Annotated in this window: 47 protein-coding genes and 1 pseudogene; 26 read left to right on the plus strand and 22 right to left on the minus strand. The window is 71.5% G+C overall.

Going from position 1 to position 57,671, the window contains the following annotated elements:
- Positions 1-237 precede the first annotated feature (237 nt).
- Positions 238-564, plus strand: coding sequence for a thioredoxin (gene trxA / locus E6R62_RS22530; protein ID WP_136215320.1), 327 nt, complete (start codon positions 238-240; stop codon positions 562-564).
- A gap of 325 nt (positions 565-889) precedes the next feature.
- Here the strand turns inward: trxA and E6R62_RS22535 are convergent, their stop codons facing one another.
- Both E6R62_RS22535 and E6R62_RS22540 read right to left on the minus strand, forming a co-directional pair.
- The gene (locus E6R62_RS22535; protein ID WP_136215321.1) at positions 890-1,936 is read right to left on the minus strand and encodes a S66 peptidase family protein; all 1,047 of its coding nucleotides are present in this window, start codon (positions 1,934-1,936) and stop codon (positions 890-892) included.
- A gap of 223 nt (positions 1,937-2,159) precedes the next feature.
- Entirely contained in the window at positions 2,160-2,957 is a 798-nt protein-coding gene (locus E6R62_RS22540; protein ID WP_136215322.1) for an alpha/beta fold hydrolase, read from the minus strand.
- 36 nt (positions 2,958-2,993) lie between these two features.
- Here E6R62_RS22540 and E6R62_RS22545 point away from each other — a divergent pair, with 36 nt between their 5' ends.
- From E6R62_RS22545 to E6R62_RS39695, 6 genes and pseudogenes are all read left to right on the plus strand, one after another.
- A complete protein-coding gene (locus E6R62_RS22545; RefSeq protein WP_136215323.1) occupies positions 2,994-3,614 on the plus strand; it encodes a TetR/AcrR family transcriptional regulator in 621 nt (206 codons plus the stop codon).
- Positions 3,615-4,034: 420 nt separating this feature from the next.
- Complete coding sequence (locus E6R62_RS41795) at positions 4,035-4,874, plus strand: DUF6087 family protein (RefSeq protein ID WP_276615643.1); 840 nt, start codon at positions 4,035-4,037, stop codon at positions 4,872-4,874.
- Positions 4,846-5,226: a GDP-mannose 4,6-dehydratase gene (locus E6R62_RS41800; RefSeq protein WP_276615646.1), complete on the plus strand. Its 381-nt coding sequence runs from the start codon at positions 4,846-4,848 to the stop codon at positions 5,224-5,226. The genes E6R62_RS41795 and E6R62_RS41800 overlap by 29 nt, the downstream gene beginning before the upstream one ends.
- Positions 5,227-5,617: 391 nt before the next feature.
- Positions 5,618-5,832, plus strand: a pseudogene (locus E6R62_RS22555) (IS110 family transposase); the annotation flags it as partial.
- Positions 5,833-5,974: 142 nt separating this feature from the next.
- Complete coding sequence (locus E6R62_RS22560; RefSeq protein ID WP_136215324.1) at positions 5,975-6,496, plus strand: hypothetical protein; 522 nt, start codon at positions 5,975-5,977, stop codon at positions 6,494-6,496.
- Positions 6,497-7,373: 877 nt separating this feature from the next.
- Positions 7,374-7,907, plus strand: a complete 534-nt coding sequence (locus E6R62_RS39695; RefSeq protein WP_168714143.1) for an RDD family protein — start codon at positions 7,374-7,376, stop codon at positions 7,905-7,907.
- Positions 7,908-8,650: 743 nt separating this feature from the next.
- Here the strand turns inward: E6R62_RS39695 and E6R62_RS22575 are convergent.
- The gene (locus E6R62_RS22575; protein ID WP_037792689.1) at positions 8,651-8,812 is read right to left on the minus strand and encodes a hypothetical protein; all 162 of its coding nucleotides are present in this window, start codon (positions 8,810-8,812) and stop codon (positions 8,651-8,653) included.
- Positions 8,813-9,216: 404 nt separating this feature from the next.
- On the opposite strand from E6R62_RS22575, the gene E6R62_RS22580 reads away from it, so the two are divergent.
- Positions 9,217-9,390, plus strand: a complete 174-nt coding sequence (locus E6R62_RS22580; protein ID WP_136215326.1) for a CsbD family protein — start codon at positions 9,217-9,219, stop codon at positions 9,388-9,390.
- Between the two features lie 249 nt (positions 9,391-9,639).
- Here E6R62_RS22580 and E6R62_RS22585 read toward each other — a convergent pair whose 3' ends face one another.
- From E6R62_RS22585 to E6R62_RS22630, 10 genes are all read right to left on the minus strand, one after another.
- On the minus strand, positions 9,640-10,389 hold the full coding sequence (locus E6R62_RS22585) for a thioesterase II family protein (protein ID WP_136215327.1): 750 nt from the start codon (positions 10,387-10,389) through the stop codon (positions 9,640-9,642).
- Between the two features lie 52 nt (positions 10,390-10,441).
- The gene (locus E6R62_RS22590; protein WP_136215328.1) at positions 10,442-11,674 is read right to left on the minus strand and encodes an aminotransferase class V-fold PLP-dependent enzyme; all 1,233 of its coding nucleotides are present in this window, start codon (positions 11,672-11,674) and stop codon (positions 10,442-10,444) included.
- Positions 11,674-12,957, minus strand: a complete 1,284-nt coding sequence (locus tag E6R62_RS22595) for a phenylacetate--CoA ligase family protein (RefSeq protein WP_136215329.1) — start codon at positions 12,955-12,957, stop codon at positions 11,674-11,676. Before E6R62_RS22595 ends, E6R62_RS22590 begins: the two co-directional genes overlap by 1 nt.
- Positions 12,954-13,973: a TauD/TfdA family dioxygenase gene (locus tag E6R62_RS22600; RefSeq protein WP_206308808.1), complete on the minus strand. Its 1,020-nt coding sequence runs from the start codon at positions 13,971-13,973 to the stop codon at positions 12,954-12,956. The genes E6R62_RS22595 and E6R62_RS22600 overlap by 4 nt, the downstream gene beginning before the upstream one ends.
- Positions 13,967-17,092 (minus strand): amino acid adenylation domain-containing protein, encoded by a 3,126-nt coding sequence (locus tag E6R62_RS22605; RefSeq protein ID WP_206308809.1) that lies wholly within the window; start codon positions 17,090-17,092, stop codon positions 13,967-13,969. The genes E6R62_RS22600 and E6R62_RS22605 overlap by 7 nt, the downstream gene beginning before the upstream one ends.
- On the minus strand, positions 17,089-17,682 hold the full coding sequence (locus E6R62_RS22610; RefSeq protein ID WP_136215331.1) for a DUF6817 domain-containing protein: 594 nt from the start codon (positions 17,680-17,682) through the stop codon (positions 17,089-17,091). The genes E6R62_RS22605 and E6R62_RS22610 overlap by 4 nt, the downstream gene beginning before the upstream one ends.
- A 60-nt stretch (positions 17,683-17,742) precedes the next feature.
- On the minus strand, positions 17,743-25,377 hold the full coding sequence (locus E6R62_RS22615; RefSeq protein ID WP_136215332.1) for a non-ribosomal peptide synthetase/type I polyketide synthase: 7,635 nt from the start codon (positions 25,375-25,377) through the stop codon (positions 17,743-17,745).
- Positions 25,378-25,400: 23 nt separating this feature from the next.
- A complete protein-coding gene (locus tag E6R62_RS22620; protein ID WP_168714144.1) occupies positions 25,401-31,121 on the minus strand; it encodes a non-ribosomal peptide synthetase in 5,721 nt (1,906 codons plus the stop codon).
- Between the two features lie 228 nt (positions 31,122-31,349).
- Positions 31,350-32,639: an MFS transporter gene (locus E6R62_RS22625; protein WP_240801822.1), complete on the minus strand. Its 1,290-nt coding sequence runs from the start codon at positions 32,637-32,639 to the stop codon at positions 31,350-31,352.
- 107 nt (positions 32,640-32,746) lie between these two features.
- Positions 32,747-32,953 (minus strand): MbtH family protein, encoded by a 207-nt coding sequence (locus tag E6R62_RS22630; protein ID WP_136215335.1) that lies wholly within the window; start codon positions 32,951-32,953, stop codon positions 32,747-32,749.
- Positions 32,954-33,254: 301 nt separating this feature from the next.
- Between E6R62_RS22630 and E6R62_RS39700 the strand changes: the two genes are divergently transcribed.
- Positions 33,255-33,404: a hypothetical protein gene (locus E6R62_RS39700; RefSeq protein ID WP_168714145.1), complete on the plus strand. Its 150-nt coding sequence runs from the start codon at positions 33,255-33,257 to the stop codon at positions 33,402-33,404.
- A gap of 191 nt (positions 33,405-33,595) precedes the next feature.
- Complete coding sequence (locus E6R62_RS22635) at positions 33,596-34,822, plus strand: helix-turn-helix transcriptional regulator (RefSeq protein WP_136215336.1); 1,227 nt, start codon at positions 33,596-33,598, stop codon at positions 34,820-34,822.
- A gap of 120 nt (positions 34,823-34,942) precedes the next feature.
- On the opposite strand, the gene E6R62_RS22640 is transcribed toward E6R62_RS22635, so the two are convergent.
- The 9 genes from E6R62_RS22640 to E6R62_RS22680 all read right to left on the minus strand — a co-directional run bounded on the left by E6R62_RS22640 (position 34,943) and on the right by E6R62_RS22680 (position 43,428).
- Positions 34,943-36,340, minus strand: coding sequence for an MFS transporter (locus tag E6R62_RS22640; protein WP_136215337.1), 1,398 nt, complete (start codon positions 36,338-36,340; stop codon positions 34,943-34,945).
- Positions 36,337-37,029 (minus strand): HAD family phosphatase, encoded by a 693-nt coding sequence (locus tag E6R62_RS22645; RefSeq protein WP_136215338.1) that lies wholly within the window; start codon positions 37,027-37,029, stop codon positions 36,337-36,339. The genes E6R62_RS22640 and E6R62_RS22645 overlap by 4 nt, the downstream gene beginning before the upstream one ends.
- On the minus strand, positions 37,026-37,517 hold the full coding sequence (locus E6R62_RS22650; protein ID WP_136215339.1) for an NUDIX hydrolase: 492 nt from the start codon (positions 37,515-37,517) through the stop codon (positions 37,026-37,028). Before E6R62_RS22650 ends, E6R62_RS22645 begins: the two co-directional genes overlap by 4 nt.
- Entirely contained in the window at positions 37,514-38,779 is a 1,266-nt protein-coding gene (locus E6R62_RS22655; RefSeq protein ID WP_168714146.1) for an FAD-dependent oxidoreductase, read from the minus strand. Before E6R62_RS22655 ends, E6R62_RS22650 begins: the two co-directional genes overlap by 4 nt.
- Before the next feature lie 145 nt (positions 38,780-38,924).
- A complete protein-coding gene (locus tag E6R62_RS22660; protein WP_206308810.1) occupies positions 38,925-39,101 on the minus strand; it encodes a (2Fe-2S)-binding protein in 177 nt (58 codons plus the stop codon).
- Entirely contained in the window at positions 39,098-40,429 is a 1,332-nt protein-coding gene (locus E6R62_RS22665; RefSeq protein ID WP_136215341.1) for an aminotransferase class III-fold pyridoxal phosphate-dependent enzyme, read from the minus strand. The genes E6R62_RS22660 and E6R62_RS22665 overlap by 4 nt, the downstream gene beginning before the upstream one ends.
- Positions 40,426-41,394 (minus strand): nucleoside-diphosphate kinase, encoded by a 969-nt coding sequence (locus tag E6R62_RS22670; RefSeq protein ID WP_136215342.1) that lies wholly within the window; start codon positions 41,392-41,394, stop codon positions 40,426-40,428. Before E6R62_RS22670 ends, E6R62_RS22665 begins: the two co-directional genes overlap by 4 nt.
- Before the next feature lie 4 nt (positions 41,395-41,398).
- Positions 41,399-42,247: a methionyl-tRNA formyltransferase gene (locus E6R62_RS22675; RefSeq protein WP_136215343.1), complete on the minus strand. Its 849-nt coding sequence runs from the start codon at positions 42,245-42,247 to the stop codon at positions 41,399-41,401.
- Positions 42,247-43,428, minus strand: coding sequence for a hypothetical protein (locus E6R62_RS22680; protein ID WP_206308811.1), 1,182 nt, complete (start codon positions 43,426-43,428; stop codon positions 42,247-42,249). Before E6R62_RS22680 ends, E6R62_RS22675 begins: the two co-directional genes overlap by 1 nt.
- 258 nt (positions 43,429-43,686) lie before the next feature.
- Between E6R62_RS22680 and E6R62_RS22685 the strand changes: the two genes are divergently transcribed.
- From E6R62_RS22685 to E6R62_RS22755, 16 genes are all read left to right on the plus strand, one after another.
- Entirely contained in the window at positions 43,687-44,364 is a 678-nt protein-coding gene (locus tag E6R62_RS22685; protein WP_136215344.1) for an HAD family phosphatase, read from the plus strand.
- Positions 44,364-45,224 carry an HAD family hydrolase gene (locus tag E6R62_RS22690; protein WP_136215345.1) on the plus strand — a complete coding sequence of 287 codons (861 nt, stop codon included), beginning with the start codon at positions 44,364-44,366 and terminating at the stop codon, positions 45,222-45,224. Before E6R62_RS22685 ends, E6R62_RS22690 begins: the two co-directional genes overlap by 1 nt.
- Positions 45,218-45,874, plus strand: a complete 657-nt coding sequence (locus tag E6R62_RS22695) for a hypothetical protein (protein WP_136215346.1) — start codon at positions 45,218-45,220, stop codon at positions 45,872-45,874. Before E6R62_RS22690 ends, E6R62_RS22695 begins: the two co-directional genes overlap by 7 nt.
- Complete coding sequence (locus tag E6R62_RS22700; protein WP_206308812.1) at positions 45,871-46,824, plus strand: hypothetical protein; 954 nt, start codon at positions 45,871-45,873, stop codon at positions 46,822-46,824. Before E6R62_RS22695 ends, E6R62_RS22700 begins: the two co-directional genes overlap by 4 nt.
- Positions 46,825-46,892: 68 nt before the next feature.
- Complete coding sequence (locus E6R62_RS22705; RefSeq protein WP_136215347.1) at positions 46,893-47,678, plus strand: hypothetical protein; 786 nt, start codon at positions 46,893-46,895, stop codon at positions 47,676-47,678.
- Positions 47,679-48,713, plus strand: coding sequence for a Gfo/Idh/MocA family protein (locus tag E6R62_RS22710; RefSeq protein WP_136215348.1), 1,035 nt, complete (start codon positions 47,679-47,681; stop codon positions 48,711-48,713).
- Complete coding sequence (locus tag E6R62_RS22715) at positions 48,710-49,465, plus strand: SDR family NAD(P)-dependent oxidoreductase (RefSeq protein ID WP_168714147.1); 756 nt, start codon at positions 48,710-48,712, stop codon at positions 49,463-49,465. The genes E6R62_RS22710 and E6R62_RS22715 overlap by 4 nt, the downstream gene beginning before the upstream one ends.
- Entirely contained in the window at positions 49,462-50,130 is a 669-nt protein-coding gene (locus tag E6R62_RS22720) for a pyridoxamine 5'-phosphate oxidase family protein (RefSeq protein WP_136215350.1), read from the plus strand. The genes E6R62_RS22715 and E6R62_RS22720 overlap by 4 nt, the downstream gene beginning before the upstream one ends.
- The gene (locus E6R62_RS22725; protein ID WP_136215351.1) at positions 50,048-51,133 is read left to right on the plus strand and encodes a diiron oxygenase; all 1,086 of its coding nucleotides are present in this window, start codon (positions 50,048-50,050) and stop codon (positions 51,131-51,133) included. The genes E6R62_RS22720 and E6R62_RS22725 overlap by 83 nt, the downstream gene beginning before the upstream one ends.
- A 23-nt stretch (positions 51,134-51,156) precedes the next feature.
- On the plus strand, positions 51,157-51,954 hold the full coding sequence (locus E6R62_RS22730) for a hypothetical protein (protein WP_136215352.1): 798 nt from the start codon (positions 51,157-51,159) through the stop codon (positions 51,952-51,954).
- The gene (locus tag E6R62_RS22735; RefSeq protein ID WP_136215353.1) at positions 51,954-52,235 is read left to right on the plus strand and encodes a PqqD family protein; all 282 of its coding nucleotides are present in this window, start codon (positions 51,954-51,956) and stop codon (positions 52,233-52,235) included. Before E6R62_RS22730 ends, E6R62_RS22735 begins: the two co-directional genes overlap by 1 nt.
- A 150-nt stretch (positions 52,236-52,385) precedes the next feature.
- The gene (locus E6R62_RS41805) at positions 52,386-52,511 is read left to right on the plus strand and encodes a hypothetical protein (RefSeq protein ID WP_276615644.1); all 126 of its coding nucleotides are present in this window, start codon (positions 52,386-52,388) and stop codon (positions 52,509-52,511) included.
- A gap of 115 nt (positions 52,512-52,626) precedes the next feature.
- The gene (gene asnB, locus E6R62_RS22740) at positions 52,627-54,852 is read left to right on the plus strand and encodes an asparagine synthase (glutamine-hydrolyzing) (protein ID WP_136215354.1); all 2,226 of its coding nucleotides are present in this window, start codon (positions 52,627-52,629) and stop codon (positions 54,850-54,852) included.
- Positions 54,853-54,866: 14 nt separating this feature from the next.
- The gene (locus tag E6R62_RS22745) at positions 54,867-55,868 is read left to right on the plus strand and encodes an ABC transporter ATP-binding protein (protein ID WP_136215355.1); all 1,002 of its coding nucleotides are present in this window, start codon (positions 54,867-54,869) and stop codon (positions 55,866-55,868) included.
- The gene (locus tag E6R62_RS22750) at positions 55,865-56,665 is read left to right on the plus strand and encodes an ABC transporter permease (protein WP_136215356.1); all 801 of its coding nucleotides are present in this window, start codon (positions 55,865-55,867) and stop codon (positions 56,663-56,665) included. The genes E6R62_RS22745 and E6R62_RS22750 overlap by 4 nt, the downstream gene beginning before the upstream one ends.
- 27 nt (positions 56,666-56,692) lie before the next feature.
- Complete coding sequence (locus tag E6R62_RS22755; RefSeq protein ID WP_136215357.1) at positions 56,693-57,490, plus strand: ABC transporter permease; 798 nt, start codon at positions 56,693-56,695, stop codon at positions 57,488-57,490.
- Positions 57,491-57,671 lie beyond the last annotated feature (181 nt).

The following is a 57,671-nucleotide window of genomic DNA, read 5'->3' on the forward strand; positions in this document are numbered from 1 at the left end:
GCAGCGCCGCTTCTTGGCCCGGCTCGGTACGTGGAGCGGGTCCCGCGGGGATCCGGAGGGTCAGGTGGTCGTCGGCCGGCTCGGCGAGGGTGACCTGTGGGCTGAGGGCGACTGGCTGGATCCGGAGCGAGCGGCCGGTCGAGTTCGAGGTCCGCGTCGAAGGATGTCGGCAGTCCCAGACGGGAAGGTACAGACGGCTTGCCCTGATGTTCAGCCGGAACGAACAGTGGAGACCCTGTGACTCTCAAGCACGTGACCGACGCTTCTTTCGACGAGGACGTCCTCAAAAGCGACAAGCCTGTCCTGGTCGACTTCTGGGCCGAGTGGTGCGGGCCCTGCCGCCAGATCGCCCCGTCCCTGGAAGCCATTGCGGCCGAGCACGGAGACAAGATCGAAATCGTCAAACTCAACATCGATCAGAACCCCGCAACCGCAGCGAAATACGGCGTCATGTCCATCCCCACCATGAACCTCTACCTCAACGGGGAGGTCGCCAGGACCATCGTCGGCGCCAAGCCGAAGGCCGCGCTGGAACGAGACCTCGCAGACTTCATCGCCGAGTAACGCCACTGTCCACAGAGAACCCGGTCACCCGACTGTGACCGCCCCGCGATCACCGGCCAGAGCCTGCACTCATCTGATGCCCGTGTCACCGCCCGCGGACTGTCGACCCTTGCGAGGCCGGCCCCGGCCGTACTCGTCCCGTCACGGAACCGGGGCCAGTCCCGCGCACTCCTCAGCACAGCTTGAAACTACCGGCCGCAAAGACAGCTTGAAACAAACTGTGACCAGCGGGACCGCAGTGTCGGCGCTGCATGCTGCCGGCACTGTGGTTCCGCCTGCGCGCTGTTTCTGGTCCTTTGTCGTGAGCTGAGGATCTCCCGCGCCGTCAGTACGTCACCGTGATCCGCTGTGCTGGGCCGTCCACGCTGACCGTTCCGCCGTAAGGGATCACCAGTTGGGGATCGGTATGTCCGAAGTCGACGTCGAACACCGCCATGGTGTGCGGGGCGTACGTCGCCAGCGCGCGCAGCACCGCTTCGCGCTGCTCAGCGGCATAGCGTCGCTTCTCCTCCGCTTTGTTCGGCTGCTGGAAGGACCACGCTTTGGCACGGCCCATCAACAGGGCCGAGAAGCGCGCCAGCAGGCCCCGTTCTCCCATGTTGCGCAAGATCCGGAAGACTTCCTCCCCGCTCGGCATCTCCTCCGACGTCTCCAAGAACAGCACGCCGCCCTCGTAGACGGCTGGGTCGCGTGCGATCTCGCGGTCGGCCATCAGCAGCCATGACAGGATTTCCAGATTGCCGCCCCAGGCGCGGCCTTCGACGCGCTGGTCGGGCTGGTGCCAGATCCAGCCGTCGGCGGGCTGCGAGTCCGGCTCCCTGTCGAAGGTGGCCGGGTCGGCCCAGTCGCGGTCGGTGTCGCGGTAGCGCGTGGCGGGGCGGAGTTCGTACGGGCCCGGTGTGAACAAGGCCGCGCGTACCGAGTCGGCGGTCATGGGGTGGAGTGCGTAGGGGCGGCCGAGTTCGGTCATCAGGCAGGCCCCGTGGTAGGCAATGATGCCCAGGTTGTGCAGGAAGACCAGCAGGTTGGTGTTGTCGCTCCACCCGAAGAAGGGCTTGGGGTTAGCGCGGATCAGCTCGCGGTCCAGCAAAGGAAGCACGGTGATCTGGTCGTCGCCACCGATGCTGGCCATCACCGCCCTGACCGAGGGATCGGCGAACGCGGCGTGGATGTCGTCGGCGCGTTCCTTGGGCGTGGATCCCATTTTGCGAGTGGACGGGTACTCCACTGGTTCGAGGCCGAAATCCTCACGCAGCCGCTTGAGCCCCAGCTCGTACGGAAGAGGGAAGAGCTCGGGCAATCCGGACGAAGGGGAGATGATCGCTATGCGGTCACCGGGCACAGGCTTTGGAGGATATGCAGGTGAGGTCATGACCGTCAGGCTAGAGGTCTGATCGACTACTGATCATCTTCATTTCAGACGGGAATTCTCCGTTCATCGACTTCGAACAGGGGCCGAAGTCATCCCCTGACGAACGATCTACTTCGTGGTCACGCCAGCCCTTTGACCTGCGTCTTCAGGTTGGCGGAGGCTCATCGCCCGACGAGTCGCCTGCGGCCCTCAATGGAGAGCGGTGCGTTGGCATGGGTGCCCATCAGATGGCGGCGAGGTTGTTGAGCAGGTGGCCAAGCTCTGCCGGCGCCTGAATGTGGGCCAGATGGCCCTGGCCGGCGAGTTCGTGGACCGCGGCGTGAGCGACGTGCTGTCGCACATCGTCGAACGACGTTCCGTAGGGGGCGGTTCCGCGGTTGCACTGGCCGATGATCAGGTCCACTTGATCTGCCTGTCTCGCCATCACATCCGGAGGCGGCGCCGCGTTGAGCGCGCCGAGTTCGGCGTACAGCGGTTCGCTCAAGCGACGCAAGGCCGCCCAGCCGTGCTGATCGGCCTGAAGATCCTCGACATGCGCAGCGGAGAAGCCGGAAATCTGCCGATTGACGATCTCGACGCAGCGATCCCAGTCCGCCGTCTCCGCTGCGCTCTTCAGGTCCGGCACTGCATGGCGTCCGAACGGCCGCATCACCGGTTCGTAGGCGAGCACCTGGGGAATCGGGCGATCGTTGGCGGCCAGCAAGGTGATCAAGCCGCCGTAGCTCCAGCCGAAGAGCGCCCTCGTGCTGTCGAACTCGTCAAGGACCACGCCGAGGTCCTCCACCTCTGTCCGCAGCGAGTAGGAATCGGTCAAGGGCCCCGAGGGAGTGCGCCCCCGACGGTTTACGACTACCACTGATTGCCAGGCCGCGATGGCGTCCACGACCTGACGCCAAGAGAGCGCATCGCTCATGACGCCCGGGACGATGACGAGGCCCGGAGCATCCGGCTCCCCGTATACATCGACCGCGACCCAGCTGTCCCCGTCGACTGCAAGCTTCTTCTGAATCGTTCGCTCCATAAATCTATTATGGAGCGAACGATCTACAATGCAAGCGTGACCGAACGCAACCGTGGACGCCCCCGAGCCTTCGACCGCGACCGTGCGGTCCTCGAAGCCGCTCGCCTCTTCTGGCGACGCGGCTACTCCGGCACCTCGACCCGCACCCTGACCGCGGCCCTCGGGCTCTCCACGTCCAGCCTCTACGCCGCCTTCGGCAGCAAGGCCGGACTGTTCGAGGAAGCGGTGCGGACCTACGCCGAGCGGTACCGCGAGATCTACCAGCAGGCTGTCGCCGAGAACGTCATCCAGACCGTCATCGAACGCATCCTGACCGACTCGGTCCACGAGTTCACCCAGCCAAGCGGCACGCACCCGGGGTGTCTCATCAGCAGTGCCGTGATGACCGACAGCACGAGCACGCTCGATACCAGCGCCTACGTCGCCGAACTGCACAGCTCGAACGAGCAGGCCCTCCTCGTGCGCATCGAGCGGGCGATCCAGGACGGGGAACTGGCCGCGGGCACCAACGCAGCGGCCCTGACCGGGCTCATCCAATCCGTCTGGCACGGATTGTCAGTGCGGTCCAACGTCGGTACTGCTCGCGAGGACCTGCTCGCGACGGCGCGACTTGCTCACCAGCTGATCTGCCAACAACTCACGTCACCAACGTCCTGACCCGCAACACCTAGGGCGGCGATCTGGCGTTGGGCGTCGACGTCGTGTGCCAGTGGTCAGGAAAACGTGGGCTCGTCTTGTCATCCGGCGCCCGAATCGGCTCAGGGAAGGTCCACCTCGTCCAGCTACCGCCCGGGGGTGGTTTTCGGGCCGTCGCCAGAGTCCGTGCGCTGGCTTTCGAACCAGTCGCTTCTCGGGAAGCCGTCCGTCTTGGGCTCGTACACGATCTTGCCGTAGAGGCCCTTCTGGCAGATCCGGGAGTGGTCCGCTGCGGAGAGAGTCAGTCGCGTTCGCTCCTGGGCGGGTTCGGTGCACCACTGCCGGATCCCGAGGTAGCTCCGACCCTCCGGGGATCTGGTGTCGCCGTAGACAATGCAAGTCAGCCCCTTGAGGAGGGTCTCGGGGGCGAGGGACTTCTCGATGCCGGCGGGATCTGTGAAGGTAGCGGTCCAGGCATGCCTGCCCGCTGGTGAGTTGGGCTTCCTTGGGGAACTGTCCGTCGAACGCGCGGCCCGCGTGGGCGAGACCCGCGCCATCCCCATGAGCGAGGGCGAGGTCCGGGCCGCGCACGTCAACCCGAAGACGCCCCGGCTCATGGTGCGCTGGGACGGATACCAGTGGTCGGCGGTCGGCCTCGCAAAGGACTTCGCCGCCGCCCAGAGAATCGTGCACCCGGACCAGTCGCCCTCCCTCCCCCTGCCGGGCGGCCCGGTGCCGCACAAAAAGCCGGGCCAGTTCACCGAGGGCCGCACCTTCTACGAGGGCGACATCGCGGACGGCGCGCTGATCGACCTGATCTTCTCCGAGCACCCGGACATCTCCGCCGTGGTCCACTGCGCGGCTCTGATCGTGGTGCCCGAGTCCGTCGCGGACCCGATCGGCTACTACGAGGCGAACGTCGGCAAGTCCCTGGCCTTCGTCGGCCACCTGCACCGCAACCAGTGCGACCGCGTCATCTTCAGCTCCTCGGCGTCCATTTACCAGGCCGAGGACGGCTCCCCGGTCAACGAGGACTCGCCGCTGGCCCCACAGAGCCCCTACGCGCGGACGAAGGCACACTGCGAGGAGATGTTCGCCGACATCTCCGTCGCCGGGCCCCGCGTGCTGTCCCTGCGCTATTTCAACCCGGTCGGCGCCGACCCGGAGCTGCGCACAGGTCTACAGCTCAAGCGGCCCAGCCACGCGCTGAGGTGTCCTCATCCAGGCCCACCAGGAGCGCCGCCCGTTCCCGATCACGGAAACCGGCTACCCGACCCGTGACGGCACGGGCATCAGGGACTACGTACACGTCTGGGACCTCGCCGCGGCACACATCGCCGCGATCCGGCGCTTCGACTCGATCCTCACAGAGAAGAAGCGCTCGATCGCGATCAACCTGGGCACCGGCAGCGGCACGACGGTGCGGGAGCTGTGTGCGGCTTTCAACAACATCGTCAGCACGCCGCTGCGGACCATCGACGCCGCCCCTCGGCCCGGCGACGTGGCCGGCGGATACACCAAGAGCGACCGGGCGGCCGAGCTTCTGGGGTGGACGCCGAAGCTGTCCCTTGAGGACGGAATCCGGTCCGCCCTGGACTGGATTCCGGTGCGCGACGCAATGCTGACGGACTGACCGTCCGGGGTCGCCTTCACCCCTCCTGCGGGTTCGGGTTGGGTGGAGGCCGGCTTCGAGGGCGAGGAGGTGACCCAGGGCCGGCCCGAGCCACGCGGCACCCCACCGGTGGTCCGCCGGGGCGTCGCGGTATGCGGTGTGGGGGAATTTCGAGGGCTTCCAGGAGCTGGTGAGCGGCGATTCCGACCTCGTCGTTAGCCTCGTCGCGGTGGGAGGTGGGTATGGATCAGGCGGTCTTCGAATCAGTCCGGTACTCCGTGGTGTGCCAGGACTGCGGTGCGGAGCTGGAGTGCTGGGGAGTCCAGGCCCTGGTGAATGGCCGGTTGCGTTGGCACGTCGAGTCGACCTGTTCCACTTGTGGCTTTGTCCCTGAGACTTCAGGAATCTCCATCGCCAGGTCACCCTCCTGCGACCCGAGGCACCGAGGATCGCGGGAGCATGGTCGAGGACAGCTTCACCGCCCTGGACGAGCAGACCGTCACCGTGCCGGGCACGGAGGCGGCCGCCCTGATCGTCCCGAGCCTGGCCGGACCCCTGACCGCCGTCCTTGACCAGCGGAAACTGCCGGCTGGGCGGATCGAGGAGCTGCTGGAGGCTCACCCCCTCTTTTTTACAGGGCAAGCACCAACCCGGGCCCTGGCCGCGCGGCCGGGTCGCCCGGGCCGCTGGAGGGCCGAGGCGTAGTGTGCCGGGTGTGATCGAACTGAACTTCCCGTCGGGGGGCCGGAGTCGTCCGGCGAAGTCATCCGTGGCGCTGGCGCTTGTCCTCGTGGTCGTCGAGGGGGTCACAGCGTTCGTCCGGGTCGGTGCGGTGGGGTTCTGCTGGATGGTGGGCGGGACTATCGCCCTCCTCGCCCCGCTTGTCCTCCTGTCGCGCCGGAGTTGGAGCAGGGTCGGGGCCGACGGAATAACCATCTGTTGGGGTCTGGGGCACGGCCGCACATACCCCTGGCACGAGATCCAGTGGATTGACGTGCGCGAGACCAAGGGCCAGGGTTCGTCCTCGCACGCGGTCCGAATGTTCCTCTCGGGCGGCCGGCGTCGTTCGTTGCCCGGGCTCTACCGCAGTGACATGCACCCCGCCCCCGACTTCGACGAGCAGTTCCAACGGGTCGTCAACTGGTGGGAGCTGAGCACGGACCAGACCGCACGGGTTCGGCCGTCCGAGCAGTTCCGAGACCGGCTGACTCCGACCGTGGTCGGACTGGTCGGAACCATTGCCATTGTCGTCGTGATGTTCGCCGCTTTCGTGATCGTAAGGCAGCTCTAGGCATCTCGTTCAGCCTCGGGGCTCGATGAAGTGGGTGAGTGTCTCTGTCGGCCGGCAGACACTTGAGGACGAGTGGGTGATGAAGAAGCGGTGGGCGATGACCCAGCCCTGCTGCTTGTCGAGGATGGGCGGTGCTTCATCACGGCAGACGTGGCGCAGGTAGCGGCGGCGACCGGTGCTCCTGCCGTCAGCAACGCCGGTGAGGCGACGAGCACGGCCGGCGGGCCCAGAGCCCTCACGCCCGTGAGCTTGGCGTGTGGGTCGGCTTCAGGGCTCGCCAGTCGCGGGACGCGTCCCACGTCATAGCGGACCGCGGTCCGCCGGTTTTGGGACCCGAGAGGTCGTCCAGGACCCGGGCAGCGGGCCGCGTTGAGGGCTGCGGTCGGTGACTCCTGGGCGCGTTCGTCGATCGCTGCGGTGACGGTCTCCAGCGTCCCTCGGACCCGTGCTCGCGGCACGGAAGATGCCTGGACTCGGCCCAGTCCACGGTGTGGGCCTCCCCCATCGAGCCACCAGGCGTACTCGGCCCGCACAGCGGTCGCGCGCGGTCGACGGCGGTGGTCTTGCCCGTCGTGGACGTTCCGGTGCTGCACGCCACGAGCGCGACCGCCGACAACGGAAGCCGCGGTCGCCCCCTGGACGACCGCCCCTCGGCTCTGCTGCCCTGGAGTACTCCCGCACGGCCGTCCCGGGCAACGGCCCGCCTCCCGCCACCCGCCTCGCGGTACGGCAGCCAAGGATCAGTGTCCGCGCGTCGGTCGGCCCGCCGGGATGCAGCACAATCGACTGCGGTCACCTGCGTGCCGATGACGAAGACCGCCGGCTCCGAGCAGGGCGCTTCCGCGCGGCGCATGCGATTCTCTACCCGGAAGGCATCATGTCGATCCCCCCGCAGTCCCCGCAGTACCCCGCCGGACCGCCGCAGTTCCAGCCGTACCAGGCCCAGCCATACGGCCTCGGCTACGGGGATACGCCGCCCGGGTGGGCGCCGGCCGGCCTGGCGAACATCGGCGCCCGGTTCGGTGCCCGGGTGCTGGACGTCATCTTCTGGTACGTCGGGTACTTCATCGTGGCCTTCCCCGTGATGATGTGGATGCGCGCGGGCGGTGGCGCCCCCGCGACAGCCCTGCTCAGCGTCTGCCTCGTCGCGTCGTTCGTCCTGTACTTCGCGGTGTCCATATGGAAGTTCGGTTCGACGCTCGGCAAGCGCATCTGCGGGGTTCGGATCGTGCGCCGACAGACGGCCGCCCCCATGGGGTTCTGGCGCGCCGTCGGGCGCGAGGCGTTCTGGCTGGTGGCCGTCGTCATGCCCGTCCTCGGTCTGCTCAATCCGCTGTGGTGCTGTTGGGACAAGCCGTACCAGCAGTGCCTGCACGACAAGATTGCCGACAGCATGGCCGTCAGGCGCTGAGATCGCAGGGGCCAACCGGTTCTCCTCAATGCGGTACGCAGATGGCTCCTCCCCTTCCTGACAGGCCCCTTCCACCCGCCGGTGCCGATCGTCACCCCGACCCCGTCCGAAGCCCGGCCTCCCCGTGATGGCCGTGCCGATGTGAACAACGTGCGCGGGGACGGCCCGGTGGCGGACTCAAAGGCTGCCGAACCACCTCATCGCCGCCGGGGTGCGTGCAGGAGGCGAATCGAACCGAAGTATTGGCGCGGTGGGATTCACGCAGGTCAAAGACCTGCCATGACCGGTCCTCGGGGCCGTAGGCGAACACGCTCACGGTTGAATGGGCTCTGCCGGGGGCCGGGCGGGGTCACAGTGGGTGCGGGCGAAGGCACCGTCGGCACGGTGGACGACGTCAGGCTGCGGAGGTGCCGGCCACACGCTCAACGAATGCTCCTCAACCGGGTCGTTCGGGCGTGCGCCGACACGCCGCCTTCACGGGCGACGAGCCTTTCCGCATCCGCGCCACGAACCAGGCCCCGAGGGGGGCGGACAGCCCCGGGCGACCGGGCGTTGCGGTACGTCGTGTGGTGGTGAACTTCGACTCGGGCCAGCCGGGACGGCCGTCGATCGTTGGAGGCGAGCAGGTTCCCTGCTGCGTCACGGCGACCGTCCCGGTTGCTGTGCGGATACCCCCGAATCCTGGTTTCCACCAGGTACCGGGCCACCGTCATCCAGCCTCACGACTGCGTTGTGCCGGGCGATTACCAGCGATACCAGCGGCCGCTGCCGCCCTTGGGACGGGCGACGAAGCCGATCAGCCACAGCACCAGCACCGCGATGGCGACCCACCAGAGGATCTTCACCGCGAAACCGGCACCGAACAGGATCAGAGCGAGCAGAAGAACGAGAAGCAGGGGAACCATAGTTATCAACCTCCGAAGCACCTTCTGCCCGACCGCTCCCCACCCATGCAGCCGATTTTTATGTGTTTCTTATGCCGGCAGGCGGGCAGGAGAACGCGCTCATATTCGTGGCGGTTCGCCAAAGCCCCGCCCACGGCCTCCTCTCCGGGCCTCGGCGCGCCGCTTGGCGGAGGCCGGCCATCGCGCGGGCGCCACGGCGGCGCTGCTCGCGGTTCTGCCCGCCCCGCAGCCCCGCCACGGCCTGATTGGACCTGATGGGCGCATGGTTCCTCGCCGCGGGATGCGACTACCGAGCCGTGCGACCCGCGATGCCGACGAAACGGGCTGCGCTGCGGGGTTTGGGGCCGACGGTTGTGAGTAGGAGAGCGGTCACGACCAATCCGGTACTTCACGAGGAGGTCCCCATGTCGGGCACAGAGAAGAGCAAGGCGCACGCCGAGCAGACCAAGGGCAAGGTCAAGGAGACCGTCGGACGCGCCGTCGGCAACGACCGTATGACCACGGAAGGCCGCGCCGACCAGGCCAAGGGCAGCGCCCGCCAGGCCAAGGAAGACACCAAGGACGCCTTCCGCCACTGACCACCTCACAACAAGACCGCTGTGCACCACCGGGCCCCGACCCTCTCCCAAGGTCGGGGCCCGGTCATGACCGTCACAGGGAAGGGGGGACGTCGTTGCTGACGACAGTGTTCTCACCATCTGCGAGAGTGCGCTCCATCCGGTTGTCCCTGCCGATGGATTCCACCCGCTCCCGCGCCACTGCAAAGGTCGGCGGCTCCTGCACCTGGATCCGCGCCGGGATGGAACCGGGGCGTCGGCAGACCAGGCTTACGACGCCATGAAGCGGCCCGGGGCGGTCGTGGTGGTCCGGACGAGGTCCTGGCGCAGCGCGTGCCACCACAGGTCCTCCTCGTCCGGTCCGGTCAGGAAGTGCGCGGCCGGCAGGGTGTGCGAGGTGAGGCGGTCGGTCTCCTCCTGCCAGGCGAGGGTCGAGGCCGCCGGTATCGCCGTGTCCGCGGCGCCGTGGTAGACGAAGATCGGGCACCGCAGCCGTCGGTGGGAGTCGGGTCTGAGGTAGCTCTCGCTCGCGTGGAGTTCCGCCCGGATGGTGGGGAGGAAGAGTTCGAGGAACTCCTCCTCCCCCTCCAGGTCGGGGCTCAGGCCGCCGATCCCGGCGAGTTCGGTGAGCAGTTCCGCGTCGGCCATCGAGCGCCAATTGATCGCCGGCAGGGGGGTGGAGGGTGCCCGCTGGCTGGCCGCGAACAGGGCCTCGACCGGCTTTCCGGACGCCTCCAGCCGCGCGGCCACGTCGTACGCCACGAGCGCGCCGTAACTGATCCCGGCGAACGCCAGGCGCTCGCCGGCCGCGATCCGATCGGCCAGCGACCGCAGCGTGTACTCGCTCACCGCGGCGACGTCCGGGAAGGGCTCGTCGAAGAGCCGTCCTTCCCGGCCCGGCAGATTGGGCAGGACCAGCTCGACGCCGTCGGGCAGGTCCTCCCGCCAGTCGCGAAAACGCCTCAGCCCGCCCCCCGCGTGCGGAAAGCACACGAGGGTCAGGGTGTGCAGGCCTGACATGTGACACCTCTGTTGTTCGATGGTTGACCGACTCGGAACGGCTCGGGTGCGCTCAGCGGCGCGCGCCGACGACCGCCGCGGGGCCGATGCAGGCGAGCAGCTCGTCCAGTGCCTCGTAGAAGCCCTCGATCTCGGCGACCTCGTTGTAGAGGTACGCGGAGACGCGCAGGATCTCCCCGCCGGCCAGGCCGGTGACCAGCGGCTGCGAGCACATGTGACCGCTGCGCACCATGTAGCCGTACGAGTCGCTCAGCATGCGGGCGACGTCGCCGGTGGGGACGCCCTCCTCCAGGCGGAGGCTGACGAGGCCGATGCGGTCGATGAGGTTCGGTGATCCGATCAGGCGGACGCCGGGGCGAGTGATCGCGCCGCCGACCAGTGCCCGGGCGACGTCCCGCTCGTGCTTCTGGAGTGCCACGGGGTCCAGGGCTTCGAGGTAGCGGATCGCCGCGCCGGCTCCGATGACCGAGGCGATGGCCGGCGTACCGGCCTCGAACTTGTACGGCGTGCGACGGTCGACGCTGCCGTCGAGGTCCACCCAGTCCACCATGCCGCCGCCCACCGTCAGCGGGCGCAGCGCGGCGAGGAGCCGGCTGCGGCCGAAGAGGACGCCCACCCCGGTGGGGCCGAGCATCTTGTGCATCGAGAAGGCGACGAAGTCGACGTCCAGCTCGCGCACGTTGAGGCGCTGGTGGGGCAGGGACTGTGCGGCGTCGAGGACGATGACCGCGTCGGTGGCGGAGCGGATCTCGGCGATCAGTTCCGCCACCGGGTGGATGGTGCCGGTGACGTTCGAGCAGTGGGTGAGCGCGACCACCTTCGGCCGGTCGCGCAGCAGCTCCCGGAAGTGCTCGCGATCGAGCCGGCCGTCGGCGTCGACGCGGGTCAGGGCGAGGCGGCCGGCGCGTCGCCAGGGCAGCATCTGGGAGTGGTGGGCGTCCATGCAGCCGACGATGTAGGCGTCCGGTTCCAGCTCCAGGCCCTGCGCGACAAGGTTCAGCGCCTCGCTGGTGTTGCGGGTCAGGACGACCTCGTTTGCCGCGGCGCCGATGTGGGACGCGATCTGCACGCGGGACGCCTCGTAGGCGTCGGACGCCTCCTCGGAGAGCCGGTGCTTCCCGCGGTGGATGTTGGCGCCGTTGGTCTCGTAGTACTCGGTGATGGCGCGGATGACGGCGTCGGGCTTGAGGGTGGTGGCCGCACTGTCCAGGTAGGAGATCCGCTGCCCGTCGATCTCCCGGCGCAGGGCGGGGAAGTCGTCCCGGTAGCTGTTTCGCACGATCATCAGGCACCTTCCGCGGAGATCTGGGAGACGACCGGCTGGAACTTTCCGCTCCGCTCGCCGGCGATGTAGTCGACGGCCTCGAACCGCACCGGGTTCGGGGCCAGGGCCTCGGTCAGCCGCTGTTCGAGCGCGGTGCTCTGCGCCTCCCGCGCCGCGGCGTTGGGGATGTACCGGAAGGTGCACGCGCCGGTGCGGTCCTGTTCCAACTTGTAGAGGTCGATGCCGGGGGCATCGCCCACCAGGGCGTCGACGGCGCCGGGCGTGACGAGCCGGCCGTCCGCCAGCCGGATCATGTGGGTGGCCCGGCCCTCGATCCGCACCAGCGGCAGGTCGCTGCCACAGGTGCAGCGGCCGCCCAAGGGGGTGAAGTGGTCGCCGGTGGCGTAGCGGATGCGCGGCACCAGGCCGTCGTCCACCGTGGTGACGTACATCTCGCCCGTCTCGCCGTCCGCGACGGGCAGGCCGTCCCGGATGAACTCCATGTGGAAGTCGCGGTTGTTGACGTGGCGGTTGCCGTGGTGGCACTCGAACCCGAGGTAGCCCAGCTCGGACATGCCGATCATGTCGCCGACCGGCAGGTCCGGACCCATGAACTCCTCGATCTGGCGCCGCGCCACCCGGGTCATGAGGGTGTACCCGCACACCATGTGCAGGCGGCGGGGCGAGGTGATGGCGCGTCCCAGCTTGCGTGCCCACCGGGTCAGGAACGCGAAGTGCGTGGGGTCCACCACCAGCAGGTCGGGCTCGTACAGCTCGATCTCGTCGAGGGCCTTGACGATCTGCCACTCCGGGGTGGCCAGGAGGTCGTGTGCCACGGTCAGCACGAGGGTGCCGTCCGCGAGGATCCGGTCCTCCATGGTGGAGAAGCCCGTCGCACACTCGACGTCCGAGCAGTTCGGCGGCGCGAAGCGGCAGATCCTGGGGCGGCTGCCGGGGCGCCAGAGCTCGTCGAAGCGCCGGTTGACCCCGAGGGCCGAGGCCTGCCGGCGCGCCAGGTCGTAGGAGAGGATGGCGCTGTTGAGCCGCTCACCGGAGGTGCCGGAACTCTGGAAGCGCATCACGTGCGGCGAGTTGAGGGTGTATCCCTTCGCGAGCACGCCCGCGGGGAAGTTGCGCCGGTAGTGCGGCTTGGAGGTCGGCGGCAGCCGCAGGAAGTCCGCGGGTTCCCGAATGTCCGACGGGAGGAGACCGCTGGCCTCCATGTGCTTGCGGAAGAAGACGGTGTTGTCGTAGGCGTAGGCGATCTCTTCGCGCACCGCCTCGAAGGTGCTCGGCTCGCTCATGCCATGGCCACCAGTACGGAGCGGTCGCCGGAGTAGGGGTTCCGGCCGTGCGAGAACTGCTCGTTGTCGACGATCATGACGTCGCCCGCTTCCCAGGGCAGGGCGATCTCCTCGGCGGCGTAGGCGGCCCGGACCTGGGCGAGGTCCTCGGGGTCCAGGGGGGTGCCGTCGCCGTACAGGGCATTGCGGGGCAGCTCGTCCTCGGCGAAGTTCGCACGCAGTTCGCTCTCGACGTGGGCCGGCAGCGAACTGACGTGGAACAGGTGCGCCTGGTTGAACCAGACGGTCTCTCCGGTGGCCCGGGCCTTGAGGGTCGCCTGTACCACGTGGCGGGTGCGCAGGCGCTCGCCGCCCAGCCACTGCGCCTCGATGCCGTGCCGTGCGCAGTAGGCGTCGACCTCGGCGCGGTCCCGGGTCTGGAAGACCTCCTGCCAGCTCAGGTCCATACCGTGGCCGAAGTTGCGGACGTACATGACGCCGTGGCGCTCGAAACGCTCGCGCGTGGCCAGGGGCAGCCGGGCGTGGACACGGGCGCTGTCCGCGACGGGGGTCTCGCCGCCCGTGGCGGCCGGGACGACGCAGGTGAGGAAGAGCGTCGCCGGCCAGGAGTCGGCGTAGGACATCTCGTTGTGCTGGGGGATGGTCTGGTCGGCCGGGTACTCGGTCGACGTGAAGACGTTCCCGTCGACGCGACGGCGCGGCGTGGAGCGGTTGTCGTAGTCGCGCAGTCCTCCGTCGAGGCCCGTGACGAGTTCCGCGAGGCCCGCGGCGTCGAGGGGGGCGAAGCCGCGCAGCAGCACGGCGCCGTGCTCGTCCCGCAGCCGGGCCAGGGTGGGGCCCGAGGTCGACAGCCACTCCCGGGCGTCGAGTCCGGGCACGGCCGGTGTGCAGCACACGGCCCGGGTCCCCTCGATCAGCGGAGCGGTGCGCACCAGCGCCTGGCTGCTGACCGCGACGGACCGCCGCGCTCTGGTGAAACGGTCGCTCGGACCGGTCCCGCTGGTTCGGGTCAACACGCCTGTGTCTCCTTCTTCTCCAGGAGCTGGTCGATGAATTCGGCGAGTTCGGATACGACGGGGAACTCGAAGAGGTTGCGCAGTTTGAAGCCCACCTTGAACTCGTCCCGCACCTTGGCGACGAGCTGGGTGGCGAGGAGCGAGTGTCCGCCGATCTCGAAGAAGTCGTCGTCGGCGCCGACCTGCCCGAGGAGCAGGAGCCGGGCCACCATGTCGGCGACGGCCTTCTCGGTCGCGGTGCGGGGCTCGACGTAGGTCGTGGAGCCCTGGGTGTAGAAGCCCGGCTCGGGGAGCATGGAGGCGTCGATCTTGCCGCCGCCGGTCAGCGGGAAGGCGTCCAGCGCGACGAGGTGGGCGGGCAGCATGAAGTCCGGGAGGCGCTCGGCCAGGAACTCGCGGAGCCACTCCGCGCAGCCGCGGCCGCCTTCGCTGTCGATCAGGTAGCCCACGAGGTGGGCACCCGTGCTTTCGCCCGCCTCGACGACGAGGCTGCCGGTCACCCGCGGGTGCCGGCGCATGACGGCTTCGATCTCGCCGAGTTCCACGCGGAATCCGCGGAGTTTGATCTGGCGGTCGACGCGGCCGAGGAACTCCACCGTGAGGTCGGGCAGGAGGCGCACCTTGTCGCCGGTCCGGTACATCCGCGCGGAGGGGTCCGTCGCGAAGGGATCGGCGACGAACCGTTCCTTCTGCTCCTCGGTCGGGGACAGGTAGCCCTGGGACACGGAGGAGCCGCCGATCCACAGCTCGCCCGGGACGCCGACCGGCAGCGGCCGGCGCAGGGGGTCGAGGACGTAGGCCCGCGCGTGCCGCATCGGCGTGCCGAGCGGGACGCTGGAGGCCAGCGCGGCGAGGTCGTCCGCCGCGGAGGCCCGCCCGCACAGGACGCCGACCGTCGTCTCGGTGGGCCCGTAGTGGTTGTAGAGCCGGCAGTCGCCCAGGTAGCCCTCGAAGAGGTTGTACCAGCCCCAGCCGAACGGCTCGCCGCCCGCGACCAGTGCCTGACGCGGCATCAACCGCTCCGGCGCCTCGGCCACGGTGAAGACGGCCTCCAAGTGCGAGGGCGTGATCTTGAGGAGGTCGTAACTCTCCGAGGAGAGCAGTTCGGCGAGTGCCTGCGCGTCCGCGGAGACCTCGGGGGCGACGACCAGCAGTGCGCCGCCGGTGAGCAGCGGCGGGAACAGCGCGGTGTTGCCGAGGTCGGTGCCCAGGGTGCTCAGGGCGACCGAGTCGACCGGACCGGTCAGCTCCAGCCGGTCCAGGACGCCGTCCAGGTAGGCGGCGAGCTGCCCGTGGCCGACCAGCACGCCCTTCGGCGTACCGGTGGATCCCGAGGTGAAGATGACGTAGGCGGGGTCGTCGTCGGAGGTGGCGACGTCCGGGCGGGCCTCGCCGCGGCCGGCGCACACCGTCAGCTCCGCGTCCAGGAGGACGGTGTCGCACTCCTGCGGGAGGGCCGGGGCCGTCTCACGCGTGGCCACGACGTGGCTGAAGCCCACGGCGTCGACGACGGCGGAGCGGCGCTTGACCGGCAGGTTCGGGTCGATCGGCACGTAGCCGGCGCCGGCCTTGGCGATGGCCAGGATCGCGACGACGGCCAGGTCCGAGCGCTCCAGGCACAGGCCGACCAGTGCGCCGGGGCGCACCCCGCGCCCGAGGAGCTCGTTGGCGAGCCGGTTGGCGGCCAGGTCGAGGTCCCGGTAGGTCCAGGTGCGGGTGGCCGTCCGCAGAGCCGTCGCGTCCGGGGTCCGCTCGGCGGTCCGCTCGACCTGCCGGTGCCAGTGCTCGGCCGGCCGCCGCGGCGGCTGCTGCGGGTTGGTGGCCGCCACGAGGTCACGGGCGGCCTGCTCGTCCAGCACGGCCAGGTCGGACACGACGGTCGCGAGGTCGCCGGCGAGGGCCGCCAGGGCGGCCCGCAGGCAGACCATCAGCGCCTCGGCGCCGCCCTCGGCCATGCCGAGCCTCTGGTGGCGCAGGGCGACGCGGATCTCCCCGTCCGCCGCGCGCACGGCCAGGGTGACCTTGCGGGCGTCGTCGGCAGGCTCGATCCACGGATCGCGGAAGACCGGCGCCGTCCCCGCGGTGAACGCCGCGCTCTCGTGGAACGAGAAGCCCGGGATGCCGGCGATGTGCTGCCCTGCCGGGTCCATGGAGGACTCGTCGGCCTGCTCGAAGGTGTCGAGTTCCAGGTCCACGGAGCGCAGCAGGTCACCGAGGGTCGTGTCGTCCGCGATCGGGGCGAGGACCGGTACGGGGGTCTCGAAGAGACCGATCGAGGTCTGCATCTCCCGGAACGGGCGGCGTGCCAGCAGCGCGTTGACGGCGAGGCGCTCCGGCCGGCCGGCCGCGTGCCACAGGCCGGTGAACCAGCCGGTCAGCAGGACGGTGGGCAGACCGCCGGCGCAGTCCCGGCCGAGGAGGCGCAGCCGCTCGGCGAGCGGCCCCGGCACGGTCCATTCGAGGGTGGCGCGGTCCGTGTCGTCGGAGAGCAGCTCCAGCGGCAGGTTGAGCGGGGGCAGGGCCGCCAGCGCGGCCGCGCGGTCGGCGGCGAGTTCGCGCTGGCGCGGGCTCGGCGCGCCTTCCTCGGTCTGCCACTGGGCGTAGTCGGCGTACTGGACGACGTCGTCGCGGGTCCAGGGCGAGCCCTCCAGCCGCGCGGCGCAGGCGTCCCTCAGGTCCCGCAGGAAGATGTCGGCCGAGACGGTGTCCATGCTCAGCCGCGGGGCCGACACCACGAGCGAGTGCCGCCCGTCGGTGTGGGTGAACACGACGAGGTGGACGGCGCCGGCGGCGTCCCCGGTCCCGGCCGCCCCACGGGCCTCCTCGCGGACGAGCGCGGTGAACGCGGCGTCGTCGCCGGAGCGTTCCGACACGAGGACGCGCGGCTCGTCCTCGATGACCATCAGGACGGCGCTGTTCTCACCGAGCACACGGCGGTACGCGGTCCGCAGGCTCTCGTGCGCCGCCACGACGTCCCGCGCCGCGTCCGCCAGCACGGACGGGTCGAGGGCGGCGCCGAGGGCCACCCCGGCGACCCTGCGGCCGCCTTCCCCGCCGTCGAGGCCGAGGACGTGCTGCTGCTGCTTCGACAGGAGGAAACCCTCCCAGGTCTGGGTCATCGGCTCGGCTCCGGTTCGATCCACAACTGCCCCTTGGTGTACTTGTTCCATGTGTCGACTGCGTCCTGACCGAGGTATTCGGCGGCGATCTGCCAAAAACCCGCGTACTCGGCCGGGAGGTTGAGGTGGGAGTGACCGACCTGCTGCGGCATGTGCGCCAGGACGTCGCCGAGCTTCAGGCGGAGCAGGTCCTCGAACTGCTCCCGGTCGAGCGGGATGTCCTCGCCGGTCCTGCGGTCCTTCAGGGCCGGTTGACCCTTCGGACGCATGATGTTGCGGAAGCTCTTGCCGAGCGACGCGTAGTTCATGACGGAGAAGCGGTAGATCATCTCCTCCACGCGGGGCCCGACGACCGCGCGGACCTCGACGCGCTTGTCCTGGGGGATGGACTCGACGTTGTCGTTGTGGAGCCCCTCGGTCCCGTAGACGCCGTGGAACAGGCCGGCCAGGCAGACGTGGTCTCCCGCCTTCATGTCCCGGAGGATGGCGCACGCCCGGAACATGTGGTCCAGGAGCGTCTCGTCTTGGTGCGCGACCTTGTGCAGCCCCAGCCGCACGAGATCGTCCCGGTACTGCTCTGTGTCAAGCATTGGCATTTCCTCGGTTGTCTCGTGTCCGCCGGCGCCCGGGCGCCGGCGGACGGGTGGTACTCATCCCTCGCGCACCGACACCCGCTGCGCGCGGACCTCCCTCCAGGACCGCGGCTTGCGCGACTCGTCGCGGCCTTCCCACAGGTCTTCCAGGGTTCGGTTGATCTGGCTGATGCGCGTGTCCGGCTCGGTGGACAGCAGTTGCACGAGAGCGCGCAGGCAGCGCGTCAGACGGCGGACGGTGGTGTCGGAGAAGAGGCCGACGCGGTAGTCGATCCCGCCCTCCATGCCCCCGTCCCCGGTGGCCACGAGCGTGAGCTTGATGTCGTGCACCGACAGCAGGAACTCGGCCTCCAGTTCCTCGACGGCCACGCCGGGCACGTCCCAGTCGGGCAGCGGGACGTCCTCCAGCAGGAACCAGGTGCGGTACACCGGCGCCGATCCGCCCGCGCGGCGCTCGGGCCGGACGGCCTGGACGACGTGGTCGAACGGGACGTCCTGGTGGGCGTAGGCCTCCAGCGCGCTCTCGCGGACCTCCTTCAGCACGTCGGTGAAGGAGGGGTCGCCGGTGAACCTGGTACGGATGGCGAGGCTGTTGACCAGGAACCCGATGGTGTTCTCCAGCTGCGGGTGGCCGCGGTGTCCGGCCGGCACGCCCACGACGATGTCCTGCTGGCGGCACCACCACTGGAGCAGTACCTGCCAGGCGGCGAGATAGCCCATGAACGTGGTCGCGCGTTCGCCCGTGCAGACCTCCTTGAAGGCGGAGGCCACCGCGGGTTCGACCGCGAGGGGCGCACGGGCCCCCTCGATCACCCCCGTGTCCTCGATGTCTCCCTCGGTGGGCAGCGCGAGGACGGGCAGGGGGGCCGCCAGCCGGCGGCGCCAGAAGTCGATCTGCTCCTTGAACGCGCCCGACGCGGCCTGCTCGGCCTCCCACAGGGCGACGTCGGCGTAGCTGACGCCGGGCTCCGGAAGGACGGACGCGTTCCCGGAGCGGTAGAGCGCGCTGATCTCGCGGACCATGACCGAGGTGGACCAGGCGTCCCACACGATGTGGTGCACGGAGACGACCAGGACGTGTTCCCCGGGGCCGACCCGCAGCAGGCGGACCCGGAAGTGCGGGCCGCTGGTGAGGTCGAAGGGGGTACGGGTCTCCTCGGCGATCACCCGCTCCGGCGCGAGCTTCACCGGGTCGGCGCCGACGTCGACGACCTCGAAGTCCAATCCCTTGCCGGAGTCCGGGACCTGGCGCGGCACCTCCCCGGACGCCTCGAAGGACAGCGACAGGACGTCGTGCCGGCCGACGAACAGCTCGAACGCGCGGCGCAGGGCCGCGACGTCCAGCGGACCGGTGAGCCGGAACGGCTGGACCAGGTTGTACGTGGTGCTGTGGGGCGAGACCTGCTCGTGGAACCAGAGCCGTGACTGCGCGGCGGTCAGCGGGACCGGCGCACCTGCCTCGGCCCGCCGGACCGGGCCGGCCGGGGTGGCGGCCGCCGCCGCGCCGCGGGCGGCGTCACGGACCGCTTCGATGGCGACCGCTATCGACTCCAGCTTCGGGTTGTCGAAGATCACCCGGATCGGGATCTCCACCTCCAGCGCCTTACGGAGGTGGACGACGGTGCGCATGGCGGTGAGGGAGTCACCGCCCAGCTCGAAGAAGTGGTCCTGCCGGCCGACCCGTTCGACTTGGAGCATCTGCGCCCACACCGCGGCGACGATCTTCTCGACCTCCGTCGCCGCCTCCTCGAAGGCGGTGGGACCGGCCGGTTCCTCCGGCACCACCAGCGCCTTGCGGTCGACCTTGCCGTTGGCGGTGAGCGGCAGCTCGGGGATCGCGACGACCGTCTCGGGCACCATGTAGGCGGGCAGCTTGGCGCCGAGGAACTCCCGCAGGTCCGCCGGGACCCGGCATCCCTCCTCGGGGACCACGAACGCGACCAACCGCTTGGCTCCTTGGGGACGGCCGTGGACGACGGCCGCCGCACCGCGCACGTCGGGGTGCTGGAGCAGCGCCATCTCGATCTCCCCCAGCTCGATCCGGTACCCCTGGATCTTGACCTGGAAGTCCTCACGTCCGAGGAACTCGATCTCGCCGCCGGGCAGGAACCGGCCCAGGTCGCCCGTCCGGTACAGGCGCTCGCCCGTCACGGGGTGACGCACGAAGCTCGCGGCGGTCTTCGCCCCGTCGCGCAGGTAGCCCTCGGCCAGGCCGACGCCGCCGATGCAGAGCTGACCCGGTACGCCGGTGGGGCGCGGTCGGAAGCTCTCGTCGAACACGTGGAAGGTCTGGTTGCGCATCGGGCGGCCGTACGGGATGGACGGCCAGTGCGCGGGAACCTCCCCCACGGGGTGGAGGATGGACCAGATGGACGCCTCCGTCGCGCCGCCGAGGCTGACGATCTCCGGCGTCCCGAGGACCCGCCGTATCCGCTCCGGCAGGGTGACCGGGAACCAGTCGCCACTGAGCATCACCAGCCGCAGCGCGTCGCTGGTGACCCCGCTCACCGCCATGTGCTCCACCAGCAGCTCCATCAGCGCCGGTACGGAGTTCCACAGGGTGACGCCGGCCCGCTCGGCCAGCTCCAGCCAGACCGCGGGGTCGCGGTGCGAGCCCGGGTCGGGGACCACGACGGCGCCGCCGACGGACAGCGGCCCGAAGATGTCGTACACCGAAAGGTCGAAGCTGAGCGACGACAGGGCCAGGGTGCGGTCGTCGGCGCCGACCCCGAAGCGGTCGTTGACGTCGACGACCGTGTTGAGGGCTCCGCGGTGACTGATCATCACGCCCTTGGGCACGCCCGTGGACCCGGAGGTGAAGATCACGTAGGCGAGGTCGCCGGGGCCCGTGGCGGGGCGGGGCGGCGCGTCCGTGCCCGGGTCGGAGGCGAGCGCGTCCACGACGGACACCGTGCCGTCGGGACCCAGCGGGCCGGTCATCCGTCCGGCGACCCATGACTGGGTCAGCACCGCGCGGACCTGTCCCTGCTCCAGCAGGAAGCGGATGCGCTCCTCGGGCAGTTCGGCGTCGACCGGCAGGTACGCCGCGCCCGACGCCAGGATGCCGAGGACCGCGGCGCTCTGCTCCCAGCCCTTCTCCATGACCACGGCGACCAGGTCGTTCGGGCGGACGCCGAGCGCGTTCAGACGGGCGGCGATCACCCGGGCACGGCCGGCCAGTTCCCCGTAGCCCAGCGTCCGGGTCCGCGTGACCACGGCCGGACGGTGCGGGTCGCGCTCGGCGAGGGCGAAGAACGACTCGTGCAGCAGGCCTTCCGGCAGGTGGCCGTCCGTCCGGTTGTACGCCTCGCGCTGCCGCGCCTCCTCGGCCGGCAACAGCGACGGCAGCCTCGTGCCCCACCGTTCCTCGTCGTCGGCGAGCCACTCCAGCAGCTCCAGCGTGGCCCGGTGGACCGAGGCGACCAGGCCTTCGGGGAACAGGTCGTCGACCGCGTCGATGTCCAGGACCAGGGAGCCGTCCGATTCGAAGACCTGGGCGTCGATCCAGACCTGCGGTGTCTGCGAGATGCTGAACACCTCCTCGCCGAGGCCGGTGTCCTGGCCGTGGTCGAGGAAGAGGCTGGTGAACACCGCCGGCATGGCCGCCTCGGGACGCAGGCGCTTCATCTCGCGCAGGACGCGGACACCGCTGAACAGACGGTGGTCGATGTCGGTCAGCAACTGGTCGCGCACCGCACGGGCGCGCCCGGCGAACGTGTCGGTGGCGGCGGTGTCGATCTCCAGCAGGGTCACGGAGGTGAAGTCGCCGACGACCGCGTCGACACCCGGGTGGAGCGGCAGCCGGTTGGCCATGGGGAGGTTGAGGGTGAACCTGCGGTTGGTGGCCCAGGTCGCCACCGCCTCGCTGTACGCCGCGATGAGCAGCGCGGTGGGGGTGATGCCGCGACGGGCGGCGGCCGCCTTGACCCGGTCCCAGCGCTCCTGGTCCAGCGTTCCGTTCACCCGACTGAAGCGGGGCGTGTCGATGGTGCGCGGGTCGCGGGCCAGCGGCAGTTCGGGGGCGGGGGCGAAGTCCGGCAGCCGTTCGCGCCAGTACGCCGCCGCACGCCCGTACAGGTCGCTCTCCTCAAGGCTCCGCTCGGCGAGGACGTAGTCGCGGAAGGAGAGCGCGGGTTCGGGTAGGTCGAGGTCCGGGTCGCGGTACAGCTCGGCGAGTTCGCCGAGCAGCAGGTTCGAGCTGCGGGCGTCGGTGATGAGGCCGTCGATGCTGTAGTGAAGACGCGTGCGGTCGTCGTCCAGGCGGCTGGCGCGCAATTCGAACAGGGGCCACTGCTCGGGGACGAACACCTGGTGGGACATGGCGTCGCGGGTGGCCGTCAGGGCCGCTTCCGCCTCGTTGCGCGACAGCCCGCGCAGGTCCTGGGTCGCGATGACGTAGTCGGGGACCTCGGCGAGGATCTGCTGCTCACCCTGCGGGAGCACGACCGCGCGGAGCATCCCGTGGCGCCGGATCAGGCGGCGCAACGCCCGCTCCAGGCGGGGCAGGTCGAGGTCGGTCGCCTCGAACTCCTCGTAACCGTGCATGCCGACGTTGCCGATGTCGAAGACTCCGGTGCGGCCGATCCAGTAGGCCTGCTGCACGTCGGTCAGCGGGAAGGGCTCCGCCTCGGCGCCGGGGTCGGGGACGATGACCGGGAGCGCCTCCGGCGCCTTGTCCCGCTCCCCGCCCCGGGCGGCGTCCACCGCGCGGGCCAGACCCCGGATGGTGGGCTCTTCGATGAAGGTGCGCAGGGAGACCTCGACGCCGAAGAGGCCCCGCACGCGGGAGACGAGCTGGGTGGCGAGCAGCGAGTGCCCGCCGAGCTCGAAGAAGCCGTCCTGCGGGCCGACGGCGCGGACGCCCAGAAGGTCTTCGAAGACCTCGGCGACCTGCCGCTCGACGGGGTCCGTCCAGTCCGGTGCGGTCAGCCGCGCCGGTTCGGCCCCCTGCCGCGCCGCCGTGGTGTCCTGCCCGGTCTCGGACCCCTCCGTCTCACGTACGGACTCGGAGCGCGCCGTGGGCTCCTCCCCGGTGCGACAGCCGCAGGCACCGGCCGCGGCGCTCGGCGGGTCGACCCAGCACCGCTCCCGTTCGAAGGGGTAGGTGGGCAGGACGGTGCGACGCGCCCGCTCCCCGCCCGACAGTCCCTCCCAGTCCACCTCGACTCCCTCGGACCAGAGTTCGCCGACGGCGCGCAGCAGGTCCGGGCCGTCCTCGTCCGCCGCGGCGGGCAAGGACGCCACCGCGTCGATCCCGGCGGCGCGGGCCAGCCGGGTGAGCACCCGCCCGGGACCGGCCTCCAGCAGCACCGCCCCGGTGTCACGAACGGCGGCCAGGGCCCCGTCGAAGCGGACCGTGCCGCGGATCTGCCGAGCCCAGTACGCCGGGCTGGTGGCTTCCTCGTCGGTGATCCAGGTCCCGGTCACGTTCGACACGAAGGGGATGCGCGGCGCCGAGAGCACGACGCGGGCCGCCTCGTCGGCGAAGGCGGCGGCCGCGTCGTCCATGAGCCGCGAGTGGAAGGCGTGCGAGGTACGCAGGCGCTTGGAGACGACACCGCGCTCGGCGAGCCGGGCCTCGAAGGCCGTGACGGCGTGGTCGGGACCGGCCACCACGCACTCGCGCGGGCCGTTGACGGCGGCGAGGTCGACCCCGTCGAGCAGCTCGGCGACCTGGTCCCGCGGCAGCGGGACGGCCGTCATCACGCCGGCCGGGGCGGCCTGCATCAGCCGGCCGCGCGCGGCGACCAGGCGCAGCGCGTCCGGCAAGGACATCACGTCGGCCAGGCAGGCCGCGACCAGCTCGCCGACGCTGTGCCCGACCATGGCGACGGGGCGCACGCCCCAGGACTCCCAGAGCCGCGCAAGCGCGTACTCCATGACGAACAGGGCCGGCTGCGCGAGCGCGGTCCGGTGGATCCCCGCCTCGTCCTCGGGCGTCCGCCCGTCGAGGCCGAGCACCGGGCGTACGTCGACGCCCGTCAGCTCGTGCAGCAGGGTCGCGGCCCGGTCGGCCTCCGTCCGGAACACGGGCTCCAGCTCGTGGACGGCCCGACCCATGCCCGCGCGCTGGGCCCCCTGTCCGGGGAAGGCCAGGACGGTCTCGCGGCCGCGGGGGGTGTCGTCGGTGCGGCGCCTGGTCACCGGTCCGGCGGTCAGCGACTCGACGGCCCCGGTGAGGCTGTCGGCGACGACGAAGCCGCGTCGGGGAAGCTGCCAACGGCCGCGCTGCAGGGTGTACGCGACGTCCTCAAGGCGCTCGTGCGGGTGCTCCCGCAGGTGTTCGGCGAGCCGGTCGGCGGCCTTCGCCAGCGCGGTGGGGGTGGCGGCGGAGAGCGGCAGGAGCTGTCGGGTGCGGCCCGCGGGGAGCGGGGTGCGGGCGGGCGCCTCCTCAAGGACGACATGGGCGTTGGTGCCGCCGATACCGAAGGAGCTGACGCCCGCGCGCAGGCGCTCGCCCTGCCACGGCGTCAGGGCCGTGTTGACGTAGAACGGGCCGTCCTCCAGGCCGAGTCGCGGGTTCGGTCGCCGGAAGTGCAGCGAGGGCGGCAGCTGCCTGGCCTTGAGCGCGAGGACCACCTTGATGAGGCCGACCACGCCGGCCGCCGTGTCCAGGTGACCGACGTTGCTCTTCACCGAGCCGAGGGCGCAGCTGCCGGAGGGGGCGTCGCCGAAGACGTTCTTGAGCGCGGCCACCTCGATGGGGTCGCCGAGCGCGGTGCCGGTGCCGTGGGCCTCGACGTAGGAGATGGTGGACGGGTCCACATCGGCGACGGCGAGTGCCTCCGCGATCACATCGGACTGGCCCTCGACGCTCGGCGCCGTGAAGCCGACCTTGCGCGCGCCGTCGTTGTTGACGGCCGAGCCGCGGATCACCGCGTGGATCACGTCGCCGTCGGCCAGGGCGTCGTCGAGCCGCTTGAGCACCACGACGGCGGCGCCGCTGCCGGCCACGGTGCCGTCCGCGGCGGCGTCGAAGGCTCGGCAGTGGCCGTCGGAGGACCTGATGCCGCCCTGTTCGTGGCGGTAGCCGCGTCGCCCGGGGATCACCGTGGCACCGCCGGCGAGCGCCACGTCGCACTCGCCGCTGTTCAGGGACTGGCACGCCGTGTGGACGGCGACGAGCGAGGTCGAGCAGCCCGTCTGGACGCTGACGCTCGGCCCGCGCAGGTCCAGCTTGAAGGAGATGCGCGTCGGCACGAAGTCCTTGTCGTTGCCGAGCGACGTCTGGAACTCGCCGACCCGGGCGACGAGGTCGCCGTTGGGCAGCAGGTTGTGGTGCAGGTAGGCGCTCTCGCCGACGCCCGCGTACACGCCGGTGACCCGGTCCGTGGCATCGGAGGGGTTTCCGGCGTGTTCGAGTGCTTCCCAGGCGCATTCGAGCAGCAGCCGGTGCTGCGGGTCGAGCATCTGGGCCTCACGGGGGGAGAAGCCGAAGAAGGCGGCGTCGAAGCCCTCCATGTCGGCGAGCACGCCGAGCCTGGGCACGTAGTCGGGGCGGGCGGCTTCGGCGGGGGTGACGCCGGCGGCGCGGAGTTCCTCGTCCGTGAGCGTGGCGACCGACTCGACACCGTTCTTCAGGTTCTCCCAGAAGGCCTCCGGGGTGTCCGCGCCGGGACATCGCAAGGCCATTCCCACGACGGCGACCGCACCGGCGGGCAGCACGCCGTCGTCCGTGATCTCGTTCGTCATTCCTGTCTCCAAGGTTTCGGGAGTCACCGCGCTGTCCTCCGCGGTGTCCGTGCGCGCGTTTGCGCCTTGCGTGCGGCCGCCCGACGGCGTCCCGCGTCTCCGGTCGTGGTGGGGCCCTCCCCGCCGTCGGCGAGGTGCCGGGCCAGGCCGCGGACGGTGGGGTGCGCGAACAGGTCCACCACGGGCACCTGCCTCCCCAACCGCTCCCCCAGCCGGGCCTGCACCCGCAGCAAGAGCAGCGAGTGCCCCCCGACCTCGAAGAAGTTGTCCTCGGCGCCCACTTGGGCGACGGCCAGGACCTCGGCCCACACGGCGGCGACGAGCCGTTCCATCTCGCCGTGGAGGGGGGCCCGCGCGGTGGCGCCGCCCGCCGGGGCGGGAGGGGGCAGGGCCCGCCGGTCGGTCTTGCCGCGCTCGCCGCGCGGCAGGGCGTCCATCAGGACGAGCGCCGCGGGCACCATGTACTCCGGCAGCCTGCGCGCGAGGTGCTCGCGCAGCTCGTCCGCCGTGGCCGTACCGCCGAGCGCGGCGTACCCGACCAGGACGGGCTTGCCGGGCACGTCCTCGCGCAGGACCACGGCCGCGTCCTTGACCTTCGGGTGTGCGCTCATGGCGGCCTCGATCTCGCCGAGTTCGATCCGGAAGCCGCGGAGTTTGACCTGGTGGTCGGTGCGGCCGAGGAAATCGAGCGTGCCGTCGGCGGCCGCCCGGACCCGGTCGCCGGTGGCGTACATGCGTTCGCCGGGCGGCCCCCAGGGGTCGGGCAGGAACACCGAGGCCGTCCGCCCGGGGTCCGCGAGATAGCCCTGGGAGACCCCGGGGCCGGCGAGGTAGAGGTCGCCGTGGACGCCGGGGGGGACCGGCCGCAGTCGCTCGTCGAGCACGTACGCGCGCACACCGGGCAGTGGTCTGCCGATCGGGACGGTCGTCCCGCCGCCCGGGGCGCCGGGGGCCGGCTCGTGCAGGGTGGCCGTGATGGTGGTCTCCGTGGGCCCGTACGCGTTGAGCCAGCGCACCGCGGCGGGCGTCGCGGCCTGCCACTCGGCGAGCCGGCGGGCGTCGACCCGCTCGCTGCCGACGACGACGAGCCGCAGGGAGGGGCAGTCCGCCACCGGGTGCCGGTCGAGTACCGCGACCCATTCGTGCCAGTAGGAGGCGGGCAGGTTGAGCACGGTCAGCCGCTCCCGCCTGGCCAGCGTGGTCAGTTCCGCCATCCCCGGTACCGGCCCGGCCGGGAGCATCACGACGTGCCCGCCCCTGATCAGGGTGGCGAACAGTTCCTCGGCCGCGACGTCGAAGCCGAGGGACGCGAACTGCAGGACCCGGTCGTCGGGGTGGAGGCCGTAGCGGTCGGCGACGGCCCGCAGCGTGTGGGCCAGGTTGGCCTGGCTGACGCACACCCCCTTGGGAGTGCCGGTGGTCCCCGAGGTGTAGAGGACGTAGGCGGTCGCGGCCGCGGGGACCGCGTGGGTTCCGGTGTCCTCGGTGGGCTGCCCGGTCCCCGCGGCCGGACCGCCGTCGCCGAGGGCTTCCTCGACGGTGACGAACGGGAAACCGCCGCTCGCGCGGCCGGCGCTCGCGGCGCACCCCAGGACCAGGACCGCCCCCGAGTCGGCGACGACCCGGTCGAGGCGTTCGCGCGGGGCGCCGGCGTCGACGGGGACGTAGGCGGCGCCGGCCTTCATGACGCCGATCAGTGCCACCGGCCAGTCGGGGGACCGTTCCACGCACACCACCACGCGGCTGCCGGGACGCACCCCGCGGGCCCGCAGATACCGGTGGAGCCGCTCCGACCGGGCGGCGAGTTCGGCATGGGTCAGCGAGCGGCCGTCCTGGCTGACGGCGGTCCGCCCGCCCCAGCGCTGCGATGCCTCGGCCAGCAACCCGAGCAGCGTGGCCGAAGGCTCGGCGGGCTCGCTCCGAGGGCCCCCGACGAGTGCGTCCAGCTCGGCCCCGTCGAGCATCGACAGCTCGTGCAGCGGGGCTTCGGGCGTGGCGAGGGCGGATTCCAACAGAGCCGTGAAGTGCCCCGCGAACCGCTCCACGGTCGCCCTGTCGAAGAGGTCGACGTCGTATTCGACGAGGCCGCGCAGGGCCCCCGTCTCCAGCGAGGACTCCTCCCAGACCAGGGTGAGGTCGAACTTCGCGACCGGGGCGACGGACTCGTGGACCGCCATGGCCAGCCCGGGCGCGAGGGCGACCTCCCCGGGCACCTTCTGCATCGCCATCATCACCTGGAACAGGGGCGTGCGGCTCGGGTCCCGGGACGGCCGGACGGCCTCCACGACCTGCTCGAACGGCACGTCCTGGTGGTCGAAGGCACCGAGGGCGCCCTCCCGGACGGTGGCGAGGAACCCGGCGAACGTCTGTTCCTCCTCCCAGCGGGAGCGGAGCACCAGGGTGTTGACGAAGAACCCGATGAGGTCGTCGAGTTCCGGTCGCACCCGGCCCGACACCGGGGTGCCGACGCTCACGTCGCGCACCCCCGCGTACCGACCCAGCGCCAGCGAGAACACCGCGAGCAGGGTCATGAACCGGGTGGTGCCGAGGCGACCGCTCACCTCGCCGAGCCGGGCGGTCAGTTCGGCCGACAGACGCACGGGGATCGTGTCGCCGACGTGCCGGGGGACGGCCGGGCGGGGGCGGTCGGTGGGCAGGTCGAGGGCGGGCGGCGCCCCGGCCAGACGGTCGCGCCAGTAGGCGAGTTGTCCGGAGCGGGCCGGGCCGTCAAGGAGGGCGCGCTGCCAGACGGCGTAGTCCGGGTACTGCGCCGGGAGCGGCGGCAGCGGGTCCGGGCCGCCGTCGGCCGCGGTCCGGTACAGGGCGGTGAGGTCGCGCAGGAGCACACCGACCGACCAGCCGTCGCAGACGGCGTGGTGCATCGTCACGAGGAGTACGGAGCGCCGCTCTTCCACGCGCAGCAGGCGGAAGCGGGCGAGCGGTCCGGCGGTGAGGTCGAAGGGGAGCGCGGCCTCCTCCCGGGCGCGGTCGTCGGCCGCCGCGGTGCGCTCGGCCTCGGGCAGGTGGCCGAGGTCCTCGGTGGCCCACGCGACGTCCCCCGCCGGGTCGACCACCTGTACGGGGTCGCCGCCGGGTGTGGCCTCCAGGCGGGTGCGCAGCGAGGCGTGGCGCCGTACCAGGGCGCGCAGCGCGCGGCGCAGGGCGGCCGGGTCGAGGTCGCCGGTGAGGGTGAGGACGAGGGAGACGTTGTAGAGCGGGCCGCCGGAGGCGAGCCGGTCCAGGAACCACAGCCGTCGCTGGGCGAAGGAGAGCGGCTGGGGAGCGGGGCCGGCGGGGGAAAGGGGCGGGATCGCGGCGGCTGAGCGGGCCGCGGCGGCGCGACGCGCGAAGCCGGACACGGTGGGCGCCTCGAAGACGTCCCGCAGGCCGAGTTCGGTGCCGAGTCCGGCGGCGACACGGCCGACGGCCTGGGCCGCCAGCAGGGAGTTGCCGCCGAGCGCGAAGAAGTCGTCGTCGGCCGAGACCTCCGTCAGTCCCAGGAGTTCCGACCAGACGCGGGCCACCAGCTTCTCGGTCGCGCCGCGGGGCGGGACCAGGGTCGCGGAGCGGACGCGGTCCCGTTCGACCGGTTCGGGGAGTGCCGCGAGGTCGGCCTTGCCGTTGGGCGTCACGGGCAGCTCGTCGAGCAGCACGAACCAGGTGGGGACCATGGCCGCGGGAAGCCGGTCCGCTACGAAGGACCGCAGGGCACGCGGCTCGGGCCGCTCCTGTCCCGTGGTGACGAGGTAGGCGGCGAGCGCGCGCCGGTCGCCGTCGCCCTTGAGGACGACGACCGCCTCCCGTACGCCGGTGTGGCCGCGGAGCACGTTCGCGATCTCGTCGGGCTCGATGCGGACACCGCGGATCTTCACCTGGGAGTCGGCTCGGCCGAGGTACTCAAGGGTGCCGTCGGCTCGCCAGCGGGCGATGTCCCCGGTGCGGTAGAGGCGTTCGCCGGTGTTGAACGGGCTCGGTGTGAACCGCTCCGCGGTCAGGCCGGGGCGGCCCACGTAGCCGCGGGCCAGGCCGGGGCCTCCGATGTGCAGTTCGCCGGGCATCGCGACGCCGGCGTGTTCACCACGGCGGTCGAGGACGTACAACTCGGTGCCGGTGATCGGCCGGCCGATCGGGATCCGGTCCTCCGCGGCCGGGGTGCCGACGTCGTGGCGGCTCGCGATGGTGGTGCCCTCGGTGGGGCCGTAGGCGTTGACCAGTCGAACGCCGGGGGCGGCGTGGCGTACGGCGCGCACCCGCCGCCCGTCCGCGGCCTCACCGCCGAAGAAGAGCGTGCGCAGGGGCGCGAACAGGGCCGGGTCGGTGTCGGCGCACTTGTGGAAGACGGCCGTGGTGAGCAGCATCGAGGTGATGCCGTCGGCCTCGATTCGCCGGCGCAGGGCGGCGGGCGCCAGCACCTCGTGCTTGGGGACGCCCACCAGGCGGGCGCCGTTCAGCAGGGTTCCCCAGATCTCGAAGGTGGCCGCGTCGAACGAGGTGTTGGCGACCTGGCCCACCACGTCGGAGGGACCCCAGCCGAGGTAGTCGGTGTCGCGGACCAGGCGCACGATCCCGCGGTGGGTGATGGCGACGCCCTTGGGACGGCCGGTCGAGCCCGAGGTGTAGAGCACGCACGCCTGCTGGTCGGGATGCGCCGGCACGCGCGGGACGGGCGGGACGGACCGCGCCTCCAACTCGTCGATCCGCACCACCGGGGCCTCGCCCGCGAAGGAGACGTCCCGGTCGGCGATCACCAGACGGGTCCGGCTGTCCCGCACCATGTAGGCCAGCCGCGCGTCGGGGTGGCCCGGGTCGAGCGGGACGTACGCCGCGCCGGCCATCAGCACCGCGAGCATCGCGACGACCAGCGCCGCCGAGGGCTCGACGGCGAGTCCGACGGTGTTCTCGGCGCGCACCCCGCGTTCGTGGAGGGCGTCCGCCATCCGCTCCGCGCGGGTCCGGAGCTCTCCGTAGGTCACGGTGCCGTCGGCGAAGACCAGGGCGACGGCGTCCGGATCGGTTCCGGGGCGGTCGAGGAGGGCCTCGACCACGCCGAGGTGGGTCGTGCGGCCCGGCGCGGTGCCCCAGGCGGTGAGCAGGGCCAGTTCTTCGGCGGTGGTGTGCCGCAGCGCGTGGAGTGGCGAGCCGGGGGCGGCCAGCGCGTTGTCCAGCAGGGTCGTGAAGTGTTCGGCGAATCGTTCGACGGTCGCCCGGTCGAACAGGCCGGGGTCGTGGGCGAGCACGCCGGACCGGGAGCCGTCGGGGGACGGGGCGTCCCACAGCAGTGCGAGATCGGCGGGCGGGGCGGGGCAGGCGGCCCGGGGGCCGGTCACCGTCGGGTAGGCCGGTGTCCGCGTCGGGGCGTCCCGCTCGTGCCGGTCCGGGGCGGCCTGCGCCAGGGCCTCGCGGACCACCGCGAGGAAATCCGTGAACGGGAGGGACTCGTCGGCGTGCGCGCGCAGGGGCAGGACGGTACCGGGGGCAGCCGGGGCCGGGACGCCGACGACGACCTCCGCGGCGCCCGTGCAACGGGCGACGAGCAGCGCGAAGACGGTGGTGAGCACGGTGAGCCGGTCGGTCCCGAGACCGTCCGCGACGCGCCGCAGACGTTCCTCGACCGGACGGCCGAGAAGGAGCGCGACCGAGTCCTGTGGTGCGCGGCGTCGGGTGGGCCGCCGGCGATCGGTGGGGAGCCCGGGTGCGGAGGGCTCCTCGGGGAGCCGGTCCCGCAGTGATGCGTTGGCCGCCACGTGAGGTTTCTCCTTCGATGGGCATGGCTCGCCGGGGACGGGAACCGGTGGTCCGGTTCCGTCCCGCGGCGGGCGGGGCTTGCCTGGTGCTGTGGCCGGGAGGGTGTGTCCCGGTGTCCGGTGCGCCGCGTCGCGGGGCGCGGCTCGCACGGGCCATACGTGCGTGGCCCGAGACCTCGGCGGGCGGGGGCGCGGTCCCGTCGACCGGACGGGACGTGCCGAGCGGACCTAGCCGACGGGGTTCGGCTCCGCCGCTGATTCCGCCGGGTGCTCCAACTCGCGCATCCGGCGCACGGGGGAGACCAGCACGATCAGCGAGGGGACGAAGAGGCCGATCGCCGAGAGCACGATCGTTTCGCGCAGTCCCAGGGTGGTGGCCAGGGCGCCGCCCATGAGGGAGCCGAGGGCGAGGGTGCCCCAGGAGATCGAGCGCACGGTCGCGTTCACGCGGCCCTGCAGGTGTTCGGGGGTGATCGCCTGGCGGAAGCTGATGACGGTGACGTCCCACACCGGGATGCCGAAGAAACCGATGAAGGTCGCGACGCCGGCCAGCACGGCGGCGCCGAGGGAGTTACCGTCCACGGTGGATAGGAGGAGGAAACCGAAGGCGGGCAGGGCCACGGCGCCGATGAGGGTGGGGCCGACGCCGAGCCGGGCGGTGAGCCGCTCGGACAGCAGGGCGCCCAGGAGTCCGCCGACGCTGCCGACGGCGACGATCAGGCCGACGGCCGCCGAGCTGAGTCCCGCCTCACGGACGAGGTAGAGGAAGTAGACGGCCATGACCGAGCTGAAGAACAGGCTGAGGAAGAAGACCGCGATGGTGCACCAGCGGAGCAACGGGGTGCGGCCGACGAGGGAGAACCCCTCGCGCAGCGAGGCCCAGACCGACTTCTTCCCCTCGGCGTCCGGGTCGGCCGGGGGGGCGGTGTCCGCGGGCATCCGGGTGAGGGCGAGCGCGGACACGAGGTAGCTCACGGCGTCCACGGCGATGACGGCGGGGGCGCTCAGGATCCCGATGAGGCCGCCCGCGATGCCGGGGCCCGCGACTTCGGCCGTCGAGGCGGATGCCTGCAGCTTGCCGTTGGCCTCCATCAGCCGGTCACGGCCGACGAGCCCCGGCAGGTAGGACATGTAGGAGATCTCGAAGAAGACGGTCATGGTGCCCACCACGAACGTCACGACGAGCAGTTGCGGGACCGTCAGCGAGTCCAGGGCGTAGGCCGCGGGTATCCAGGCCAGTGCGGCGAAGCGGATCAGGTTCGCGGCGATCAGGATGGGCCGCCGGGCCCGCCTGTCGACGAGGACACCGACGAACAGTCCGAACAGCAGGAACGGCAACGATTCGAGCGCGCCCAGCAGACCGGCCTCCATCGGGGTCGCGTGGAGTACGACGACCGCGGTGAGGGGCAGTGCCACGTAGGTGATCTGGGTCCCCAGGAAGGAGACCGACTGACTCGCCCAGAAGAGGGCGAAGCCCCGGTTTCTGAAGACGGATCCGGGCGAACGGGTTGCCTCCACGGCAAACCTCCAGATTCGGCGGGAGGGGACGACTGCGCCGGCCGGTCGGCCGGCGGTCGGGCGTGAACGAGCGCGCGGCCCGAGGCGTGGCGTGTGCCGGGTTTCGTTCAGCCCAGGGAGGCGACCAGGCTCAGCGGTCTCATGTCCGTCCAGTGCGCGTCGACGTAGGCGACGCAGTCGGGACGGTCGGCAGGGCCGTGCACGACGGTCCAGCCGGCGGGAACCCGGGCGAACGCGGGCCAGAGCGCGTGTTGGCCCTCGTCGTTCACCACCACGAGGCAGCGGTCCTGGGGACCTTCGGACGGATCCGTCATCGGGTCGTCTCCTGCGTCATCGGGTTTCTCCTCGGGTCGACCGGAAGCGAGAGCCGCACGGTGCGTGCCGGAATCGGCGTCGCGGGCCGCGCTGATGACAGCACCTTTCCATGATGGACAGAAGTTTGGCAATACCTTGCCAACATCGTGCCTGCCGGTTAGCGTGACGCCTTGTCCGGCTCGGACAACACTCCGGCAACGCGGTGTCGATCGCCCCTCATCCACCTGCTCCGTCAGCGGGCAAAGGCGCGCCCGGCACCCGGCCGTTCAATGACTCGACGCTTTATGGGGGAACTCCGACATGCGATGTACACGCCGAATCGCGGCCGTTCTGGGTCTGCTCGCCGCCGCCTTCGCCATCGGCCAGATCTCGGACGCCTCTCTCACCTCGGCGCCCGCCCACACGGTCTCGCTGGCGAGTCCGGCGAGCCCGGTGATCGACTGGCCGTGACACTGGCCGTCATCCGCTCTCGCGGTTGGTGACCGGGCACCGCCAGGCTGCCGCACCCCATTTTGTCAAAAATTGACAAGCGTTTCGGTGGTACGCAGACTGTCAGTGGCTCAAGGCGTAACGGTGGGGGAAGGTGCGCGGAACAGCGCCTTCCCCCATTCCGCATCCATCCGCAAGGGAAGGTTTCAGAGGTGGCCGATCAGTCCCAGTTCGGCAGGCGGCTGCGCGCTCTCCGGCGGGAACGGGGACTCTCCCAGGCGCAGTTGGCCGACGGCACCATCTCCCCCGGCTACCTTTCCCGTCTGGAGTCCGGCACCCGCCCGCCCACGCCGAAGGTCGCCGCCTACCTCGCCGAACGGCTCGGCGTGTCCGTGTCGGCCTTCGACGTGCCCGCCGCCGCGGCCCAGGCGCCCGTCGAGGACCTGGTCAAGGCGATCACCGCCGAGTGCGGAACCGACCCCGTCGCCGAACTGCTCGGCCGCGCCGTGGAGCATCCGGCCGGTCTGCCGCTCCCGCTGCGCTGGCTGGCACTGTGGTCCCGGGCCGGCATCCGGTCCGAGGACGCCTCCGACGAGCAGCTCCTGACCGCGGGTCAGGAGCTGTTGCGCACGGCGGAGGAGAGCGGGATCCCGGAACTGCGGGCCCGCTCCCTCGTCTCCCTCTCCCGCCTCCACCGCTCGCTCGGCGACATCAAGACGGCCCACGACTTCGCGGCCGAGGCCTATGCCGTCGCGGTCGACCGGGAGCTGCCCAAGGCCGACGCCGTGCGCGCCCTCATGGTCCTGATCTCCACGGAGGCCGAGTCGAGCAGGCTGCACGAGGCCCTCAAGCACGTGGCGGACCTGGAGTTGCTCTCAGGCGGCACCCCGCGGAACATGCGGGTCGAAGCGCTGTGGACCGCGGCCGGCGTGTACGTCCGGCACGGCAACCACCCGGCCGCCGAGGCCCGGTTGCTGGAGGCCATGGAGCTGAACGGCAGCCGGGACGACCTGTGGCTGTGGATGCGGCTGCGCTTCGCCGCCGCCTCGCTCTACCTGCAAATGCACCCCTGCCGGCTCGCCGAGGCCCGCCGCACCCTGGAGGAGGTCGAGCCGGCCCTCGCCCTGGTCGGCACCGACACGCAGTACCTGGAGTTCCGTACGATCATGGCCCACACGCATTTCCAGGCCGGTGAGATCGACGAGGCCCGCGAGCTGTGCGAGAAGATCGGTCGCGAGGCACTGAAACTCGAATACCGGGACCGGGTCCGGTTCCAGGTGCTGCTGCACCTGATCGAGATCAGGTCGGGACAGCTCACCACGGGAGTGCGCGCCATCGAGGCACTGGCGCGTGAGGCGCACGAGACGGCGAACATGGACCTGGCAGCGGAGATCTGGAAGAACCTCGCGGAGACCCTCGCCTCCGCGCGCTCGTCGTAACGTCGGTGACGCGGCCCGGCGGGAGAGGGCCGGCGGTGCACCCCGCGAGTCTCCCGCGACGACGGCATCGGGACCCGGCTCGCGCCGGGTCCCGATGCCGTCGTCGCACGCGGACGCCGCTCACCCCGCCGCCCTGCGCGGCGCGAGCAGCACCGCGCAGGCGACCAGCGCCAAGGCGGCGAAACCGAAGCAGGCCCACAGGCTGTAGGGGCCCGACCAGAAGTCGCCCGGCGCGGTGCTCCGGATGCCGGTCACCACCGCCACGCCGAGCGCGCCGCCGGCCTGCTGACAGGTGACCAGGGCTCCCGACGCGGTGCCCTGGTTCTCCGCGGAGGCAGCCGCGCCGGCCAGCAGGACCGCCGCCGGGTAGGCCACGGCTATGCCCGCCCCGACCAGGAGCGCGGCGGGCAGCAGGTGCGTGGCGTAGGAGCCGGACGGCACCGTCGTGTACACCAACTGCCCCGCCGTGATCACCGCGAGCCCGCGGAGCAGCAGCGACGTCGGCGGCCTGCGGTCCGCCAGCCGGGCCGCGCGCGTGGACAGGAGGCCCACGGCGATGCCCTGGGGCAGGAAGGCCAGGCCGGCCGCGAGCGCCGAGTACCCTTGCCTGCCCTGCAGATCGGTCGCCACGAGGAACATCGCGCCCGTGATCGCGGCGAACGCCCCGCCGAGCGCGACGCAGGCCGCGGCCATGCGGCGGTCGGCCAGCAGGGCGAGCGGCAGCAGCGGCGAGGCGGCCCGCCGCTGCACCGCGAAGAACATCAGGAGGCCGAGCAGCCCGGCGCCCGCGACTGCGAGGACCTCGGCGGTGGAGCCCGAGCCGACCCGCCCGACTCCCTGGACGAGGGCCGCCAGGCCGCCGGTGACCAGCAGTGCGGAGCCGTAGGGCAGAGGACGGCGGGCAGCGCCCGCTGTGGTGTCCGGGGGCCCGAGGACACGGCTGCCGAGGACGATGACCAGGATGGTCATCGGGACGTAGAGGACGAAGCCGCCGCGCCAGCCGAAGCCCTCCGTGAGCAGGCCCCCGGTGACCACGCCGAGGGAGAAGCCCGCCGCTCCCATCGCGCTGAAGACGCCGAGCGCACGATTGCGCGGGGCACCCTCGGGGAAACTCGCGACGATCAGGGACACCGCCGCCGGCGCGGTGATCGCGGCGCCGGCGCCCTGGACGGCCCGGGCGGCGACGAGGGAGAGCGCGCCCTGGGCGAGGGCCGCCCCGAGGGCGCCGGCGCCGAAGACCGCCACGCCGGCCAGGAACACCCGCCGCGCTCCCCACCGGTCCGCGCAGGTGCCGCCCGCCAGGAGCAGGCCCGCGTACGCCACCAGGAACGCCCCGGCGACGAGCTGCAGTTGGTCGGGGCGCAGCGCGAGCCCGGTACGGATCGCGGCGAGTTGCACGTTGATGCCGGACAGGCTCATGCCCTCGAAGAGCACGGCCGCGCACAGCACCAGCAGGGCCGTCCAGGCACGCCGGTCGAACAGGAAGGTACCGGTGGCCGCCGGGGAGGTCGTGGTCATACGCGTTCCTTGAGTGGGGGATGCGACGGTTCGCCGCCGGGGCAGGGGCCCGCGCCGGCCGGGGCGGGCCGGGCGAGGAGGTAGGCCGCCCGGAGGTCGTCACCGTCGTACCGGTGGCGGGCCAGGGCGCGCAGGACGTCGTCGGCGTTCACGGCCACGGTGTGTTCCAGCGCGCGGAACAGGGGGACGTCCGACACCGAGTCCCCGTACGCGACGCAGGCGTCACGGCTCAGGCCGAGCCGTGACCGGAGGCGTTCGACGGCGACGACCTTGTCCGCGGGGGTGAGGATCGCGGCGGGGTCGGGCGCGGTGCGCAGCGGGAGCGGGGGGAAGACGGAGGCCACCACCTCGTGGACACCGAGCGCCGTCAGCCGGCCGGCGAAGAAGTCCGGGGACATGGTCACGGCGACCGCGTACTCACCGCGCCGCCGGATGTCCGCCAGGACCTCCGGCAGCCCCCCGATCCACGGTGCCGCGGCGAACGCCGCCGCCACGGCACCGGGGGTCAGGCCCGCCCAGAGTCGGCACACCGCGGCGGCGAAGCCGCGCGTGTCGAGGGTTCCGGCGGCGAACTCCGCCTCCAGGCGGCGAAGTTCGGGCAGGCAGTCGAGCCGACGGGCGATCTCCAGGCTCGCGGTGCTACCCCGCAGCAGCGTGCCGTCCATATCGAAGACGTGCAGCCGGCTCACGGGACCGCGGGGTGATCGCGCACGGCGCCGTCCGACGGGTAGACGGTCCACCCGGCGGGGACGGGCTCGCCCCGCCAGGCGGCGAGCAGGGCCGCGCTGGCGGGGAAGAGCGGAGCGGGCAGGTCGTCGGGCGCCGCCCACACCCACCGGTCGAAGACCTCGGGCTCCGACGTCGTGGGCGCGGCGGCGGACGGGTCCACCCGGGCCAGCACGCCGGCGGTCACGTGCGTGCGCCCGCCGCCGGTGTGCAGCGCGACCGTGAAGACCCGCGCCTCCCGCACGTCGCCGAGGCCGCACTCCTCCGCCGTCTCGCGTACCGCGGCCTCCTCGAAGGTCTCCCCGGCCTCCACCGAACCGCCGGGCAGGCACCAGGAGGGGGTCTCCCCCGACTTGATCCGGTGACCGATCAGCACGGCCCCGTCGGCCCGTACCACCAACGCGCCGACGCCGACGACGGGTCGGGGGCGCTCCCTGGAAGCCGCGCTCATCGTGCGCCGTCCAGCTCGCGCAGCACGGAGGCAGCGGCGTAGTGACCGCTGATCATCGCCGCGACGATGCCGCGGAAGAGACCGCACGCGTCGCCGGCGACCCACGCGGGGGCGTCCGAAAGCCGCAGGTCGCCATCGACCTCGGGGTACCACCCCACGCCCTCCAGGGTGGGCCCGATCAGCTGCGTACCGCTGTCCTTGATGTCCGGGAAGGCGTCCGCGAGGCGGGTCAGCCCGCGCACCATGATCTCCCGCAGCTCCGGCCCGTAGACACGGTCGAAGGTGGCGACCGCCTCCGGCTCGCCGGCTACGAGCTCGGACATGAGGACGGTGAAGTGGGACGCCTCCTCCCCCATGGCGGCGAGCGCCGGAGCCGTGACCCGGCGCGCCACCTCCTCGTCCAGGACGCGGGTGTTGAAGCCGACGTTGGACCGCCCGGTCGGCGGGCAGTCGGAGCGTCCGGAGACCGTCCACAGGCCCTGCGTCTCGGTGAGGGCGGCCTCGCCGTCGCGGCAGGCGCAGAAGGTGCGCCACTCCACGCCGCCGTCCTCCTCGCAGAAGCGGAGCTTGGGGTCGAGCTGCTTCATGTCCCGGAAGAACGCCCGGTCGGCGGGTTGCTGGATGCGGAAGCCGACCTCCAGGCGGCGGAACGCGTGGGCCTCGGTCAGCGTGTTGAGGCCGAGCGGACCGAACCGGCCACTGGCCAGGAGCAGCCGGCGCGCGACGAGCTCCGACTCCTTCCCGTCGGTGTCGCGCACCACCAGCCGGAACTCGTCGGCGACGGGGTCGTAGGCGGTCTTGACGACTTCGGTGCCGGTGATGACGGTGGCGTGGTTGGCGTCGACCATGGCCTGCGTGAGTCGTAGGCGGGCCTCCAGCGAGAGGTAGTCGGAGGGGTAGTCCTTGAGTACCCACTCGCCGGAACCCACGGTGTAGGCCGTCGGGTCGGACGGGAACGGCGGGGTGTCCAGGCCGTAGGAGCCGAGGAGTTCGCAGGTCCAGTCGTACGCCGCACGGAGGTCGTCCGTACGGGGCAGCGTCCACAGCTCGCTGGCCGAGGGGAAGAAGGAGAACTTGCCGTCGGAGAAGAGGCCGGCGCCGCCGTGGCCGCGGGTCAGGTCCCGCGCCGCGTAGCGGTCCCGGTCCGTGACGGGCTTGCCGCCGTCGACGAGCGCGACGCTGTACGGGGTTCCGGCGAGGCGTTGGGCGGCGGCGAGTCCGGCCGGGCCGGCGCCGACGATGACGAGGTCGAAAGTGTTCACGATGCTCCAGACGGGACAGGGGGGACCGACCGCGGCCGGGCAGCGGGAAGCGCGCGGGCGCGGCAGTGCGTGCGGAGGGGTGTGGTGCGAAGGGACGCGGAAGCGGTCCGCGGGTTCGAATGGCGCCGCGGTGGGCCGCCCTTGATCAGTCGAGGAGTTCCTCGAGATCGGGCAGGCAGTCGCCGCAGCCGGTATTGGCGCCGGTGGCGAGGCGCAGCGCGGGGATGTCGCGGACGCCCGAGCACTTCGCCGCCAGGATCACGCTCTCGGGAACGTGGGCACACAGGCAGATCAGCGGGTCGTCCGCAGGACACAGTGTCATGACCGGTCCTCCGTGGCCTCTCGCAGCAGACCGAGCGCCCGGTCGAGCACGTCCGCCATGACGTCGAGGTCCTGCTCGTCGATGACCAGCGGGGGATGGATGTTGATCACGTCCGGGGCCATCCCGGTCGAGGCGACGATCAGCCCGGTGTGGGGGTCGGCCGTCAGGCACAGTTGCCGTAGGGCGGGTGCGTGGTCGCCGGTCAGCACCAGGCGCGCCGCGCCGCCGAAGGCCCGGAAGTCACGCACGAGATCCGGGTGGGCGGCCCGCAGCTTCCGCAGCCGTGCCGTCATCCGCTCGGCGAGCCGGTCCATGTCCCCGGCCGGGTCCGCCCAGCCGTCCCAGCGGTCCAGGACGGCGCGGGTGACTCCCAGGGCGTGCGGGATGCCGATGTAGGTCGAGGAATGGCTGCCCGGCCGGTACGTCGCCGGGTCGGCGAGCGGTTCACGGGCCCAGACGGCGCTCAGCGCCGCGGCGCCGTTGGTCAGGGCCTTGCTGGCGACCACGACGTCGGGGGTGACACCCGCCCGCTGGAATCCCCAGCGCGGGCCGGTCCGGTGCATACCGGTGAAGATCTCGTCGGCGATCACCACGGCGCCGTTTCGACGGGCGTGGTCCACGGCCGCGCGCAGCAGGGTGTGGTCGGGTTCGGCCATCCCGCCGACGTTCTGTACGGATTCGAAGACGAACGCGCTCACCTTGCGGGAGAAGCCGCTACCGCCGACGCCGGAGAGCTCCGAACCCCAGCGGGTGGCCGCCGCGACGCAGCCCGTCGTGCATCCCTCGGCGACGCGGGCCGCGGCGTGCGGGCAGCGTCCGCAGTCCGGGCTGGGCAGGCGCACCACCTCCAGGCCCCAGGCCGCGAGCAGTTCGCGGTAGCGAGGGCTGGAGCTGAGCATGCTCGTGACGCCGGACCTGCCGTGGAAGGCTCCTTCGAAGACCACGACGGTGCCGGGTCCGACGGCGCCGAACGCGATGCGCAGGGCCGTCTCCATGCCTTGGGCGCCGCCGAGGTCCAGTTCCACCCGGCCCGGGGCGCCGACGGCCTCGCCGAAGAGCCGTTCCAGCCGCTGGAGCACCTCCAGCCGCAAGTCGGACTCGCAGAACGACGGCAGTGCGGGCATGTCCTCGCAGTACGCGAGCGCGTCCCGGAGTATCCGCTTGTCATAGCCCCAGGCGACGGTGCCGTTGGCCGCCTCGGCGTCGAGGTGGCGTCGGCCGTCGGCCGCGTACAGGTAGCTGCCCTCGGCGCGGATGAAGCGCGGCACGTGGGCGGCCCGGTAGATGAGGTTGCCGGCGCCGGCGTAGGGGGGGACGGTGGCGGTCATACGGCCACCGCCCGCCGCGGCGCGTCGTGCGCCGTCCCGGTGCGCCAGGCGTCGGCCCGCGTCGTGGGAATGATGGGAAGAATCCCTTCCTCGTTGCAGTGGATCCAGCTGGTCAGCACGGTGAGTACGTCCCAGCGGGCGTCGGTGTCCGGGAGCGGGGCGGTGCGGAGCACGCGCAGCCACTCCTCGACGTGCGCGGGGTCGGGCAGGTCGCGGGCGCAGGCGCCCCACGGTCCGGCCAGCGCGGCCAACCGGGCCAGGCAGGCGGTGACATCCAGGTCGTGCGCCGGGATCTCGGCCTCCGCGGTGCGCAGCAGCTCGGTCACCGTCTCCCCGGCCGCGACCGGGTCGGCGGCCTCGGTGCCGAGGAGCGGACCCGCGCACCAGGACCAGCCGGTCTGGTACGAGAAGAGCTGCAACTCGCGCGCGACGTCGACGGGTTCGTCGGCGGTGTGGATGAAGTTCAGCAGTCCGTTGACCCGCCCGATCCGGGTTCGCAGGTCCGTGCTGCGCGCGGCAGAGGGTTCGGCGGAGCCCTTGGCGGCGGTCAGGCGCACGCTGGCCGGCACGTCGCGTGCCGCGTCGCGGTCTTCGAGCAGGACGAGGAGGGCGGGCCCGGAGGACAACAGCGGGTCCACCAGGGCGATCCGCTGGGCGGACGCGGCGTTGAACTGGTAGCGCCACAGTTCGCGCACGAGCAGCGGGTCGAAGCGCAGGGTGGTCGCGGCGACCGGGTGCCAGGCGAGCGACCTCAGGATGTCGAGGATCGCCTCACAGCGGCGTCCGGCCACGGCGTCGGGCTTCAGGACGACGAAGGTGTGTCGGTGGAGTGCGTCGGTGGCGATGACCGGGGCGAGGGCGGCGAGCGCCTCCCGCATGTAGGGGTCGTGGCGGTAGGCCTCTGCCTTCCGGGGATCCCGGGTCAGGGTGTCCAGGGCCCGGGGGCCGATGGCGGAGTGCGACACGGTCTCAGCTCCCCTCGCGTACGGGTGTCGTGTCGAGTACGGGTGTCGTGGTCAGCCGCATGCCACCCAAGGGCAGGGGGGTGCCGTCGGCGAGGACGACGCGGCTTCCGTCGGGGTGGGTGCCGGCGGCCAGCGCGAGCGATCCGGCGGCGAAGGCCCGCACGGTCCACTCCAGGCAGGGCCGGTCGCTGAGGCGCTTTTGGTCGAGCTCCTGGGCACGGGCGTCGACGCCCGGCCGGACGGGGACGGCAGGCCCCTGGCACAGGATGGCTCCGCCGTCGTGGGTGCCGTCGACGAGGAAGCAGGAGGTTCGGGTGGTGGGGTGACCGAGCCGCATGGCCGCGGCCACCGGGTCGTTGCCGATCAGCACCCGGCGGTGCTCGCGGTCGAGGACGGTGAGGTCGCCCGGGTGCTGGTTGATCATCCGGCCGTGGTGACGGGTGAGCAGGTTCCCCTCGATCCAGCGGTGGTAGGCGAGGACGACGAGGTCCAGCGCACCGTTGTCGCGTTCCCAGGCGGCCATCCGCGCGTCGAGCCCGTCGTGCCACAGCCGGGCCCGTTGCCGGTAGGCGGCACGGGCGTCGGAGGTGGTGGCCGCCGAGGCGGTTCCGCAGCGGGCGTCGAAGTCCCCCGGCCATGCCTCGATGCCGTGTTCCCGGGCGAGGGCGAGCGCCGGGGACCGGGTGCCGTGTGAGGCGACCAGGGCCACCCGGAAGCGGCCCGGCTCTCGGTGTTGCAGGTCGATCAGGGTGCTCAGGTTCGCGCCGGTGGCCGAGACGAGCATGCCGATCCGCAGCGGTCCGTCGTCGCCGACGCGACGCCTGAGGAGGGGGACGGCCCCGGCGGTCGGCATCAGGCGGCGTCCGCGACGGCGAGGGAGGCCCACTGGGCGTGGGTGGCCGCGAGCATGCCGTCGGGCACCTGGCTCGCGTCGAGGGGAGTGAGCCCGAAGGCGCGGTGGGCGGTCCCGGCGGCCAGGTCCCAGAGGCCGGCGCCCGTGAGGTCGTGGTCCATGGCGTTGCGCACCTGCCGGGCCAGGGGCTGCGAGCCGGCCGCGACGATGCCGCCGTCCTGGTACCACAGGCCGTTCTCCTCACCCTGGGTCAGGTCCTGGCCGCCCAGGCGCGCGGAGTCGCAGCGGTCGGTCATCATCATGGAGTTCTCAAGTCCCATGAGGTTGACCGCCCGGGAGGCGATGGCCAGGTCGACGTGCTCGCCGTCGAAGTTGATGCAGGCGGCGATCCGGCCAGAGGCGGCCTCCCGCATGATGGCCGCCGGCACAGGGCCGGCGATCTCGTCCATCGCGTCCAGGGTCCAGCCCGGCAGGTCGTACGAGGCGAGGGTCGCCTCACGGGCCTCGCGGGCCCTGGTGGTCCGGAACGCGTGCCGGATGTTGAGCGGCATGTCGTTGAAGAGGTGGTCGGTCACGACCCGCGCCCCGGCGCCGTTCCACTCGGCGTCCCAGGCGATGTCGACGATGTCCTTCACCAGGTGCGCGCTCAGGCGCGGGTCGGTTCGGGTGAAGTGGCCGAGCGCGGGCCGGACCCCGTGACCGAGCAGCATGGGGACGACCCAGTCGAACCCGGGGTGGCGGGCGTACGTCTGGCCGTGGAAGTCGGAGGCGGCCGAGAAGGCGTCCGGCGAGAGGACCATGTAGCACAGCCCGTACTCACCGAGACGGGCCAGCCGTTCCCATTCCGAGCGGGTCGGAGCCCAGACGGTGTCGGCCGGGGTGCCGCCGTGGCTGGAGAGCAACGGGCCCTCCAGCGCGACGCCGACGACGTGCGGGATGCGGCCGGCGCGCCGCATCGCGTCGTAGCGGCGCATGAACCTCTCGAACTCGCCGAGCCGGTGATGGTGCAGGTACAGCGTCGGGATGCTGAGGACCCCCTCCCTGGCGCAGATCTCCTCCAGGAGTTCGAGGTCCAACAGGGAGAACTCGGAGAAGTCCACGCCGGCAAAGCCATGGCAGTGGACCTCCACCGGGAGCAGCGGGGTGTGGGTCTGCTCGGCGGGGCCAGACGGGTTCGCCATCGATCATCCCTCTTCGTGTTCTTCTACGGAGTTGTCAAGAAACCTTTGACAAGAGTTGCCTGAGTGGAGGACTGGGCTGACAATACCATCGCCTCACACGCAGGCAAGGGCGTGCCCAAAATCGACATAATCCCAGGTGTTGGCAGCTCGTACCGCCTTGGCAGAGTTGTCAATGAACCCTCTTTTCACCTTGACTGCGTTGCCAACATTGCCTACGTTGATCAGGCAAGCACTGTCAAAGGAGTCGGAGGAGAGCCTGTGCGGCACCAGCTCGTGGTCTTCGACAACAGCGGCGTCCTGGTGGACAGCGAGTACCTCGCCAACCGCCTCCTCGCCGAGATGCTCACCTGCGAGGGGGTGGCGACGACCTTCGTCGACGCCGTCACGCACTACCTGGGGAAGTCCCTCGCCGACGTGTTCGCCACGGTCCGCCGGCGCACCGGCACCGACCTCCCCGAGGACTTCGGCGCCCGGTTCCACGCCCGCCTCTTCGACGTCTTCGAGCGGGAGCTGACGGCGATGCCCGGCGTCCACGCGGTGCTTGACGACCTCGATGCCCTGGGCGTGCCATACTGCGTCGCCTCCAACGACACGGTGGACCGGGTGGGCGTCACCCTCGGGCTCACCGCGCTCGCCCCGCGGCTGGCCGGACGAGTCCTGGGCGCCGATCTCGTGGCCCGGCCCAAGCCCGCCCCCGACCTCTTCCTCCTCGCCGCCGAGCGCTTCGGCGTCGCTCCCGGCGAGTGCCTCGTGATCGAGGACAGCCCCCGCGGGGTCGCCGCCGCCCGCGCCGCCGGTACGACCGTTCTCGGCCTGGCGACCCTCACTCCCCGCGCACGGCTCGCCGACGCCCACCGTGTGCTCGGCTCCCTGTCGGAACTGCGCCCGCTGCTTCCGGCCCTGTGCACGGCACCCGACTTCCTGGAAGCCCGCTGATGACCGACGACCGCCGCCTCGGCCTGCACGTCCTCGACCTCGACGGGACCCTGCTGCGCTCCGACGCCACCCTCAGCCCGTACGCCCGCGACGGGCTCAACGCCCTGCTGGACGCGGGCACGGCGTTGACCGTGGCCAGTGCCCGCAGTGCGGTGGCCATCCGCGAACTGCTCGCGGGCGTCCGGCTGACCCTGCCCGTCATCGAACTGAACGGCGCCTTCCGCACCGACCTCGCCACCGGACACCACCTCGCGCACGCCACCCTCGGCCCGGCGGCGGCGACCACCGCCCTCGACGCCCTCGCCCGACTGGCCGCCGAACCCGTGCTGACCACCTGGGACGGCTCCGGCGACCACCTGCTGTACGGCCCGTGCGCCGACCCGGCGACCGCCTGGTACATCGCCGAGAAGCGGGCGTACGCCGACCCGCGGCTGGGCGCGTACCGGGACCCGTACGCCGCGGTCGCGGGGGTGCGGACGGCCGCCCTCGTCGCCTTCGTCCCCGACGAGGAGGCCGAGGCCGCCACGGCGACACTCGAAGCGGCGCTGACCGGCGCGGCCGGCGTCATGGCGGCGGCCAACCGCTACGTCCCCGGCTGGACCGAGATCCAGATCGCGCACCCGGAGGCCGAGAAGGGCCTCGCGGTGCGCGGGCTCGCCCGGGACGCCGGACTCGCCGACGCCCGGCTGACCGTCTACGGGGACCACCTCAACGACCTGCCCATGTTCGCGGTCGCCGAGCGCGCCATCGCCCCCGCCAACGCCCATCCGCACGTACTGGCCCGGGCGTCCGTCGTCACCGCCGCCAACGACGAGGACGGCATCGTCCGGTACCTGCTCGACGGGGCCCCGCCGTGCTGATCGTCCTGGAAGGCATCGACGGCAGCGGGAAGACCACCGTGGCAAGGTTGGTCGCGGACGCCCTCGCCCCGGACGGCGCGACCCGCGCCGGAAAGCAGGACGTCGGCGCCGCCGACCCGACGACCGAGGCCCGGTCCGCGGCCCTGCGCGACCTCATCTGGTCCTCCCCCGAGGGGCAGGGGGACACCTTCGGGGCCGCCCACTGGATCCTGCTGATCGCCTCCTGGTACGCGGGCCTCGCCCGGCTCCGGGCCGACCTGGCGGACCCGGACACCGTCACCGTGATGGACGGCTGGTACTACCGCAACATCGCCAAGACCCTCGTGCGCGAACCGCTGGACCCCGGCTGGGTCGAGTCGCTCTTCACGCCCGTGCCGGAACCCGCGCTGACCGTCCTGCTGGACGTCGAACCCGACGTCGCCTGGTCGCGCCGTGACACGTTCAAGGAGACCGAGCTCGGCCGCTGGGACGGGTACACCGGCCCGGCACGCGAGTCCTTCCTCGGCTACCAGTCGGTCGTCCGCCGCGAATTGCGGCGGATGGCGGCCGAGCGCGATTGGCTCGTCCTGACCCCGCACACGAACGATCCGCCGGCACGCACCGCGGCGGCGGTGACGGCCGCGGTGCGCGCGCTGAGGAGAACCCCATGAGCCCTACCCGCGACGTGGTCGGCACCTCCGACCTCGACATCTTCGCCTGCGCGCTCGCCGGCGGCGCCGACGTACGGCCCCCCGTGGACCGACCCGACCTACTGCCCGTCGCCACCTCCCCGCTCGCCCTGCGCATCCGCAGGACCTACGAGGAGACCCGCTCCGCCGCCGGCCGCGACGTCGGGGAACCGCCGGTCTCCCGGGGCGGCCCGCTGCCCGAACCCCTCCCGTACCAAGGAGAAACCGTGATCGACTACCTCGACCAGCTCACCGTCGACTGGTCCGACTTCGAGAGGGCGGGTGAGATCACCCGCGATGTCGTCCACCGCCTCGCGGACGACAAGGAGTCCCTGCGCCGACTCGTCTACGGCGTGGAGGACAAGCCGGAGCTGCTCGCCATGTGCGAGCGCCACCAACTGCTCGACTACATCGTCTTGTACGACGCGCTGGACCGCGGCATCCGGCTACGCCTGCACATCTCGACCGAGGACCACTTCGATCGCCCCCACGACCACCGGTTCTCCTTCTCCAGCCGCATCGTGACGGGGGGCTACACCCACACCTGGTACCACATGGACGGCGACCCCTACGCCGGCGGCCCCGACCCGGAAGCGCGCCAGTACCTCAACCGACACAACCCCGACCCGCGCGCCGAGGGCCTGCTGGACCGGCTGACGCCGCACATCGTGCGCCGCGAGGAGCCGGGCAGCTGCTACACGCTGCACCACAGCGCCATCCACACCACCTTCACCACCCCCGACACCGTCTCGCTCTTCCTGCGCGGACCGGTCGAGAAGGACCGCTCCGTGATCATGGACAAGGCGGAGGGCACGTTGTGGTGGCGCTTCGGCCGCGAGAACGAGCCCGAACAGCGGCGCGAGCAGAAGGCCATGGGCCTCGCCGCGTACCGGCAGATCCGGGAGCGGCTGGAGAAGCTCGGCGTCATCTGACGTCCGACACGCCCCCTTGCCCATCGGCACCGGACGACCGGTGCCCTCCACAGGAGACCACCACCACGATGACCATCGAGACGGCAGATCGGGTACACGTCAACAACACCGTCGTCGAACTCTTCGACAGCGTCGGCCCCATCGACTGGGAGGACCTGCCCGCCGCGGCGGAGCTGACACAACGGCTCATCCGCGAGTTCGCCGCGGACAAGGCCCTGTTCCGCAAGCTCCTGCTGGCTGTCGAGCACGACCCGTACCTGTGGGCCAAGTGCGAGGAGGACTTGGTCGAGGACAAGATCGTGCTCTGGGACGACGTGGACAAGGGCCTGCGCATCAGGCTCCGGATGTCCACCGACCACCAACAGCAGCTCGCCCACAACCACCGCTTCTCGTTCACCAACCTCGTCCTGCGCGGCACCTACCTGCACCGCAATTACGTGGCCCGCAACGGCTTCGACGAGAACACCCTGCCGGACGACGTCCAGCCGCAGATGCTCCACGAGGACCGTGCGGGCGAGTGCTTCACCATCCACCACAACGCGCTCCACTCCACGCCTTTCACCGAGTTGGGCACGATCTCCCTCGTCCTGCGCGGCAATCCGGTCAAGGACCGGGCGCCGGTCATGTTCAAGGAGGCCCGCGGCCGTGACGAGGCGCTGCGTCGGTTGCAGGACGCCCCGGACCCCGGGCGCGGCGAGCTGTCGGAGATAGAGCCGGACACGGCCGAGGTCGGCACCATGTTCTGGCGCGTCGGTGAGGACCGCGAGTCCGACGAGCGCCGTGCCGAGCGTCGGATGACCAAGGAGAAGTACCACTACTGGTGCCGCCGGCTGGAAGAGCTGGGGATCATCTGAATGGCCATCCGACGGGTCACCCCGGGGCCGGGGGCAGTGCGCTACGGGCTCATCGGGCCCGGCTCCCACGCGCGGGAGAACCTGCTGCCCGCCCTGGCCGAGCTGGACGGCGCCGTGCTGACCGCCGTGGCGGCGCGGCGGCCCGAGGCCGCCGCCGAGGCGGCCCGGCGCTGGGGCGCGCGGCTGTGGACCGACGACTGGACCGATCTGGTCGAGGGCGACGGCGGCCCCGCCGTCGACTGCCTGGTCGTGGCCGGCTCCCCCGCGCTGCACGCCGAGGTCCTCGGGCGTGCGCTCGCCGCGGGCGTCAGCGTCTTCGTCGAGAAGCCGCCGGCGCCCGACACCGCCACGCTTGAACGGTTGGTCGCGGCCGAACGGGCCGCGCCGACCGGGACGGTGGCGTTCGTCGGCTTCAACTTCCCGTACGGGCAGTCCTACCGCAAGCTCCGCGACACGCTGCGCCCCCACGGGACGCTGCGCACCCTGGACGTGCGGATGGTCTCGGCCAAGCCGATGTCGCCCGTCTGGGGCAGTGCCACGGTTGAGGACAGCCTGCTTCAGGGTCTGGGCACCCATGCCGTCGACCTGGCCCTGCGGGAACTGGGCGTCCCCGACCGGATCACCGCCCGGCGCGCCGACATCGACGCGCGCAGACGCGCGTTCAGGATCCTGCTCGAATACGCCGACGGGCGACTCGCCTGCCTCCTCGTGGGCAACTACTCCAACCGCTTGGAGTACCGGTGCGAGCTGGTGACCGACGAGGGTGTGGTCGGCGGCCTCGACCACTTCAACACGCTGACGGTCGCCCGCCCGGCGACGGCTCCCGGCGCCGGCTTCCTGGACGGCAAGGAGACGCTCCGCCACGACTGGCCGGGCCGCCGCGGCGGATACGGCCGGACCGGCTACGCCACCGAACTGGAGAGCTTCCACCGGAGCGTAGTGCGGGGCGGACCCGGTGACTCGCCGCTCTCGTCGTGCCTGGACGTGTACCGCGTACTCGACGAGGTCCGCCGCCAGACGGGGGTACTCGCGTGACCCCCGCCTCCCCGCCCCTGGCGGGGCGCACCGCGCTGGTCACGGGCGGCGGCAGCGGCATCGGCCGGGCCGTGGCGATCACCCTCGCCTCGCTCGGCGCCCGGGTCGCCGTCAACCACCCGCCCGGCACCGCGCCGGACCCGCAGGACGGGGCGCGCCTGCCCGACGACAGCTTCGCGGTGGCGGCGGACGTCCGCGACCGGGAGCAGGTGGCCACCATGTTCCGTACGATCGGCCGACGCTTCGGCGGCCGGCTCGACATCCTCGTCAACAACGCGGGCGTGTTCCCGCGCGCAGGGGTCCTGGACATCGACGAGACGGGCTGGGACCTCGTCCTCGACACCAACCTCAAGGGCGCGTTCTTCTGCGCCCAGGAGGCGGCGGCGTTGATGATCCCCGAGCGTTCGGGCCGGATCGTGAACGTGGCGTCGAGCGCCGCGCTCACCGGGTCGCCGAAGGGTGCCCACTACGCGGCGAGCAAGGCCGGACTCATCGGCCTGGGCAAGTCGCTGGCGCGTGCGCTCGGCGGGTACGGCATCACGGTGAACACCGTCGCGCCGGGTGTGACGCGGACGGCCCAGCCGGGCCTGGACGAAGAGGGTTTCGAGGCCGAGGGCCGGAAGATCCCGCTGGGCCGCGTGGCCCGCGCGCAGGACGTGGCGGACGCCGTCGCCTTCCTCGCGGGTGACGCCGGCGGGTACCTGACCGGTCAGACACTGGGCGTCAACGGCGGGACGGTGATGGTCCCGTGAGCCCGTTGCCGGCCGCGGCGGCCTCCGTCCTCGCGGAGCTGACCGAACAGGCGGGCGGCCCGCCGGAACGGGTGCGGGCCAAACTCTCGCCGGTGCTGCACCCGTGGCTCCGCCGCTTCGTCGAACTGTCGCCGTACGTCGTGGTGGCGAGTTCGGACGGGAACGGTCACTGTGACGCCTCCCCCCGCGGAGGCGCTCCCGGCTTCGTCCGGGTCCTGGACGAGCGGACGCTCTTCCTCCCCGAGGAGTCCGGCAACCGCCTGTTGCAGACCTTGCGGAACCTGGAGCGGAGCCCCGGGGTCGGGCTCCTCTTCCTCGTCCCCGGTCTGCGGGAGACCGCCCGGGTCAACGGTCGGGCCGAACCGGTGGCGCGCAGCGATCCTCGGTGGGAGGCCCTGCCCCTCGACGCCGGGGAACGGGAGCGCCTGGCCTGGGGGTCGCTCGTCCACGTCGAGGAGGCCTACTACCACTGCGGGCGCGCGAGCCGGTTCGCCGACCTGTGGGACACCGGCCGGATCAACCGCAACCAGACGGATCCGCCGCTGGGCAAGCGGCCGGCCGCGACGGCAGGAGGGGAGAATCATGTGCGGCACGGTCGGTCTGTTCATGGGGTGTTCGGCGGTGAGCCTGTGCCCGAAGCAGGCGCTGTTCGCCCGACGGGATGACGGGGGCGCCACCGACGGGGGCGGTACCGGCGAGGACGGGGCCGACGAGGGCCGTACCGGCGAGGACGGGGCCGAGACGTACGTCAGCCCGTTCCGCACCTGGTACGAGCGGGCCACCGTGCGTTCCTCCGAGCGGCGCCGGCTCGACCCCCTGACCGACGGTCAGGACTTCTTCGCCCCGGAGCTGGTGCCGCTGGCCTCCCATCCGTTGATCGCGGGGCTGCGCGGCGAACGGCCCGACCTCCACCGCGAGGTACTCGTCCGGCACCTGTACCGATACTTGGACTTCACGGCGAAGCTGGAGCACCTGGTCGTCAACCGGACGGTGCTCGGCATCGCCCACGGCACGATCGGGGTGCGGGTGCCCGAGGCCATGCGGCTGGACGCCTTCAAGATCTACTGTGACGAGGCCTACCACGCGCTGTTCTCGGCGGACCTCGCGGCCCAGGTGCGCGAGGCGACCGACGTCCGCGCGGACCTGGCGCGGGTGCCGTACTTCATCACGCGCCTGCAGCGGTTCCTGGAGGAGACGCCGGACGACCTGTCGGCACTCACCGAGATCCTGTTCGTCATCGTGTCGGAGACGCTGATCACGGCCCAGCTCGCGGAGATGGGCAACGACCGCAGCGTCGCCCCGGCGGTCCGCGAGACGGTGCGCGACCACGCGTTGGACGAAGGCCGCCACCACGCGTACTTCGCCATCTTCCTGCGTCACCTGTGGGGCCAGCTGACGCCGGCCACCCGCCGCCGCGCGGCGCTTCGGGTGCCGCGGTTGATCCGCATTTTCACGGACCCCGACGTCCCGTCGGTGGAAAAGGAGATCGTCGGTTACGGGCTCCCCCGTGACGACGCCAAACAGATCGTCGCCGAATTGTTTCCGGATGCGTCCGTCACCGCGTACGCGAAAAGCGTGGCGCAACAGACGGTCCGGCATTTCGCGTCGGTCGGGGCACTGGACGACGAGCAGGTGCGCGCGGAATTCGCGGCGTACGGACTGCTCTGAGGCAAGGACGGAAGGACAGGCTGATGAAACATCTGATCACCGCCGAGGACGGCCCGCGCCTCCTCGGTCTCCTGCGCGAACAGGGGCTGCTGCCGGACGGGTACCGATGCGTGTACGCGGCCGGCTCGTTGGTGCGCGGCTGGGGCAACGAAACGAGCGATCTCGATCTCTACGTGGTGTCCGACGCGCCGGGGGCGCCGGAGGGCGTGGAGGACTTCCACCCCGTGGCCCTGACCCCCGACCGGGTGCCCGTGGCGGTCCCCACCCTGGGGGACCGGCGTGGGGACGTCGAGTACTGGTCGGCGGACCAGGTCGGGCAGGTGCTGGCGAAGGTCTCCTGGGAGGCGTACCGCGGCGAACGCGACGCCGGCGCCACCGTGAGCCAGGTCGAGCGCGACGCCCTGGTCAAGCTGGGCCACGCGATAGCCCTCGACGGTGCCCCGTGGCTGGAGGGGGCGCAGCGGCGACTGCGGTCCTCGGCCTTCGGCCGCACGATCGCCGCCCGGAGCCTCGACCTCGCCGACACGTTCGCCGAGGACGCGCTGGGCCAGCTCGGCTCGGGGGACGCCGAGAGCGCGGTGTTGACCGCGAAGCTCGCCTTCGGGTACGCCGCGGACGCGCTGCTCGCCCACCACGGGGAGTACGGGACCACCGCCAAGTGGCGGTCGAGGAAGTACCGGGCCGCGGCGCCGGCCGTGCTGCCCTTCGAGCGGTACTGGCGGATCGAGACCATGCGCGACTACGACCCCGGTGACCCGGGCCGCTGGATCGAGGACGTCATCGGCTGCGTGCGGCGCGTCTCGATGGAGGTGGAGGTCTGATGGCGGCGCAGGTCCCGGGCCACAGCGTGCCCCGGCAGAATCTGGAGGTCCGTATCCGGTCCACCGGGGGCACCATCCTGCTCGCCCGGTACGACCAGGCGTACGAGCTGCCCGAGGTGGCGGCGTTCATCTGGCGGCGTGTCAACGGCACGGACCGGGTCGAGGACATCTCCCGGGCGGTCGCCGAGCATTACGGCATCGACGACGGCACGGCCCTCGCGGACACCGCGGAGATGCTGGAGTGGCTGCGGGACGAGGAGCTGGTTCTGCTCGCCCACTGACCCGGACCTCTTACGAATTCTCGCCCGACACGGCGGGAAAAGCCGTTCTCGAAATTCGAGAACGGCTTGGAGGCGTTTCCCGAAATTCCCCGGGAAATAATTTTCCGAGCAGGGTTGCAATGGCTCGGAAATTCCGCCTAACATCAGCACATGACGCCGCACCGGATGAGCCGGGGCAGCGAAAGCCATAAAAATGAGGTGTTTCATATGAAGCAGTACAACAAGCCGCAGGCGAAGAAGGTCGACTTCTCCCGCGTGATGATGAACAACCGCTAATTACCAGCGGACCGGGGCGCCTCTTCACCATCAGAGGCGCCCCTTGTCTTTTCATGAACAGTTTTCTCCGGATTTTCATCCATGTTTTCACCCCCCACCGGAAAGGAACGGGAGCATGTGCGGACTCGGCGGTCTCGCTCGCATCGACGGGCAGGACCTCGGTGTCGAAGCCGACGCGATCCTGGCGACCATGGCCCGCACGCTGGCGCACCGCGGGCCCGACGAGGAAGAGTTGCTGCGTCGCGGGAACGTCGGCATGGCGTTCACCCGGCTGTCCCTGGTGGACCCGGAGAACGGAGGCCAGCCGCTCTACAGCGAGGACCGGTCGATCGTCCTCATCGCCAACGGCGAGGTCTACAACCACAAGGAGCTGGCGGCCACCCTGCCGGCCGGGACCCGGCTGCGCACCGGCTCGGACTGCGAGGTGCTCGTGCACCTCTACCAGCACAAGGGCCTGGCCTTCCTCGACGACGTCCGGGGCATGTTCGGACTCGTGCTGTGGGACCGGCGCCGCGACGTCCTGCTCCTCGCGCGCGACCACTTCGGGGTCAAGCCGCTCTTCTACACCCGTGACGACCGACGGATCGCCTTCGCCTCCGAGATCAAGGCGCTCTTCGCCGACCCGGCCACCCCGCGCCGCGTCGACTGGGACGGCGCCCTGGTCAACCCGACCGTGACGTCCGCGCCCTCGCTGGACCTCGGCGCACCCGCCACCTACTTCGAGGGCGTGGAGTCCGTCCCGGCCGCCACCATCCTCGAAATAGACCTGCGCGACGGCGCCACCCGGCGCCACTCCTACTGGTCCCTGCCCGACTTCGACGGGGACTCGACCCGTACCGACGAGCAGATCATCGGCGACTTCCGCGAGCTGCTCGCCGACTCGGTGCGGGCCTGCGCCACGGCGGACGTGTCCATCGGCCTCTTCCTCAGCGGCGGGGTCGACTCGGCCGCGGTCGCCGCCCTCGCCGCGGACACCACGGACCTACGGACCTTCTCCGTACTGAGCGGCTCGACCGTGGTCAACGGCGACGCCCGGCACGCCCGCATCGTCGCCGACAAGCTCGGCGTCGCCAACCACCAGATCCGGTTCGACGCCTCCCACGTGCCCACGGCCGACGAGTGGAAGCGGCTGCTGTGGCTCACGGAGATGCCCACCTGCAGCCCTGAGCAGTACTACAAGCACGAACTCCACCGGTACGTACGGGCCGAGCACCCCGAGATCAAGGGCATGCTGCTGGGCGCCGCCGCCGACGAGTTCTGCGGGGGCTACTCCACCACCACCGCCGGCGACGCCGGCTGGCACGCCTTCGAGGACGCCCTGACCGGTATGGCCCGCCGCGGCCGCTTGGACGACGGCCGGTCCCGGCTCGCGGCCTGGTGGGAGGGAGCCGAGGGCGGCCTGCTGACCGACGCCGCGCTCGACCTGTCCCGCGCGCTTCCGGGACGCGACCCGTACGGCGCGTTCGTGGCGGCCAAGATGCGCGACGTCGAGCAGTTCAACTGCTGGCACGAGGACCGTACGGCGGCGGGCAGCGGCACCGAGGCCCGCGTCCCCTTCCTCGACCGACGCCTGGTGGAACTCGTCGCCTCGATCCCGGCGGCCCGGCGCGAGCGCCTGCTGTGGGACAAGGCCATCGTCCGCCGGGCGGTCGCCGACCTGCTCCCGCCCGAGGTGACCTACCGCCCCAAGGTGCCCTTCTTCTACGGCGAGGGGGTGCAGCACACGCACCGCCCCTTCATCGAGATGCTCACCCGTGACGGCTGCGCCCTCGTCGAGGAGGCCCTCGCCACCGCGCGCGGCAGGGAGATGCTCGACGCGGACCGCGTCCGCGCCCTGCTGCGACGCCTCTCGGACGCCCCGCTCTCCGCGCACGTGGAGCGGCTCCTCCCGCTGCTCAACCTGTGCCTGCTCGACACGATGGTCGCCGAACTCCCGCCGCCGCTGGTCGAGTCCGCGGTGCTGTTGCCCGCGGTGCGCCCCGCCCACCCGTTCACCGACTGGGACACCGAGGCGCCGCGCATCGAGGAACTGGTCTTCGCGCCGTCGCGCTGGGCCCCGGAGAGCGTGCTCCGTCTGGCGGACCACGTCGAGCTTCTCCGCGACGGCTCCGGCACCGCGTACCTCGCCGTCGAGGGCTCCCTGGAGTACGTGCTCGACGCCGACGCCCCGTGGACGCTCCTGTTGCACGCCCTCGACGGCACGCGCACCCTCGCCCAGGCCTGCGCCGGCGTGGAGACCCCCCTCGAAGCCTTCCGGCAACTGCTTGACGACTCCCTTGACCTCGGGCTGCTGTCCCTGCGCACGCCGGCCGGGACCGGGACACCCACCCCCCACGAGTGAGGCAGGAACCCTTGATGACCACCGACTTCGCGATCGAGGCCGTGGACCTCGCCCGCTCCTACCGGACGCGCACCGGGTGGCTGAAACCCCAGCGCAAGACGATCGACGCCGTCCGGGGCGTCTCCCTGACCGTGGGACGGGGCGAGCTCTTCGGGCTGCTCGGCCCCAACGGCGCGGGCAAGACCACCACGATCAAGATGCTGAACACGCTGCTTCTGCCCACCGGGGGCAGCGCCCGCATCCTCGGGTACGACGTGGCCCGGCAGCCACTGGAGGTGCGTCGGCGCATCGGCTACGTCTTCGGCGGCGACCGCGGGCTGTACGAGCGGCTTTCCGCGCTCGACAACCTCCGCTACTTCGCCGAGCTGTACGGGGTCGAACCGCGCGAGCAGCTTCCCCGGATACGTGAACTCCTGGAGCGGGTCGGCCTGGAGGGCCGGGAGAAGGAACGCGTCGAGGGGTACTCCCGCGGCATGCGTCAGAAGCTCCACATCGCACGGGGCCTGCTGCACCGGCCCGACGTCCTGTTCCTGGACGAGCCGTCGATCGGGGTGGACCCGGCCGCCGCGCGCGAACTGCGCCGGATGGTCGCCGACCTCGTCGAGGGCGGCACCACGGTGCTGCTGACGACGCACTACATGGCGGAGGCGGACGAGCTGTGCGACCGCATCGCGGTCATCGCCTCGGGCACCGTGCGGGCCGAGGGCACACCCGACGAACTCAAGGACCGGGTGCGCAAGGTCGACGTCCTGGAGATCGAGGTCCACGACGCGGTCGGGGAGGAGCACCTGCGGCTGCTCCGCGACACCGAGGGGATCGAGCGGGCCACCGTCGAGACCAAGGGCACGATCGACGTCGTGACCGTCCACGCCCGACCCTCCCACGAAAACCACGCCTCGGTGCGGGCCGTGCTCGGGGACGTGCGCGTCGGCAAGGTGACCACCCGGGAGCCCACGCTGGAGGACGCGTACCTGTCCATCGTCGGCGACGCGGTGACGGAGGGCGGCGAGGGATGACGACCTACAGCACCTCCCGCGGCCCGTACCGCTTCTGGCGTCTGATGGCGGTGGGCCTGCGCACCCACGTCCTGCACCTGTCCCGCTCCGGCGTCGAGCTGGTGATGGCCGTCTTCTCGCCGCTCGTCTTCGCGACTTTGGCGGTGTACCTGTTCCGGGCCGGCGACCACCCGGACCGGCTGCTCCAGGCGGCGGTCGGCGCCGGTCTCATGGGCGTCTGGTCCGCGGTGCTCTTCGGTGCCGGCGGCGCCATCCAGGAGCAACGGTGGATGGGGACGCTCGAGACGTTGGTGTCCGCGCCGACCCGTTTCTCGCTCGTCCTGCTGCCGATCACCTTCGCCACCGCGCTCGTCGGCCTGTACTCGCTCGTGGCCACCGTGGTGTGGGGCGTCGTGCTCTTCGACATCCCCTTCACACCGGCGTCGCCGTGGCTGCTCGCGCCGGCCATGCTGGTGTGCGTCGTGGCGCTGGGCATGATGGGCATTCTCATGGCGGCCACGTTCGTCCTCCTGCGCAACGCCAACGCCCTGGCCAACGCCCTGGACTACCCGGTGTGGATGTTCTCCGGCGTACTCGTCTCGACGGCGTCGCTGCCGGCGTGGACGCGCCCCGTCACCTGGGCGCTCCCCACGAGTTGGGCCGCCCGGGCGGTACAGGCGGCCACGAGTGGCGGCGAGGTCCTGAGGCCGTCGCTGGTGGCCCTCGGCCTCGGCGCGGGCTATGCGGGCCTGGCCCTGATCGCCCTCGTCTGGGTGGAACGCCGCGCCCGCAGCGCGGGCACCCTCGCACTGACCTGAGCGCCGGAACACAGCGGAGACACAGCGATGACTGCACTGACGCGCGCCTTGCGCCTGACCTTCCACGGTGGCGGACTGTCCTACCGTGCCCTGTTCAACTGGACCACCCCGCCCATGTTCATCGGCACCCTGCTGGTGAGCCCACTGTTCCAGATCTTCTTCTTCGTCCACGTCGGACGGACTCTGGGCGTGGCCGACGACCGCTTCTACCTGCTGGGCAACGCGATCCTGGCGACGAGCGTGCCCTGCGTGTACGGCGGGATCATGGCCGTCGCCAACGAGCGCAGGTACGGCACGCTGGGAGCGGTGCTGCTCAGCCCGCGCTCCCGGGGCCTGATCTGGGGCGGCAGGGTGCTTCCTTACGTCCTCAACGGGTTCGTCGTCATGGTCTTCATGATGGGCGCGGGCTCCCTGGCACTGGGCCTGCCACTGCCGGCCTCGACCCTGCTCGGACTCGCGCAGGTCTTCGTGGTGGCCGCGGCCTCGTGCGCCCTGTTCGGCCTGACGCTGGGAGCGCTGGCGGTGCGCGTCCGGGACGTGTTCGTGATCTCGAACGCCGCTTTCACGCTGTTGATCCTTTTCAGTGGCGCGAACCTGCCTCCGGCGGCCATGCCGTCCTGGATGAACGCGATCGGTTCGTTCCTGCCGCTTTCGCACGCCATCACCGCGCTCCGGGCCCTGTTCGAGGGGGCCTCGACCGCCGGAATCCGGTCAAGTCTCGGCGGGGAGGCGGCCGTCGCCCTGGGCTGGGCGGCGGTGGCCTACGGATTGCTGCGCTTCTTCGAGTGGCGCAGCCGCGCGAACGCCGCATTGGACGTCATGTGACCCGCGAGATACATATCCTGCCAAATCTTTGACAAGTTTTGCCGCAGCATGAGGGATTGGTTTAGCCTCTCTCAAGCACGCTTCGAGCGGGTGTCCACTTGCACGGGGTTTCAATGCGCGCCTTTCGGCCGGCCGATTCGCGCTACTCAGGGGGGTTTCAAGATGAGGATGCTTCAATATG

It is taken from the genome of Streptomyces sp. A1136 (genome assembly GCF_004795055.1).
Lineage (GTDB): Bacteria > Actinomycetota > Actinomycetes > Streptomycetales > Streptomycetaceae > Streptomyces.

Coding starts and splice junctions, on each gene's coding strand:
- E6R62_RS41795 (WP_276615643.1), top strand. CDS start 4,035: ATGCCGGCGGGATCTGTGAAGGTAGCGGTCCAGGCATGCCTGCCCGCT.
- E6R62_RS22735 (WP_136215353.1), top strand. CDS start 51,954: ATGGCGGCGCAGGTCCCGGGCCACAGCGTGCCCCGGCAGAATCTGGAG.
- E6R62_RS22610 (WP_136215331.1), bottom strand. CDS start 17,682: ATGCTTGACACAGAGCAGTACCGGGACGATCTCGTGCGGCTGGGGCTG.
- E6R62_RS22580 (WP_136215326.1), top strand. CDS start 9,217: ATGTCGGGCACAGAGAAGAGCAAGGCGCACGCCGAGCAGACCAAGGGC.
- E6R62_RS22585 (WP_136215327.1), bottom strand. CDS start 10,389: ATGTCAGGCCTGCACACCCTGACCCTCGTGTGCTTTCCGCACGCGGGG.
- E6R62_RS22665 (WP_136215341.1), bottom strand. CDS start 40,429: ATGACCGCCACCGTCCCCCCCTACGCCGGCGCCGGCAACCTCATCTAC.
- E6R62_RS22540 (WP_136215322.1), bottom strand. CDS start 2,957: ATGGAGCGAACGATTCAGAAGAAGCTTGCAGTCGACGGGGACAGCTGG.
- E6R62_RS22725 (WP_136215351.1), top strand. CDS start 50,048: ATGTGCGGCACGGTCGGTCTGTTCATGGGGTGTTCGGCGGTGAGCCTG.
- E6R62_RS39695 (WP_168714143.1), top strand. CDS start 7,374: ATGTCGATCCCCCCGCAGTCCCCGCAGTACCCCGCCGGACCGCCGCAG.
- E6R62_RS22710 (WP_136215348.1), top strand. CDS start 47,679: ATGGCCATCCGACGGGTCACCCCGGGGCCGGGGGCAGTGCGCTACGGG.
- E6R62_RS22535 (WP_136215321.1), bottom strand. CDS start 1,936: ATGACCTCACCTGCATATCCTCCAAAGCCTGTGCCCGGTGACCGCATA.
- E6R62_RS22590 (WP_136215328.1), bottom strand. CDS start 11,674: ATGATCGTGCGAAACAGCTACCGGGACGACTTCCCCGCCCTGCGCCGG.
- E6R62_RS22705 (WP_136215347.1), top strand. CDS start 46,893: ATGACCATCGAGACGGCAGATCGGGTACACGTCAACAACACCGTCGTC.
- E6R62_RS39700 (WP_168714145.1), top strand. CDS start 33,255: ATGCGATGTACACGCCGAATCGCGGCCGTTCTGGGTCTGCTCGCCGCC.
- E6R62_RS22755 (WP_136215357.1), top strand. CDS start 56,693: ATGACTGCACTGACGCGCGCCTTGCGCCTGACCTTCCACGGTGGCGGA.
- asnB (WP_136215354.1), top strand. CDS start 52,627: ATGTGCGGACTCGGCGGTCTCGCTCGCATCGACGGGCAGGACCTCGGT.
- E6R62_RS22730 (WP_136215352.1), top strand. CDS start 51,157: ATGAAACATCTGATCACCGCCGAGGACGGCCCGCGCCTCCTCGGTCTC.
- E6R62_RS22660 (WP_206308810.1), bottom strand. CDS start 39,101: ATGACACTGTGTCCTGCGGACGACCCGCTGATCTGCCTGTGTGCCCAC.
- E6R62_RS22680 (WP_206308811.1), bottom strand. CDS start 43,428: ATGGCGAACCCGTCTGGCCCCGCCGAGCAGACCCACACCCCGCTGCTC.
- E6R62_RS22640 (WP_136215337.1), bottom strand. CDS start 36,340: ATGACCACGACCTCCCCGGCGGCCACCGGTACCTTCCTGTTCGACCGG.
- E6R62_RS22650 (WP_136215339.1), bottom strand. CDS start 37,517: ATGAGCGCGGCTTCCAGGGAGCGCCCCCGACCCGTCGTCGGCGTCGGC.
- E6R62_RS22595 (WP_136215329.1), bottom strand. CDS start 12,957: ATGAGCGAGCCGAGCACCTTCGAGGCGGTGCGCGAAGAGATCGCCTAC.
- E6R62_RS22630 (WP_136215335.1), bottom strand. CDS start 32,953: ATGACGGATCCGTCCGAAGGTCCCCAGGACCGCTGCCTCGTGGTGGTG.
- E6R62_RS22690 (WP_136215345.1), top strand. CDS start 44,364: ATGACCGACGACCGCCGCCTCGGCCTGCACGTCCTCGACCTCGACGGG.
- E6R62_RS22700 (WP_206308812.1), top strand. CDS start 45,871: ATGAGCCCTACCCGCGACGTGGTCGGCACCTCCGACCTCGACATCTTC.
- E6R62_RS22745 (WP_136215355.1), top strand. CDS start 54,867: ATGACCACCGACTTCGCGATCGAGGCCGTGGACCTCGCCCGCTCCTAC.
- E6R62_RS22605 (WP_206308809.1), bottom strand. CDS start 17,092: ATGACCCAGACCTGGGAGGGTTTCCTCCTGTCGAAGCAGCAGCAGCAC.
- E6R62_RS41805 (WP_276615644.1), top strand. CDS start 52,386: ATGACGCCGCACCGGATGAGCCGGGGCAGCGAAAGCCATAAAAATGAG.
- E6R62_RS22615 (WP_136215332.1), bottom strand. CDS start 25,377: ATGACGAACGAGATCACGGACGACGGCGTGCTGCCCGCCGGTGCGGTC.
- E6R62_RS22750 (WP_136215356.1), top strand. CDS start 55,865: ATGACGACCTACAGCACCTCCCGCGGCCCGTACCGCTTCTGGCGTCTG.
- E6R62_RS22675 (WP_136215343.1), bottom strand. CDS start 42,247: ATGCCGACCGCCGGGGCCGTCCCCCTCCTCAGGCGTCGCGTCGGCGAC.
- E6R62_RS22575 (WP_037792689.1), bottom strand. CDS start 8,812: ATGGTTCCCCTGCTTCTCGTTCTTCTGCTCGCTCTGATCCTGTTCGGT.